General features: G+C 73.7%; 48 protein-coding genes (2 of these 48 cut by a window edge). 26 read left to right on the forward strand and 22 right to left on the reverse strand.

The genetic code is table 11. From position 1 onward, the window contains the following. Window positions 1-1,024, reverse strand: the start of a protein-coding gene (locus tag AB0D49_RS23280) for a hypothetical protein (RefSeq protein WP_362760484.1). 1,358 nt of this gene lie to the left of the window's left edge; 1,024 of the gene's 2,382 nt are visible here — the first part of the coding sequence; it begins with the start codon at window positions 1,022-1,024; the stop codon falls past the left edge of the window. 332 nt (window positions 1,025-1,356) lie between these two features. On the opposite strand from AB0D49_RS23280, the gene AB0D49_RS23285 reads away from it, so the two are divergent. Continuing rightward, window positions 1,357-2,187: a DeoR/GlpR family DNA-binding transcription regulator gene (locus AB0D49_RS23285; protein WP_362760486.1), complete on the forward strand. Its 831-nt coding sequence runs from the start codon at window positions 1,357-1,359 to the stop codon at window positions 2,185-2,187. A gap of 208 nt (window positions 2,188-2,395) precedes the next feature. Continuing rightward, window positions 2,396-2,869 carry an SRPBCC family protein gene (locus AB0D49_RS23290; RefSeq protein ID WP_362760489.1) on the forward strand — a complete coding sequence of 158 codons (474 nt, stop codon included), beginning with the start codon at window positions 2,396-2,398 and terminating at the stop codon, window positions 2,867-2,869. 31 nt (window positions 2,870-2,900) lie between these two features. Here AB0D49_RS23290 and AB0D49_RS23295 read toward each other — a convergent pair whose 3' ends face one another. Then, a complete protein-coding gene (locus AB0D49_RS23295) occupies window positions 2,901-4,025 on the reverse strand; it encodes a PLP-dependent cysteine synthase family protein (protein WP_362760492.1) in 1,125 nt (374 codons plus the stop codon). A 513-nt stretch (window positions 4,026-4,538) separates the two neighbouring features. Here AB0D49_RS23295 and AB0D49_RS23300 point away from each other — a divergent pair. From AB0D49_RS23300 to AB0D49_RS23310, 3 genes are all read left to right on the forward strand, one after another. After that, window positions 4,539-4,862, forward strand: coding sequence for a hypothetical protein (locus AB0D49_RS23300; protein WP_362760494.1), 324 nt, complete (start codon window positions 4,539-4,541; stop codon window positions 4,860-4,862). A gap of 185 nt (window positions 4,863-5,047) precedes the next feature. Further along, window positions 5,048-5,599: an ATP-binding protein gene (locus AB0D49_RS23305; RefSeq protein WP_362760497.1), complete on the forward strand. Its 552-nt coding sequence runs from the start codon at window positions 5,048-5,050 to the stop codon at window positions 5,597-5,599. Window positions 5,600-6,420: 821 nt separating this feature from the next. Beyond that, entirely contained in the window at window positions 6,421-6,975 is a 555-nt protein-coding gene (locus tag AB0D49_RS23310) for a DUF6328 family protein (RefSeq protein ID WP_362760500.1), read from the forward strand. Window positions 6,976-7,125: 150 nt separating this feature from the next. Here AB0D49_RS23310 and AB0D49_RS23315 read toward each other — a convergent pair whose 3' ends face one another. From AB0D49_RS23315 to AB0D49_RS23330, 4 genes are all read right to left on the reverse strand, one after another. Continuing rightward, window positions 7,126-9,687: an FtsX-like permease family protein gene (locus tag AB0D49_RS23315; RefSeq protein ID WP_362760503.1), complete on the reverse strand. Its 2,562-nt coding sequence runs from the start codon at window positions 9,685-9,687 to the stop codon at window positions 7,126-7,128. After that, on the reverse strand, window positions 9,684-10,445 hold the full coding sequence (locus AB0D49_RS23320; RefSeq protein ID WP_362760506.1) for an ABC transporter ATP-binding protein: 762 nt from the start codon (window positions 10,443-10,445) through the stop codon (window positions 9,684-9,686). Before AB0D49_RS23320 ends, AB0D49_RS23315 begins: the two co-directional genes overlap by 4 nt. After that, the gene (locus AB0D49_RS23325; protein WP_362760509.1) at window positions 10,445-10,744 is read right to left on the reverse strand and encodes an SHOCT domain-containing protein; all 300 of its coding nucleotides are present in this window, start codon (window positions 10,742-10,744) and stop codon (window positions 10,445-10,447) included. Before AB0D49_RS23325 ends, AB0D49_RS23320 begins: the two co-directional genes overlap by 1 nt. A 571-nt stretch (window positions 10,745-11,315) precedes the next feature. Beyond that, window positions 11,316-12,563 carry an ROK family protein gene (locus tag AB0D49_RS23330; RefSeq protein WP_362760511.1) on the reverse strand — a complete coding sequence of 416 codons (1,248 nt, stop codon included), beginning with the start codon at window positions 12,561-12,563 and terminating at the stop codon, window positions 11,316-11,318. A 177-nt stretch (window positions 12,564-12,740) separates the two neighbouring features. Here AB0D49_RS23330 and AB0D49_RS23335 point away from each other — a divergent pair, with 177 nt between their 5' ends. Beyond that, window positions 12,741-13,874 carry a methyltransferase gene (locus tag AB0D49_RS23335; protein ID WP_362760514.1) on the forward strand — a complete coding sequence of 378 codons (1,134 nt, stop codon included), beginning with the start codon at window positions 12,741-12,743 and terminating at the stop codon, window positions 13,872-13,874. Between the two features lie 181 nt (window positions 13,875-14,055). On the opposite strand, the gene AB0D49_RS23340 is transcribed toward AB0D49_RS23335, so the two are convergent. Beyond that, the gene (locus tag AB0D49_RS23340) at window positions 14,056-14,934 is read right to left on the reverse strand and encodes a ketose-bisphosphate aldolase (protein WP_362760517.1); all 879 of its coding nucleotides are present in this window, start codon (window positions 14,932-14,934) and stop codon (window positions 14,056-14,058) included. Window positions 14,935-15,082: 148 nt separating this feature from the next. Then, window positions 15,083-15,970 (reverse strand): SIS domain-containing protein, encoded by an 888-nt coding sequence (locus AB0D49_RS23345; RefSeq protein ID WP_362760520.1) that lies wholly within the window; start codon window positions 15,968-15,970, stop codon window positions 15,083-15,085. A gap of 179 nt (window positions 15,971-16,149) precedes the next feature. On the opposite strand from AB0D49_RS23345, the gene AB0D49_RS23350 reads away from it, so the two are divergent. The 5 genes from AB0D49_RS23350 (at window position 16,150) to AB0D49_RS23370 (ending at window position 22,487) form a co-directional block, all read left to right on the forward strand. Further along, window positions 16,150-16,929 carry a DeoR/GlpR family DNA-binding transcription regulator gene (locus AB0D49_RS23350; RefSeq protein ID WP_362760523.1) on the forward strand — a complete coding sequence of 260 codons (780 nt, stop codon included), beginning with the start codon at window positions 16,150-16,152 and terminating at the stop codon, window positions 16,927-16,929. 318 nt (window positions 16,930-17,247) lie between these two features. Further along, a complete protein-coding gene (locus tag AB0D49_RS23355; RefSeq protein WP_362760526.1) occupies window positions 17,248-19,140 on the forward strand; it encodes a glycoside hydrolase family 15 protein in 1,893 nt (630 codons plus the stop codon). Window positions 19,141-19,185: 45 nt separating this feature from the next. Further along, window positions 19,186-20,649, forward strand: a complete 1,464-nt coding sequence (locus AB0D49_RS23360) for an amidohydrolase (RefSeq protein WP_362760529.1) — start codon at window positions 19,186-19,188, stop codon at window positions 20,647-20,649. A gap of 118 nt (window positions 20,650-20,767) precedes the next feature. Further along, entirely contained in the window at window positions 20,768-21,721 is a 954-nt protein-coding gene (locus AB0D49_RS23365) for a methionyl-tRNA formyltransferase (RefSeq protein ID WP_362760531.1), read from the forward strand. A 190-nt stretch (window positions 21,722-21,911) separates the two neighbouring features. Next, window positions 21,912-22,487 carry a TetR family transcriptional regulator gene (locus AB0D49_RS23370; protein ID WP_362760534.1) on the forward strand — a complete coding sequence of 192 codons (576 nt, stop codon included), beginning with the start codon at window positions 21,912-21,914 and terminating at the stop codon, window positions 22,485-22,487. Window positions 22,488-22,539: 52 nt separating this feature from the next. On the opposite strand, the gene AB0D49_RS23375 is transcribed toward AB0D49_RS23370, so the two are convergent. Continuing rightward, window positions 22,540-23,733, reverse strand: a complete 1,194-nt coding sequence (locus AB0D49_RS23375; RefSeq protein WP_362760537.1) for an MFS transporter — start codon at window positions 23,731-23,733, stop codon at window positions 22,540-22,542. 164 nt (window positions 23,734-23,897) lie between these two features. Here AB0D49_RS23375 and AB0D49_RS23380 point away from each other — a divergent pair, with 164 nt between their 5' ends. Then, complete coding sequence (locus tag AB0D49_RS23380) at window positions 23,898-24,413, forward strand: CGNR zinc finger domain-containing protein (protein WP_362760865.1); 516 nt, start codon at window positions 23,898-23,900, stop codon at window positions 24,411-24,413. A gap of 62 nt (window positions 24,414-24,475) precedes the next feature. Here AB0D49_RS23380 and AB0D49_RS23385 read toward each other — a convergent pair whose 3' ends face one another. Both AB0D49_RS23385 and AB0D49_RS23390 read right to left on the reverse strand, forming a co-directional pair. Then, the gene (locus tag AB0D49_RS23385) at window positions 24,476-25,264 is read right to left on the reverse strand and encodes a pyridoxal-phosphate dependent enzyme (protein ID WP_362760540.1); all 789 of its coding nucleotides are present in this window, start codon (window positions 25,262-25,264) and stop codon (window positions 24,476-24,478) included. Window positions 25,265-25,395: 131 nt separating this feature from the next. Beyond that, entirely contained in the window at window positions 25,396-27,087 is a 1,692-nt protein-coding gene (locus AB0D49_RS23390; RefSeq protein WP_362760543.1) for an IclR family transcriptional regulator C-terminal domain-containing protein, read from the reverse strand. Window positions 27,088-27,291: 204 nt separating this feature from the next. Here AB0D49_RS23390 and AB0D49_RS23395 point away from each other — a divergent pair, with 204 nt between their 5' ends. Together AB0D49_RS23395 and AB0D49_RS23400 are read left to right on the forward strand one after the other, a co-directional pair. After that, window positions 27,292-28,491, forward strand: a complete 1,200-nt coding sequence (locus AB0D49_RS23395; protein WP_362760546.1) for a 4-hydroxybenzoate 3-monooxygenase — start codon at window positions 27,292-27,294, stop codon at window positions 28,489-28,491. 60 nt (window positions 28,492-28,551) lie between these two features. Then, a complete protein-coding gene (locus AB0D49_RS23400) occupies window positions 28,552-28,746 on the forward strand; it encodes a hypothetical protein (protein WP_362760549.1) in 195 nt (64 codons plus the stop codon). A gap of 54 nt (window positions 28,747-28,800) precedes the next feature. On the opposite strand, the gene AB0D49_RS23405 is transcribed toward AB0D49_RS23400, so the two are convergent. Further along, entirely contained in the window at window positions 28,801-31,995 is a 3,195-nt protein-coding gene (locus AB0D49_RS23405) for an amidohydrolase family protein (protein WP_362760867.1), read from the reverse strand. A gap of 339 nt (window positions 31,996-32,334) precedes the next feature. On the opposite strand from AB0D49_RS23405, the gene AB0D49_RS23410 reads away from it, so the two are divergent. The 3 genes from AB0D49_RS23410 (at window position 32,335) to AB0D49_RS23420 (ending at window position 35,305) form a co-directional block, all read left to right on the forward strand. Next, window positions 32,335-33,426, forward strand: a complete 1,092-nt coding sequence (locus tag AB0D49_RS23410; protein ID WP_362760869.1) for a glycerophosphodiester phosphodiesterase family protein — start codon at window positions 32,335-32,337, stop codon at window positions 33,424-33,426. Between the two features lie 54 nt (window positions 33,427-33,480). Then, window positions 33,481-33,963: an SRPBCC family protein gene (locus tag AB0D49_RS23415; RefSeq protein WP_362760871.1), complete on the forward strand. Its 483-nt coding sequence runs from the start codon at window positions 33,481-33,483 to the stop codon at window positions 33,961-33,963. 136 nt (window positions 33,964-34,099) lie between these two features. Further along, window positions 34,100-35,305, forward strand: a complete 1,206-nt coding sequence (locus tag AB0D49_RS23420) for an MFS transporter (protein WP_362760552.1) — start codon at window positions 34,100-34,102, stop codon at window positions 35,303-35,305. Here the strand turns inward: AB0D49_RS23420 and AB0D49_RS23425 are convergent. After that, window positions 35,302-35,973: a TetR family transcriptional regulator gene (locus tag AB0D49_RS23425; RefSeq protein WP_362760554.1), complete on the reverse strand. Its 672-nt coding sequence runs from the start codon at window positions 35,971-35,973 to the stop codon at window positions 35,302-35,304. The genes AB0D49_RS23420 and AB0D49_RS23425 overlap by 4 nt on opposite strands. 587 nt (window positions 35,974-36,560) lie before the next feature. On the opposite strand from AB0D49_RS23425, the gene AB0D49_RS23430 reads away from it, so the two are divergent. Next, window positions 36,561-37,301, forward strand: a complete 741-nt coding sequence (locus AB0D49_RS23430; RefSeq protein WP_362760557.1) for a maleylpyruvate isomerase family mycothiol-dependent enzyme — start codon at window positions 36,561-36,563, stop codon at window positions 37,299-37,301. Window positions 37,302-37,321: 20 nt separating this feature from the next. On the opposite strand, the gene AB0D49_RS23435 is transcribed toward AB0D49_RS23430, so the two are convergent. After that, window positions 37,322-37,795 (reverse strand): MarR family transcriptional regulator, encoded by a 474-nt coding sequence (locus AB0D49_RS23435; RefSeq protein WP_362760560.1) that lies wholly within the window; start codon window positions 37,793-37,795, stop codon window positions 37,322-37,324. An 88-nt stretch (window positions 37,796-37,883) separates the two neighbouring features. Between AB0D49_RS23435 and AB0D49_RS23440 the strand changes: the two genes are divergently transcribed. Further along, window positions 37,884-39,371, forward strand: a complete 1,488-nt coding sequence (locus tag AB0D49_RS23440) for an MFS transporter (RefSeq protein ID WP_362760563.1) — start codon at window positions 37,884-37,886, stop codon at window positions 39,369-39,371. Between the two features lie 92 nt (window positions 39,372-39,463). Next, the gene (locus AB0D49_RS23445; protein ID WP_362760566.1) at window positions 39,464-39,733 is read left to right on the forward strand and encodes a DUF6332 family protein; all 270 of its coding nucleotides are present in this window, start codon (window positions 39,464-39,466) and stop codon (window positions 39,731-39,733) included. A gap of 23 nt (window positions 39,734-39,756) precedes the next feature. Here the strand turns inward: AB0D49_RS23445 and AB0D49_RS23450 are convergent, their stop codons facing one another. Next, window positions 39,757-40,422 carry a response regulator transcription factor gene (locus AB0D49_RS23450; protein WP_362760569.1) on the reverse strand — a complete coding sequence of 222 codons (666 nt, stop codon included), beginning with the start codon at window positions 40,420-40,422 and terminating at the stop codon, window positions 39,757-39,759. A 176-nt stretch (window positions 40,423-40,598) separates the two neighbouring features. After that, a complete protein-coding gene (locus AB0D49_RS23455) occupies window positions 40,599-41,849 on the reverse strand; it encodes a sensor histidine kinase (protein ID WP_362760572.1) in 1,251 nt (416 codons plus the stop codon). Between the two features lie 307 nt (window positions 41,850-42,156). On the opposite strand from AB0D49_RS23455, the gene AB0D49_RS23460 reads away from it, so the two are divergent. Next, window positions 42,157-42,606: a nitroreductase family deazaflavin-dependent oxidoreductase gene (locus tag AB0D49_RS23460; protein WP_362760575.1), complete on the forward strand. Its 450-nt coding sequence runs from the start codon at window positions 42,157-42,159 to the stop codon at window positions 42,604-42,606. Between the two features lie 265 nt (window positions 42,607-42,871). On the opposite strand, the gene AB0D49_RS23465 is transcribed toward AB0D49_RS23460, so the two are convergent. Further along, window positions 42,872-44,215 (reverse strand): geranylgeranyl reductase family protein, encoded by a 1,344-nt coding sequence (locus tag AB0D49_RS23465; protein WP_362760578.1) that lies wholly within the window; start codon window positions 44,213-44,215, stop codon window positions 42,872-42,874. 263 nt (window positions 44,216-44,478) lie between these two features. Between AB0D49_RS23465 and AB0D49_RS23470 the strand changes: the two genes are divergently transcribed. Further along, complete coding sequence (locus tag AB0D49_RS23470) at window positions 44,479-45,834, forward strand: dipeptidase (protein WP_362760581.1); 1,356 nt, start codon at window positions 44,479-44,481, stop codon at window positions 45,832-45,834. A 419-nt stretch (window positions 45,835-46,253) separates the two neighbouring features. Here AB0D49_RS23470 and AB0D49_RS23475 read toward each other — a convergent pair whose 3' ends face one another. Beyond that, window positions 46,254-47,324 (reverse strand): NUDIX domain-containing protein, encoded by a 1,071-nt coding sequence (locus AB0D49_RS23475; RefSeq protein ID WP_362760584.1) that lies wholly within the window; start codon window positions 47,322-47,324, stop codon window positions 46,254-46,256. A 170-nt stretch (window positions 47,325-47,494) separates the two neighbouring features. Then, complete coding sequence (locus tag AB0D49_RS23480) at window positions 47,495-47,695, reverse strand: hypothetical protein (RefSeq protein ID WP_362760587.1); 201 nt, start codon at window positions 47,693-47,695, stop codon at window positions 47,495-47,497. 265 nt (window positions 47,696-47,960) lie between these two features. Between AB0D49_RS23480 and AB0D49_RS23485 the strand changes: the two genes are divergently transcribed. Continuing rightward, window positions 47,961-50,036, forward strand: a complete 2,076-nt coding sequence (locus tag AB0D49_RS23485; protein ID WP_362760590.1) for an NPCBM/NEW2 domain-containing protein — start codon at window positions 47,961-47,963, stop codon at window positions 50,034-50,036. A gap of 285 nt (window positions 50,037-50,321) precedes the next feature. Here the strand turns inward: AB0D49_RS23485 and AB0D49_RS23490 are convergent, their stop codons facing one another. Then, the gene (locus AB0D49_RS23490) at window positions 50,322-51,275 is read right to left on the reverse strand and encodes an ROK family protein (protein ID WP_362760593.1); all 954 of its coding nucleotides are present in this window, start codon (window positions 51,273-51,275) and stop codon (window positions 50,322-50,324) included. Between the two features lie 217 nt (window positions 51,276-51,492). Here AB0D49_RS23490 and AB0D49_RS23495 point away from each other — a divergent pair, with 217 nt between their 5' ends. Continuing rightward, window positions 51,493-52,542 (forward strand): LacI family DNA-binding transcriptional regulator, encoded by a 1,050-nt coding sequence (locus AB0D49_RS23495; protein WP_362760596.1) that lies wholly within the window; start codon window positions 51,493-51,495, stop codon window positions 52,540-52,542. Window positions 52,543-52,552: 10 nt separating this feature from the next. Further along, entirely contained in the window at window positions 52,553-53,527 is a 975-nt protein-coding gene (locus AB0D49_RS23500) for a hypothetical protein (RefSeq protein ID WP_362760599.1), read from the forward strand. A 160-nt stretch (window positions 53,528-53,687) separates the two neighbouring features. Here AB0D49_RS23500 and AB0D49_RS23505 read toward each other — a convergent pair whose 3' ends face one another. After that, window positions 53,688-54,989, reverse strand: a complete 1,302-nt coding sequence (locus tag AB0D49_RS23505) for an aldolase (RefSeq protein WP_362760602.1) — start codon at window positions 54,987-54,989, stop codon at window positions 53,688-53,690. A 213-nt stretch (window positions 54,990-55,202) separates the two neighbouring features. On the opposite strand from AB0D49_RS23505, the gene AB0D49_RS23510 reads away from it, so the two are divergent. Further along, complete coding sequence (locus AB0D49_RS23510; RefSeq protein WP_362760604.1) at window positions 55,203-56,120, forward strand: endonuclease/exonuclease/phosphatase family protein; 918 nt, start codon at window positions 55,203-55,205, stop codon at window positions 56,118-56,120. A gap of 145 nt (window positions 56,121-56,265) precedes the next feature. Here AB0D49_RS23510 and AB0D49_RS23515 read toward each other — a convergent pair whose 3' ends face one another. Beyond that, window positions 56,266-56,695 carry the 3' end of an electron transfer flavoprotein subunit alpha/FixB family protein gene (locus tag AB0D49_RS23515; RefSeq protein WP_362760607.1) on the reverse strand. It continues 533 nt past the right edge of the window, so 430 of the gene's 963 nt are visible here — the last part of the coding sequence; its start codon lies off the right edge, out of view; its stop codon occupies window positions 56,266-56,268.

The following is a 56,695-nucleotide window of genomic DNA, read 5'->3' on the forward strand; positions in this document are numbered from 1 at the left end:
GGGCGTCGAGGCCGCGGTCGAGGCGGCGCTCGCTGCGGCCACGGCGGCAGACCACCCACAGCACGGCCGCGAAGCCCGCCAGGAGGGCGCTGCCGAGGAGCGTGCCGAGCAGGGCGAGGACGGTGGGGCCGCCGGGGGCGCGATCGTGGCGGACTGCGGCCCAGACCAGGGCGGCGGCCACGGTGAGCAGTCCGGCGGCGGTGTGCGCGGCGCGCAGCCGGGCGACGAGCCGCCGGCCGAACCAGAAGCCGGGCCGCCCGAGGGCGGTGGCGGCGCTCTCACCGGGCGCCCGGCGATGGTGCCCGGTCGATGCGGAGGCGCCGGACGCGGAGGCAGTGGGCTCCGGCTCGGTCATGTCGCCCGCGGCGCCCATGGGGCGGGCCGACTCGTAGGCGCTCCAGGTGCGGTGCGAGAGGTACCACAGCAGCACGACCAGGGCCGTGGGGACGAGCGCGGCCAGGGCGAGGCGGCGGCCTGGCAGGCTCCACCAGCCGTCGTGGGACAGGGCCGGGGACAGGAAGCCGAGCCAGGAGTTGCGTTCGGCGCAGGTACGGCTGCCCGCGCACTGCCAGGCGGCGAGGTCGAGGGCGACCTCGCAGGCGGCGGCCACCAGCAGCACGGTCAGGGACAGTCCGGCGAGCCGCACCAGCAGCCCGTAGAGCCGGACCGCGCGGGGGTGGCCCCGGGTGGGCGGGCGCATCCAGTGGGCGAGGTTGGCGACCATGAACGGGAGCAGCAGCAGCCACAGGGCGCGGGCTCCGTTGCCGGAGGTGAGGTTGGACCAGACGTACGCCTCCTGGACCGGTTCCCCGCCGGGGCGTTCCGCGCGGTGCTCGGCGTCGACGTCGGCGGTGCGGCGGAAGATCGCCGCGATGTCGTCGCCGGTGACCCGTTCGGTGCGCGGGTCGTTCAGCATCTTCTCGGGCGTGGCCCCACCCACTCCATGGACCAGGAGTTCCAGCGCGGCGCTCGCCCCGCCGCCCGTCGCCGCGGTCGCCGCGGCCCGTTCCTGCGCGCGTTCCACTGCTGTGCTCTTCCCCCGGGTGTGCCGCGATCGTGCCGTCCGTCCGGCGTGTGCCGGGTGCGCGCCCAGGATCGTCCCGGAGCCGGCCGCGCGCACCTGTCGTCACCGAATCTCCCCGATGATTGTGACGGACCGGCCACGGACCGACCGCCGCCCGGACACGGAGTGGACACCCGGTGTCGGGACCGGTGCGGAGGCGTATGGCGGGCGGTGGCACCGGGCGGGGCGGCCCATGGGAGGATGGGACACCCCGCGCCCGTGCCCGGCGCCCGTGCGTCGCAGCAGGTGCGCAGGGGTGTCCGAGGAGCGGCGGCGAAAGGACCGGAGCGTACGTGAGTGAGAATCAGAACCTCCTCGCGGAGCAGCGGCGTGCCCTGATCCTGGACGAGGTGCGGCGGCGGGGCGGCGTCCGGGTGAACGAGTTGACCCGCAGGCTCGGCGTGTCGGACATGACGGTCCGCCGCGATCTCGACGCGCTGGCCCGGCAGGGCATGTTGGAGAAGGTGCATGGCGGCGCGGTCCCGGTGGTGGAAGCCAGCACACATGAGCCCGGTTTCGAGGCCAAGTCGGGCCTCGAACTGAGCGCGAAGGAAGACATCGCGCGCGCCGCGGCCGACCTGGTGGCCCCCGGCGCGGCGATCGCGCTGTCGGGCGGTACGACGACATACGCGCTGGCGCAGCGGCTGCTGGACGTGGCCGATCTGACCGTGGTGACCAACTCGGTGCGGGTCGCGGACGTGTTCCACGCGGCGCAGCGGTCGTCGGGGCCCCGGCCGGGCGCGGCGACGGTGGTGCTGACGGGCGGGGTGCGTACGCCGTCCGACTCGCTGGTGGGGCCGGTGGCCGACCAGGCGATCGCCTCGCTCCACTTCGATGTGCTGTTCCTCGGGGTGCACGGGATAGCGCCGGAGGCGGGGCTGTCGACCCCGAATCTGGCGGAGGCGGAGACGAACCGGCGGCTGGTGCAGTCCGCGCGGCGGGTCGTGGTGGTCGCCGACCACACCAAGTGGGGCACGGTGGGGCTGAGTTCGTTCGCCTCTCTGGAGCAGGTCGACACGCTGGTCACCGACGCCGGTCTTGGCGCGTCGGCGCGTGTCGAGATCGGGGAGCACATGCGGCTGGTGGTGGCCGGGGAGCCGGTGCCGGACCCCGCGGACGCGTGACGCCCGGTCGGCGCCGCAGACATACCGGTGCCGGACCCCGGGGAGGCGTGACACCCGACCGGCATCGCAGACACACCGATGCCGGACCCCACGGACGCGCGGCGCCCCGACCGGCGTTGCAGACATCCAGGAGACCGGCGGCTAGGGTGAGCGCGCTCCGAGTGACCGATGTCTGACCGCCGTGTGACCGCTGCCCCGGAGGTGCCGTATGGCTCACCGTCTGCGTCCGGTGGACGCCGGGTTCGTCGAGAGCGCCCCGGTACGGCTGGTGTACGCGCGGGAGATGACCGCGGCGCCGGTGACGGTGTTCCAGGCCCTGGCGCACGATGTGCCGGGCTGGCCGCAGTGGTTCTCGGCGGTGACGCTGGCCCGGCCCACGGACGACGGGGCGGGCCGGGAGATCCGGCTGCGGGGCGGTACCCGCTTCGAGGAGACGATCCTGCTCGCCGAGGAGCCCGAGGTGTACGCCTACCGGGTCGACGTCACCAATCTGCCGGGCGTGCGCGCCCTCGCCGAGGAGTGGCGGCTGGCGCCGGTGCCGGGCGGCGGGACCCGGGTGCGGTGGACGTTCGCGGCGGACGGGTCGCCGCTGTTCCGGGCGGTGCTGAAGGGCGCGCGGTCGGGTCTGGGGCGGGCGTTCCGGGACGCGGTACGGACCCTGGACCGGCGGCTCGCGGACTGAACATGACCGTCACGCCCCCACTCACGGCCGCTCACTCCTGCCACTGCCCCGTCCTGAGCAGTGTGTCGATCACCGTCATGTACGGCCCGACGTCCAGGCCCTGTTCGGCGAGCCAGGTGTCCGAGTAGTACTTGTCGAGGTAGCGGTCGCCCGGGTCGCACAGCAGGGTGACGACGCTGCCCCGCCGCCCGTCCGCGACCATCTCGGCGACGATCCGCAGGGCGCTCCACAGCCCGGTGCCGGTGGAGCCGCCCGCCTTGCGGCCGATGGCCCGCTCCAGGGCGCGCACGGCGGCCACGCTCGCCGCGTCCGGCACCTTCATCATCCGGTCGATGGCACCGGGCACGAAGCTCGGTTCCATCCGGGGGCGGCCGATGCCCTCGATACGGGAGCCGGAGTCGCAGGTCGCTTCGGCGGAGCCGGTGGTCCAGCCCTCGAAGAAGCAGGAGTTGTCGGGGTCGGCGACACAGATCCGGGTGTCGTACTGCATGTAGTGCACATAGCGGGCGATGGTCGCCGAGGTGCCGCCCGTACCGGCGGTGGCGATGATCCACGCGGGCTCCGGGTGGCGCTCCAGCTCCAGCTGGCGGAAGACGGACTCGGCGATGTTGTTGTTGCCGCGCCAGTCGGTGGCGCGTTCGGCGTAGGTGAACTGGTCCATGTAGTGGCCGCCGGTCTCCGCCGCGAGCCGGGCGGACTCCTCGTACATGGTGCGCGGGTCGTCGACGAAGTGACAGCGTCCGCCGTGGAACTCGATCAGCCGGCACTTCTCGGCGCTGGTGGTGCGGGGCATCACGGCGATGAAGGGCACGCCGATCAGCTTCGCGAAGTACGCCTCGGAGACGGCGGTGGAGCCGCTGGACGCCTCGATCACCGGGCGGCCCGGCCGGACCCAGCCGTTGCACAGGCCGTACAGGAACAGGGAGCGGGCCAGGCGGTGCTTGAGGCTGCCGGTGGGGTGGGTGGACTCGTCCTTGAGGTACAGGTCGATGCCCCAGGCGTCGGGGAGCGGGAAGCGCAGCAGATGGGTGTCGGCCGAACGGTTGGCGTCCGCCTGGACCTTGCGGACGGCCTCTTTGAGCCAGTCGCGGTAGGCGGGGTCGGTGCGGTCGACATCGTGGGTCACTGCGGGCCGGATCTGCTGAGGGGTGCTCACGGCGGGCTCCTTACACTGCGGGCCGACGCTCTCGCCGCGCGGACGGCACCTCGATCATAGGCACGCCCACGGGCGCTTCTCACCTGCATAAACACATCTTTGGGCGGCTCAAAGCGGGGCTGGTGGGAGCGGGGGCGGGGGCCGGGCGTCCCGGCGGGGCGGGCGCCCGGGTCGGGCGCGGGGCGGGTGCGCGCGGACGGCGGGCGCGTGCGGTGTGCGTGCGGTGGTGATGCGCCGGGGGCGCATTCACCCGAGTGCTCCGGACGCCCGGCGTGAAGCCACCGCACGCACTGGTGCGCGAGCGCGGTGCGGGGCAGACTGCACCGCGCGGGGTCGGCTCGTACAGCCGTACGGGTCGGGCGTCGTACCGTGGAAGCGGAAGCGGCGGGGCCGCCGCAGGGCCCGGGGCGAGTACCGGACCGGACTGGACAGGACCGGTTCGGTTCGCGGGCAGGACGGGACTTCCCGTGACACCCGCCGGGCGAGGGCGTGGTGAGCAAGGGGGCGAGAGGCATGGCGGAGCCGGAGTTCTCGGCGAGCGGGGTGCGCATAGGCAGAGGGCTGCGCTCGCTCACCCGGGCCGGACAGGTCCGGATCAGCGACGGCAGGCTGGAGTTGCTGACCAGCTACGGCAGCGAGATCGACAGCGCGCCGGTGCAGACGGTACGGGCGTCCCGGCCGTGGTTCGCGTCCGAGGACCGGGCGCTCGCGGACCTCAACGGCACGCGCTATCTGCTGACCCTCGGCGACCACGATCCAGCCCCGGGACAGCCGGGCCCCCCGGCGGCGGAACGGTTCATCGAGGCCGTACGACACGCAGCGGGGCGTGACCACTGAGTCACCATGAGTTGCGGTACCGCATCCGCTGGGTCACGCTTGACTCACTTCTCTCAAGGGTTTACCGGCGACAACGCTGCGAGCCAGCCCGCCGGGCACCACAGCAGGCGGGCCGCCGCGCGACGGCGCTCCGTCGGCTCCGAACTCCGTGTTCTTCCGGGCCTCAACGTCGGGGAGTCGCAGCCGTGATAAGTCACCCGAGCAGACACTGCGCAGTGGAGCTCCAAGCCCTGCCGGCGCGGATCGGCCAGGTCCGCAGAATCGTTTCGGCGCAATTGCGCTACTGGCATCTCGACCCGCTGATCGACCGTGCCTCGCTCGGTGTCACCGAGCTGCTGAGCAATGTCCACCGGCATGCCCAGCCCGACAAGACCTGCACCGTGGAGATCGAGCTGCTGCTCGACCGGCTGACGGTCTCGGTGCACGACCACGACCCCCGGCTGCCGGAACTCGCCGAGGCCGATCCGCTGGCCACCTGCGGGCGCGGACTCGCCATGGTGGCCGCGGTCAGTGAGACCTGGGGGGCGACTCCGGACGGCGACCGCGGCAAGGTCGTGTGGTTCACCCTTCCCACCCCCGCCCGCGCGGTCGCCAAGCCCGCGCGCCCCGCGCGCCGTACGGTCGCCGAACCAGCGACCGTCTTCGCCGAGGTGTTCGCGGAGGTCGAACACGCCGGTCTCGCCGCCGACGCCCGCAGGCCCGGACACGCTCCCGCCCGCTCGGCCGTTCCCGGCTGAACCGGCGGTGACCGGGCCCCGGGGTCCGTGCCGCGCACATCGACCACGAGCTGTCGTGTGCGGCGGCATGGGCCCCTTGGGTGTTCCCGGGTTCCTTGAGACGGGCCCAGGGGCGGGGTCCAGGAGACCGCCCCGGGATCGGCGCTCAGGGGCAGGGTCCGGGAGGCCGCTTCAGATCGGCGCCCAGGATCAGGGCCCGGGAGACCGCCTCAGGATCGGCGCCCAGGACCGGGGTCCAGGACACGGCTACAGGAGCGCGACTCAGGAGCAGGGGCCGGGAGACCGCCCCAGGATCGGCGCCCAGGACCAGGGCCCAGGACACAGCTACAGGAGCGGGACTCAGGAGCGCACCCCAAGGGGCCTGCCCCACCGCACCCCACCGCACCCCACCGCACCGCACCGCACCGCACCGCACCGCACCGCACCGCACCGCACCGATCAAGTCCAGCCACTCCCCCACCCCGCCCCCGTGAGGACACCGCACCCGCCGATCGGGGCCTTAACGCCGGTTCCCTCATGGGTCGTTTCTTCCGGCTGGGGCTTCACCTATGGGCAGACCTGCGGTGCGTCCGCTTTCGGGGGCGTTCCGGTCCCGTGTGCGCGGGGCCGCGCGCCCCCGTCGTATGCCCGGGGGTTTTCCTGATGGTGGGGGTGGGTTCGGGAGTGATTCGCGCTTTGTTCACCTGATGGATACCGGCCAACTGCCGTACGAGGCTGGCCACTTGTGGGCCGGGGTTCTGACCGAGGGCTTACCTGGTCCCTACTATCGGTGGCCCCCCACAAACTCCCGCACCTCACTCACGACCCCACAGGAGACACCCATGCTCGAAACGCAGTCCCGTGCTGCCCCACCGACCTTGGTGGCCGTCCGGGACCCCGCCCCGAAGGCGGGCAGGAAGGCCCAGGAGCGGGAGCGCGCCCGGCTGACGGCGGCGTACGCGGAACTGCTCCAGGAGATCCGGGTGGCCCAGACCGGCGTCCAGGTACTGCTGGCCTTTCTGCTCACCCTGGCCTTCACCCCCCGCTTCGGCACCATCACGCCCCTGCAACGCGGTCTGTACGTGGCCGACCTGCTGCTGACGTCCGTCGCCGCCTCCCTGCTCATCGCGCCCGCGCCCTTCCACCGGCTGGTGCACGGACGTGAGTTGCGGCGGCAGTTGCTGGACACCTCGGCCCGGCTGGCGTTCTGGGGACTCATCGCGCTGATGCTGGCCATGGTCAGCTCCCTGCTGCTGATCCTCGATGTGGTGCTGGGCCTGCATCTGGCGACCTGTCTGGCCGGGCTGACCCTCACCTGGTTCGCCGCGTTCTGGTGCGGACTGCCGTACTGGAGCCGCCGCCGTGCCCGGCTGCGCCGGACCTCGCCGGTGGCCTGACCGTACATACCTCCGGCCGAGCCGGACCGTGCCGCTCGACGGGATCGGTGCGGCGCGCTCCGCAGGCGCACCCCTCCGCTTGGGGGTGCCCCGGACCGGACCCCGCCGGACCCCACCGGATCACCCGCGTCGACCCGTACCACCCCGGCGCTACTCCGTGCCGATCGCCCGCAGGACGTCCAGGCGGGCCGCACGTGCCGCCGGTCTGATGCCCGCGAGCGCTCCCGCCGCCAGGCCCACCGCCGCGACCACCGCGAGGCCGATCGGCTCCACCGCGAACGCGAAGGCGCTGTCGCCCGCCCCGTCGAAGGCGCGGACCAGGACCCAGCCGAGGAAGGTGCCCAGGGCGAGGCCGCCGGTCGTGCCGAACGCGGCGATCAGGGTGGACTCCCAGCGGACCATGGCCCGTGACTGCGGCCGGGTCTGGCCGACCGCGCGGAGCAGGCCGAGTTCACGGGTGCGTTCATGGACCGCCAGGGTGAGGGTGTTGGCGATGCCCAGCAGGGCGATCAGCACGGCGAGCGCGAGCAGCGCGTAGACCAGGGTGAGCATCATGTCGATACCGCCCGCCGAGGAGCGGGCGTACGCGTCACGGGTCTGCACCTCGGGGTCGCCGAGGCGCCGCGCGACCCGTTCCACGGCGGCGGTGCCCGTGGCCGGGTCGACCCCGGCGGCGAAGGAGACCGCGACGAGGGTGTCGGCGTCCTGGGTGCGGTGCGGGGCCCAGGCGGCGCGGGTGACGAGGTAGTCCCCGGCGAGTGCGGACCGTTCGTAGACCGCGCGGACGGTGAAGGTCCGGCGGGTGCCGTCGGCGAAGGCGAGCCGGAGCGTGTCGCCGGTGGTGACCCGCTCGCGGTCCGCCTCGCTCGCGGTGAGCGCGATGCCGTCGGTGCCGAGCGCGCCCAGGTCGCCGTGGACCGTGCCGAGGTCGAGGACCCGGGCGAGGGCGGCCGGGTCGGTGACGGTGAGCGCGCGTCCGGCGCCGTTCACCTCGGCGACCCCGCGGCCCAGCCCGACGGCGGTGTCGACCTGCGGCAGCCGGGCGATCTCGGGCGCGAGCCGTGGGCTCAGCCCGCTGCCGCCCGCGCCGAACCCGGGCGTGCCGATGGCCACGTCCCCGGCGAAGGACCGGGAGACGGTCCGGTCCATGGTGGCCTTCAGCGAGGCGCCGAACACCGTGAACAGGGACACCACCGCGACACCGATCATCAGGGCGCTCGCGGTGGCGGCGGTCCGCCGGGGGTTGCGCAGGGCGTTGCGGCGGGCGAGTCCGCCGGTGACCCCGCGCAGCCGGACCAGCGGCGCGCCGAGCACCCGCAGCGCCGTACGGGCGGCGACCGGGCCGAGCACCACGGACGCGGCCAGGGCGAGCACGGCGCCCGTCCCGGCCAGCCACACGGAGGGCGTGACCAGGACACCGGCCAGGGCGGCGGCCAGGGCGAGGGCCAGCAGACCGGCCCCGGCGGCGGTGCGGGCGCGGGCGGTGCCCGAGGTGTCGACGGCGCTCTCGCGCAGCGCGGCCAGCGGCGCGGTACGGCCCGCGCGGAGGGCGGGCAGCAGGGCGGAGCCCACACAGACCACGACACCGACGGCCAGGGGCAGGGCGAGCGACAGCGCGCCGATCACCAGCGTGCCCTCGGGGAACGGGAAACCGACCGCCGGGAACAGCGCCTGGAGTCCGGCCGCGACCCCGACGCCGCCCGCGAGCCCGGCGAGGGACGCGGTGACGGCGACGGCGGTGGCCTCGGCCAGCGTCATCACGGTGATCTGGCGGCGGGCCGCGCCGAGCGCCCGCAGCAGGGCGTTCTCACGGGTGCGCTGGGCGACCACGATCGCCAGGGTGTTGTGGATGGAGAAGGTCGCGACCAGCAGCGCCACCCCGGAGAACACCAGCAGGAACGTGGTGAAGACGCCGAGGAACTGGCCGGAGACCTGCTCGGTGTTCTCCTCGGCCAGCCGCTGACCGGTGACGGCCTCGGTGCCGGACGGCAGCACCGCCGCCAGCCGTCGCACCAGCGTGTCCTGGCCGACCCCGGCCGCCGCCCGGACCCGGATGCCGGTCGCCTCGCCGGGCCGTGCGGTGAGATACCGCTGGGCGTCGGCGAGGGTCATCCCGGTGTAGGTGGTCCGGGCCATGCCGTCCGCTCCGGCGAAGGAGGCGAGTCCCACGACGGTGACCTCGACCGGCTCGGGGGTGCGCAGCACGGTCCGGTCGCCGATCCGCAGGCCGCCGCGTGCGGCGGTGCCCTCGTTGACGACGACCTCGCCGGACCGCTCCGGGGCGCGTCCCCCGGTCAGCCGGTAGGGGTTGAGAGCGGGGTCGGTGATCCAGTTCCCGGCCAGGGTCGGGGGTCCGTTCCCGCCGACGGGACGGCCGTCGGAGCCGAGGAGCTGGCCCGCGCCCTCGACGCTGGGCACGGCCGCCGCCACGCCCGGCACCCGGGCCACGGTCGCCGCCAGCGCGGCCGGCACGGGCCGCCGTACGCCCTGGGAGTCGTCCGGGGTGGTGAGGGCGTCGGCGCCGCGCACCACCGCGTCCGTGCCGCTGGTGGCGGTGGTGAAGAGGGTGTCGAAGCTCGCTCTGAGCGTGTCGCCCATGACGAGGGTCCCGGCGAGGAAGGACACCCCGAGGAAGACGGCGAGGAAGGTCCCCGCGAAGCGCCGCCGGTGGGCGCGCAGGGAGGCCAGACCGAGCCGCAGGGAGGCGTTCATGAGCGCACCTCGAACGCGGCCATCCGGTCGAGGACCTTGTCGGTGCTCGGGGCCGGCATCCGGTCGACGAGACGTCCGTCGGCGAGGAAGACCACCTCGTCGGCGTGGGCGGCGGCGACCGGGTCGTGGGTGACCATGACGACCGTACGGCCCATGGTGCGCACCGCGCGGCCGAGCAGGCCGAGGACCTCCTCGCCGGAGCGGGAGTCGAGGTTGCCGGTGGGCTCGTCGGCGAAGACGACGTCCGGGCGGGCGGCGAACGCCCGTGCCACCGCGACCCGTTGCTGCTGTCCGCCGGAGAGTTCCGCGGGCCGGTGGGCGAGCCGGTCGCGCAGTCCGACGACGTCGATCAGGGCGTCGGTCCACTCCGGGTCGCCGCGGCGGCCCGCGAGGTCCAGCGGCAGGGTGATGTTCTCGGCGACGGTGAGCGTGGGCACCAGGTTGAACGCCTGGAACACGAAGCCGACACGGTCCCGGCGCAGCAGGGTCAGACGGCGGTCGTCCAGGGTGCCCAGCTCGGTCCCGCCGATCCAGGCGGTGCCCGAGCCGAGCGTGTCGAGTCCGGCCGCGCAGTGCATCAGCGTGGACTTGCCCGAGCCCGAGGGCCCCATGATCGCGGTGAACCGTCCGGCCGGGAAGGCGACGGTCACCCCGTCGAGGGCCCGCACCTCGGTGTCACCGCGCCCGTACACCTTCACGGCGTCCACGACACGGGCGGCGGCGGTGACCGGAGCGGGCCGGTCGGCCGGGGTCGTCATCACAGGCCGCCCTTGCCGCTCGTCCGGCCGAACTGCTCGTCCAGCACGGACAGCCGCCGCCAGTACTCGTCCTCGTCGATCTCGCCGGAGGCGAAACGGCGGCCCAGGACGGCGATCGGGGAGTCACCGGCGGGCCGGGTGTCATGACGCCCGTACGGTCCGGGCCCGCCGCGCCGCCCCCACCGGCCGGTGCGCCGTGCCACCCCGACGACGCCGATCACCACGGCCGCCCAGATCAGCGGGAACAGGAGTATCCAGGGGCCGGGTCCGCCGCCGCCCCAGGCTGCGAGGGTCTGCATCGTCGTCATCTCCCAAGGTCGGTCGGGCCGGTGTCCATGGACCGGCCCCGATGCCTTGAGCCTCGCTCCGGAGGGGGCACCGGGGCGTCGTACGGTCAGCGGCCGTGCGGGTACGTCCCGGGGAGTACGGGCGGGAGGGAGGGCTGCTTCCCGGGGGGTCGGGCGGGGGTGTTCGCGCGGGTGGCGCGGGTCGTTCGCGCAGGTGGCGCCAGGCGTGCGGGCTCAGGCAGCGGGACGCGGGCGGCGACGCGGAGCCACTGCGAGGTGGCAGCGCCGTGGCACGCACCCGCGACGGCGGCACAGGACACGCGTCCTCGACGACGGCCCCTACGACATTCGCCCCGCGACCACGGCCCTACGACACGCAGCGTGCGACGGCGGCGCCAGGACACGCGCCCCGCGACGACGGTCCTAGGACACGCGCCCCGCAACGACGGTCCCAGGACACGCGCCCCGCAACGACGGCCCTACGACACGCGCCCCGCGACCGCGGTCCCAGGACACGCGCCCGCAACGGCGGCGTTGCGGCACGCCCGCGTGAGTGTGCGTCCCCGTCTGCTCGCGGACGCGATCAGGCGGCGGTCGCCAGTGCCGTCAGGGGATCGTCCAGCACCGGCTGCCAGGCCAGTTCGGCGGCGCCGACCAGGCTGTTGTGGTCCAGGGTGCAGGGCAGGATCGGGACGACCCCGCTGCGGCCCCACAGGCTGCGGTCGGCCACCACCGCGCGGAGCCGGTCCGGGGCGGCGCGCAGCAGGGTGCGGTGGAGTCCGCCGAGGATGATCCGGTCCGGGTTGAGGATGTTGACCAGTCCGGCGAGACCGAAGCCGAGCCGGTCGACGAGGGTCTCGACGGCGTGCCGGACACCGGGATCGGCGGGCTCGTCGCGGATCGCCTCGTTGGCCTGCTGGAGCAGGGACACCACGGGGCCCGGCGTACGGCCAGCGGCGGTGAGGAAGGCCAGCGGGTCGGCCTCCACGTCCAGGCAGCCCCGGCTGCCGCAGTGACAGGGGCGGCCCGCGGGGTTCACGGTGAGATGGCCGACTTCGAGGGCCAGGCCCGCGCTGCCGGTGTGCAGCCGCCCGTCCAGCACCAGGGCGCCGCCGACCCCCCGGTGTCCGGTGGCCACGCACAGCAGGTCGCGCGCGCCGCGCCCGGCGCCGTGCCGGTGCTCGGCGAGGGCGGCGAGATTGACGTCGTTGGCGGCGAACGCGGGCCCGGTGATCCCGGCGGCCCGTACCTGTTCGGCGAAGATCTCCCGCACCGGCGACCCGGCGGGCCAGGCCAGATGCAGCGGGTTGAGGGCGAGTCCCTCGGGTTCGGCGACGGCGGACGGCACGGCGAGCCCGGCGCCCACGCAGCGCCGCCCCGTCTCACGCAGCAGCGCGGCGCCCGCCTCGACGACCGAGCCGAGCACTTTCGCCGGGTCGGCGTCGACGGCCTCGCAGCCCGGAGCGGTGGCGATCATCCGGCCGCCGAGACCGACCAGCGCGGCCCGGAACCCGTCGGCGTGCACCTGGGCGGCGAGCGCCACCGGGCCGTCCTCGGCGAGTTCGAGGCGGTGCGAGGGGCGGCCCTGGGAACCGGCGGCGGCCGTCGGACGGGCGTCGACCCGGATCAGGCCGAGCGCCTCCAGCTCGGCGGCGACGGCACCGGCGGTGGCGCGGGTGACGCCGAGTTCGGCGGTGAGCACCGCGCGGGTGGGCGCCCGTCCGGTGTGCACCAGCTCCAGCGCGGGGCCGAGAGCGCCGCGCCCCCGGTCCAGCCGCGTTCTCGACGTGGGCCCTTCCCCCGGCCGCCGGGGGTGCGCTGTGCCGCTCATGAGAGCGAGTCTCCCATGATCCGCCGACCGGCCGATGGGTTGCGGCCGACCTCCGGCGCGCGGGGTGGTGTTCCGGCGACCGGTCAGGGTGGCGCCGTCGGGGGTGATCCGGCGGGCTCCCTCCCCCACCGGGCCTGAGCTGCGGTTCCGCTAGCCTTGGCGGCGATGGACGACCGTATGACAACGCCGTGGGGGACGTTCGCGCTGTCGCGCTTCCCCGAGGACCCGCGTGACCGGCTGCGTGCCTGGGACGCCGCCGACGCGTATCTGCTGCGCGAGCTGGCGGCGCGCGAGACCCCGTTGACGGGTCAGGTGGTGGTGGCCGGTGACCGCTGGGGCGCGCTGGTCGGCGCGCTCGCGGCGCACGGGCCGACCCAGATCACGGACTCGTTCCTGGCGCAGGAGGCGACCCGGGCCAATCTCGCCCGCGCCGGGGTCCGGCCGGGCACGGTCCGGCTGCTGACCACGCAGGACCCGCCGCCGGACCGGATCGACGTACTGCTGGTGCGGGTGCCGAAGAGCCTGGCGCTGCTGGAGGACCTGCTGCTGCGGCTGGCGCCCGCGCTGCACGGGGAGTCGGTGGTGATCGGCGCCGGGATGGTCAAGGAGATCCACACCTCGACGCTCAGGCTGTTCGAGCGGGTGCTCGGGCCGACCCGCACCTCGCTCGCCGAGCAGAAGGCCCGGCTGATCTTCTGCACACCGGAGCCGGACCGGGCCCGGCCCCGCAATCCATGGCCGCACCGGTACGCCCTTCCGGACGGGATCGGCCCGGCGTCGGGGCGCACGGTGGTCAACCACGCGGGGGTCTTCTGCGCCGAGCGGCTGGACATCGGCACCCGCTTCCTCCTCGCGCACCTCCCGGACACCCGGGGGGTCCGCCGGGTGGTGGACCTGGGCTGCGGCAACGGCGTGGTCGGTACGTCGGTGGCGCTGGCGAACCCGGACGCCGAGGTGCTGTTCGTGGACGAGTCGTACCAGGCGGTGGCGTCGGCGGAGGCCACGTACAAGGCGAACGGGGTGCCGGGGCACGCCGAGTTCCGGGTCGGGGACGGGGTCGCGGGGGTGGCCTCCGAGAGCGCGGACCTGGTGCTGAACAATCCGCCGTTCCACACCCACCAGGCGACCACCGACGCCACGGCGTGGCGGATGTTCACCGGGGCGCGGCGGGTGCTGCGGCCGGGCGGGGCGCTGTATGTGGTGGGCAACCGCCATCTCGGGTACCACACGAAGCTGAAGCGGGTGTTCGGCAACAGCGCGGTGGTGGCGAGCGACCCGAAGTTCGTGGTGCTGCGGGCGGTACGGCGATAGCGGTGGCGTACCGGCCGCGTGCGGCCCCACGCCGGTGGCCGTGACGTACCGGCCGCGTGCGGCCCCACGCCGGTGGCCGTGGCATACCGGCCGCCTCCGGCCCCACGCCGGTGGCCGTGGCGTACCGGCCGCTCGCGGGCGTCCCGTCGGGAGCCGTGGGACACCGGTCGCCACCAGGTCTTCAGGCGGTCCCGTCTCCTCCCGACGCCCCAGGGTCCAGGACTCCGAGGATCGCCGCCACCGTCCGCACCATCGCCTCCCGGCCCACCGCCAGGTAGGTGCGGGAGTCGACGGCCCGTGGATGGGCGGCGAGGTACTCACGGATCGCGGCCGTCATCGCGGCGTTGAGGGCCGTGCCCACGTTGACCTTGCTGATGCCGCCCGCGACGGCGGCGGTGAGTTCCGCGTCCGGGACGCCGGAGGAGCCGTGCAGCACCAGCGGTACGTCGAGAGCGGCGGCCAGCGACTTCAGCAGGGCGTGGTCGAGGGCGGCGGTGCGCTCGGTCATGGCGTGCGTGGTGCCTACGGCGACCGCGAGCGCGTCCACCCCGCTGTCCGCGACGAAGGCCCGCGCCTCGCGGGGGTCGGTCCGGGCGCCCGGCGCGTGGGCGTCCAGCGCCGGGGCGCCGTGCTTGCCGCCGACCTGGCCCAGTTCGGCCTCCACCCACAGCCCCTGGGCGTGCGCCCAGTCGGCGGCGGCCCGGGTGGCGGCGAGGTTCTCGCCGTAGGGCAGCCGTGAGGCGTCGTACATCACCGAGGAGAAGCCCGCGTCCGGCGCCTGGCGCAGCAGCCGGTCGCTGACCACATGATCGAGATGCAGGGCGACGGGGACGGCGGCCCGCTCGGCGGCGGCGACGGCGGCGCGGGCCAGCGGCAGCAGCCGGCCGTAGCGGAACGCGACGGCGTTCTCGCTGACCTGGAGCACGACGGGCCGGTCGGCCAGCTCGGCGCCGGAGATCACGGCCTCGACATGCTCCAGGGTGATGACGTTGAAGGCGCCGACGGCACCGCGGGCGGCGGCGGACCGGGCGACGAGGTCACCGGTGGTGGTCAGGGGCACGGCGGGGTCCCTTCCGGGCGGCGGGGTGAGGGGGGGAGGAGCGGGAGGTGGGCGATCGGCCTGTCGCCCACCTCCCGGGTGACCGGGCGCGGTCAGCAGGTACCGAGGATCACCGGACGGTCAGCAGATACCGAGGATCGCCGGACGGTCAGGACGTACCGAGGATCACCGAGCGGGTCAGGTGGCGTGGGCTGTCCGGGTCAAGACCGCGCGCGGCGGCCACGGCGACGGCCAGCCGCTGGGCGCGGACCAGTTCGGCGAGCGGGTCGAGGCGGTCGCCCGGCACCCAGTGTCCGCCGGTGGCCCGGACCTGGTCGGCGAGTCCGTCCGGCGCCGCGCCGAACATCCAGGTGGCGCGGTTCTCGGCGGTGATGCTGATGGGACCGTGGCGGTACTCCATCGCCGGGTACGCCTCCGTCCAGGACAGGGACGCCTCGCGCATCTTGAGGGCGGCCTCCTGGGCGAGGCCGACGGTCCAGCCACGGCCGAGGAAGGTGAACTGGTCGCAGTCCACGAGCCCTTCGGGCAGGGGGTCGGTGAGGGCGGTGCGGGCGTCGGCGACGGCCTGGGCGGGGTGGGCGCCGAGGTGGGCGCGGAGCAGGGTGAGGGCGGTGGTGGCGAACCGGGTCTGCACGACCGAGCGTTCGTCGGCGAAGTCCAGCACGACCAGGTCGTCGGCGGTGGCCATGACGGGCGTGGCGGGGTCGGCGGTGACGGCGGTGGTGCGGGTCCGGCCGCGCAGGGCGGCGAGCAGGTCGAGGACCTCGGTGGTGGTGCCGGAGCGGGTGAGGGCGACGACCCGGTCGTAGGCGCGTCCGGTGGGGAACTCGGAGGCGGCGAAGGCGTCGGTCTCGCCCGCGCCGGTGCTCTCGCGCAGGGCGGCGACCGCCTGGGCCATGAAGTAGGAGGTGCCGCAGCCGACCACCGCGACCCGTTCGCCGGGCGCCGGGAGGGCGGCGCGGTGGGCGGGGGCCAGTTCCACGGCGCGCTGCCAGCACTCCGGCTGGCTGCTCAGCTCGTCCTCGACATGCGTCATGCCCGAACTCCTCCTGATGCCGTACCGGCGTACCGGCGTATACCGACCAAGAACCGAAGATGCTTGTTCTTGCAAGATAGCGTGCGCTTTCAAGCATCATCAAGCATTCCGGGAGGTTGGTTCCCGGCGACTGCGCTAGGGTCGCCGAAAGATCGGTACATGCGTGGTGGGAGGTGCGGATGTCACGCGACGCCCGCTGGAAGGCGCTGCTGGAACTCCTGGTCGAACGCGGCCGACTGGACGTCGAGGAGGCCGCCGCCGCGCTGGAGGTGTCGGCCGCCACCATCCGCCGTGACTTCGATCAGCTCGCCGAGCAGCAGATGCTGGTGCGCACCCGGGGCGGCGCGGTGGTGCACGGGGTCTCCTACGAGTTGCCGCTGCGGTACAAGACCGCCCGGCGCGCCCCGGAGAAGCAGCGGATCGCCAAGGCGGTGGCGGAACTGGTCGCGCCCGGCGAGGCGGTGGGCCTGACCGGCGGCACCACCACCACGGAGGTGGCCCGCGCGCTGGCGGTGCGCGGCGATCTCACCTCCGCCACTCCGGCGCTCACGGTGGTCACCAACGCGCTGAACATCGCCAATGAGCTGGCCGTCCGCCCACAGTTCAAGATCGTGGTGACCGGCGGGGTGGCACGCGCCCAGTCGTACGAGCTGATCGGGCCGCTGACCGACGGGGTGCTGGCGCAGGTGACGCTGGATGTGGCGGTGCTCGGCGTGGTCGCCTTCGACGTGACGCACGGGGCGGCGGCGCACGACGAGGCGGAGGCGGCGGTGAACCGGCTGCTGTGCGAGCGGGCCGAGCGGGTGGTGGTGGCCGCCGACTCCAGCAAGCTGGGCCGCCGGGCGTTCGCCCGGATCTGCCCGGCGGAGTCGGTGGACACACTGGTCACGGACACGGCGGTGGACGACGGGACGGTACGGCGGTTCGAGGACGCCGGGGTGGCGGTGATCGCGGTCTGACCAGCCGGACCCCTTCCAGGGCCGAGCCTGACCGCCCCGTACCCCCTCTGGACCCGAGCCCCGACCAGCCCGTACCCCTGAGGGACCCAAGCCCCGACCGACCCGTACCCCTGACGGTCGACGCCTGACCGCCCCGTACCCCTCAGGGCCCGCCCCTGACCGCCCCGTCCCCCGTCATGACCCCGCCCCCCGATCGACCCGTACCCCCTCAGGACCCAAGTCCGACCGGTCCGTATCTCCCCTCAGGGCCTAAGCTGGAACAGCCGTTCCCCGCCCTGTGCCGGAGCGGTGCTCCGCTACCCGCCGAGGGAGGCTGCGATGGCCGGTACAGCGAGCGGGACGCCGTCCAGCGGTCCGGCCGGAGGCCAGGGGAACGGCGGCGCCGAGACCCCCACCTCCCCCGACGCCCCCGGCTCCCGCTATGTGCCCATCTCCGAGCACGGGCTGATCGGCGATCTGCGCAGTGTCGCCCTGGTCGGCACGGACGGCACCATCGACTGGTACTGCTGCCCCTCCTTCGACGCGCCGAGCGTCTTCGCGGCGATCCTGGACGAGGAGCGCGGCGGCTGCTTCGAGCTGACGGCGCTTGGCACGGCCCGTACCAAGCAGTTCTACTTCCCCGACACCAATGTGCTGATCACCCGGTTCTTCTCCGAGGACGGGGTCGGCGAGGTGCAGGACTTCATGCCGGTCGGCGGCCCCGCGGCGGACGCCGACCGGCACCGGCTGATCCGGCGGGTGCTCTGCGTCCGGGGCACGGTCGCCTTCCGCGCCCTGGTCGCCCCGCGCTTCGACTACGGCTCCCGCCCGCACACCCTGCGGATGGAGGACGGCACGGCGGTCTTCGCCTGTGAGCCGCTGTCGCTGGCGCTCACCTCCACGGTCCCGCTGGAGGCGGACGGCGCCGATGTGCGCGCCGAGTTCAAGCTCTCCGAGGGCGAGTCGGCGGTACTGGCGCTGGACCAGCTCGGCGCGGGGCTGCCGCCCCGGCACTGCGCGGGCAGCGAGGCCGCGGCGCAGTTCGAGACGACCGTCGCCTACTGGCGGCGCTGGCTGTCGCAGTCGAGGTACCGGGGCCGCTGGCGGGAGATGGTGCACCGCTCGGCGCTCACCCTGAAGCTGCTCACCTACGCCCCGACCGGCGCGATCGTCGCCGCCCCCACCACCAGCCTGCCCGAGCAGATCGGCGGCGAGCGCAACTGGGACTACCGCTATGTATGGGTGCGCGACGCCGCGTTCGCCGTGTACGCGCTGCTGCGGCTGGGCTTCGCGGACGAGGCCGGGGCGTTCATGGAGTTCGTCACCCGGCACATCACCCCCGGCGACGGCCGCACCTCGGGACCGCTCCAGATCCTGTACGGCATCGACGGCCGCACCGAGCTGCCCGAGCGGGAACTCGGCCATCTGTCGGGCCACCTCGGCTCGGCGCCGGTCCGGATCGGCAACGCCGCCGCCGACCAGCTCCAGCTTGACATCTACGGGGCGCTGATCGACTCGATCTACCTCTACGACAAGTGGGCCACGCCGATCTCCAGCGCCCAGTGGGACGACGTGTGCGCGCTGGTGGACTGGGTGTGCGCGCACTGGGACCAGCCCGACGAGGGCATCTGGGAGACCCGGGGCGGACGCAAGAACTTCCTGTACTCCCGGCTGATGTGCTGGGTGGCGATCGAGCGGGCCATCCGGATGGCCACCAAGCGGGGGCTGCCCGCCGATCACGCCCGCTGGCAGCAGGTCCGGGACACCATCTACCGGCGGATCATGACCCATGGCTGGTCGGAGCGGCGACAGGCGTTCGTGCAGTACGAGGGCGGGGAGGTGCTGGACGCGTCCGTGCTGATGATGCCGCTGGCCAAGTTCATCGCCCCCACCGACCCCAAGTGGCTCTCCACGCTGGACGCGCTCGGCCACGACCTGGTCTCCGACTCCCTGGTCTACCGCTACGACCCGGTGGCCAGCCCCGACGGACTCCGCGGCGACGAGGGCACGTTCTCCATCTGCTCGTTCTGGTACGTGGAGGCGCTGGTGCACGCCGGACGGGTGGACGAGGCCCGGCTCGCCTTCGAGAAGATGCTGACCTACGCCAACCACCTCGGCCTGTACGCGGAGGAGATCAGCCACACCGGCGAGCAGCAGGGCAACTTCCCGCAGGCGTTCACCCACTTCGCGCTGATCAGCGCCGCGTTCAATCTGGACCGCGCGCTCGGCTGACCTCCACGCCCCCGTCCCTCCCCACCACCCTTCCTGGAGCCCCCGTTGACGCCTTCCCTCACCCTCACGCAGGCCCGGCTGGGCCCCGGCGGTCCGCTGGGCGCGCTGCGGATCGCGGACGGCCGGATCACCGCGCTCGGCCCGGACATCACCGGCGACGGCGGCCCCGTTCGGGACCTCGACGGGCGGACCGTGCTGCCGGGGCTGTGGGACGCGCATGTGCATCTGGCGCAGTGGGCGAGTGTGCGGCACCGGCTGGACCTGGCGGGCGCCGGGTCCGCGCGGGAGGTGGCCGACGCGGTGCGGGAGCGGGCGGCGAGGTCAGGGGCCGACCCGGTGGTCGGGTACGGCTTCCGGGACGGACTGTGGCCGGACGTGCCGCACAAGTCGCTGCTGGACGCGGTGTGTCCGGACCGGGCGGTGGCGCTGGTCAGCGGGGATCTGCACGCCGCCTGGTTCAACTCGGCGGGCCTCGCGCTGGTCGGGCGGGCCGGGCATCCGACGGGGCTGCTGCGGGAGGGGGACGCCTTCGAGGCGGTGTCGGCGCTGCCCGAGGTGGCCGACGAGGTGCTGGACCGGTGGATCGCCGAGGCGTGCGAGGCCGCCGCCGCGCGCGGGGTGAGCGGGGTCGTCGACTTCCACATCGCCGACAACGTCACCGACTGGACCCGGCGCGCGGCCGTCCATCGCCCGGCGGTCCGGGTGGACACGGCGGTCTATCCGGCGTACCTGGACGAGGTCCTGGCGCGCGGGCTGCGCACCGGCGACCGGCTGCCCGGCACCGCCGGACCGGTCCGGCTCGGCCCGCTGAAGCTGTTCACCGACGGCTCCCTGAACACCCGTACCGCCCTGTGCTGCGACCCGTACCCGGGCCGGGAGGGGACGGCCGGGGCGTACGGGGTGGAGGAGACGCCGTACGACGAACTCGTGCGGCTGATGCGGCGGGCCGCCGAGCACGGGATCACGCCCGCCGTGCACGCGATCGGCGACCGGGCCAACACCCGGGCGCTGGACGCGTTCGCTGAGGTCGGCTGCCCCGGCCGGATCGAGCACGCGCAACTGCTGACGGCGGCGGACGTGGCGCGGTTCGCGGCGCTGGGGGTGACGGCGGGGGTGCAGCCCGCGCACGCGCCGGACGACCGGGACGTCGCCGACCGGCACTGGGCGGGGCGCACCGCACGTGCCTTCGCGTACGGCGATCTGCTCGCGGCGGGCGCCCAGCTGGAGTTCGGCTCGGACGCCCCGGTGTCGCCGCTGGACCCGTGGGCCGGGATCGCGGCGGCGGTGTACCGCACGGCCGACGGGCGTCCCGCCTGGCATCCGGAGCAGTGCGTGCCGGTCCGGGACGCGCTCACGGCGTCGGCCCGGGGGCGGGCGGCGCTCGCCGTGGGGGACATGGCGGACCTGGTGGTGGTGGACGTGGACCCGCTGAAGGCGGACGCGGCGACGCTGCGCGCGATGCCGGTGCACGCGACGATGACGGACGGGCGGTTCACGTACGGGCCGTAGTCGTGTGGCACGGGCGGGGACTTGGGGCGGCCTCCCCTCCGGCGCCCGGTTATGGCTAAGGTAAGCCTTACCTTGCAGTGCCGGGTCGGCACTGTCGCGCCGGAGGGGAGAACACGTCATGCGTGTCGCCATGTTCGGGTACCAGACCTGGGGCCATCGCACGCTCCAGGCCCTGCTGGACTCCGACCACGAGACCGTCCTCGTCGTCACCCACCCCAGGAGCGAACACGCCTACGAGAAGATCTGGGACGACTCGGTCGCCGAACTCGCCGAGAAGCACGGCATCCCGGTCCTGCTGCGCAACCGCCCCGACGACCCGGAACTCCTCGACGCGCTGCGGGAGGCCCGGCCGGACATCATCGTCGCCAACAACTGGCGCACCCATCTGCCCGAGGAGGTCTTCGCCCTCCCGCCGCACGGCACCCTGAACGTCCATGACTCGCTGCTGCCGTCCTACGCCGGGTTCTCCCCGCTGATCTGGGCGCTGATCAACGGCGAGGACCGGGTCGGGGTGACCGCACACAGGATGAACGGCGAACTCGACGCCGGGGACATCCTGAGCCAGCGGTCCGTGCCGGTCGGACCGGCGGACACCGCGACCGATCTGTTCCACCGGACGGTCGATCTGATCGCCCCGCTGGTCCGCGAGTCCCTCGACCTGATCGCCACCGGCCAGGACACCGGGCGCTGGCTGCCCCAGGACCGCTCCAAGGCGAGCTTCTTCCACAAGCGGTCCGCGGAGGACAGCCGGATCGACTGGACCTGGCCCGCCGAACGCCTGGAGCGCCTGGTGCGCGCCCAGTCCGACCCGTACCCGAACGCGTACGCCTTCCACAAGGGACAGCGGCTGCGGATCGTGTCGGCGGCGGTCTCCGAGGGCCGGTACGGCGGCACCCCGGGCCGGATCTTCATCCGCGAGGGCGACGGCGTGGTGATCGTGGCGGGCGCCGACGCGTACGCGGGCCGCTGCCGGGGGCTGCTGGTCCGGCGGGTCCGTACGGACGACGGCACGGAGTACGCGGCGGGCGACTACTTCCGCACGATGGGCGGGTACCTCACGTCACGCCCCTGAGACGGGAGGTCGGGGCGCGGGAGGTCGACGCGGGGTGCGCGGAGGGCGTGCGGGGCACGGAGGGCGTTCGGGGCGCGGAGGGCTACATCCGCAGTACTCTGCCTGTAGTGATCCGCATGGGTGGATCACGGTGGATCAGCCGTCGTCGGGGCCCCGCGCCGGGCGACCGCGCGAAGACCGGAGTACCCGCATGGTGCGCAGCAACCCGCAGCGACGAGCCGCCCTCGTCGACGCCGCGATCGAGGTACTGGCCCAGGAAGGCGCCCGGGGGCTGACCTTCCGCTCGGTGGACACCGAGGCGGGGGTGCCGCCGGGCACCGCGTCCAACTACTTCGCCAACCGGGACGAGTTGCTCACCCAGGCGGGGGCCCGGGTCTACGAGCGGCTCGTGCCGGACGACGAGACCATCGCCCGGCAGCGCGCCGCGGGCCGGGACCGAGTGGCGTACGCCGGGCTGATGCGGGAGCTGGTCGGGCGGGTCAGCGGGTTCCGCAGCGGCTATCTCGCCCTGCTGGAACTGCGTCTGGAGGCCACCCGGCGCCCAGAGCTGCGCAAGATCCTCACCGAGCGGGTGCGCGCCGATCTCGACGCCAATGTCACCTACCACCTGGGGTCGGGCCTGCCCGGCGACGCCACCGCCGTCCAGCTTCTCTATCTCGCCCTGAACTGGCTGATCGTGGAGCAGCTCACCCTGCCGGACGTGCTGTCACCGGCGGAGCGGGAGCGGCTGGTGACGGCGGCGGTGGAGCGGATCGTGACGGAGTGAGGGGTCCTGTGCTGCGCGCCGGGCCGGTGGTCTGACGGAGTGAGGCGTGCTCCTACCCGCCGGGCCGGACGTCCGCCCCACGTCCTGGGGTCGTCGCCCGGCCGTACGCGGGAGCGCCCAGCAGCGCCACGGCGGACGCCAGCAGCAGGGTCAGCTCCAGGGAGTGGCCGGCCGTCGTCCCGGCGACGGCGGCGCCCACGGCGAACCCGGTGAGTTTGAGGCTGGCGCCGGTGGTGAAGACCTGCGCGCGCAGCCGTTCCGGCGCCTCCCGGTGCCGTATCGCGAACAGCGCGGTCAGTTGGGGTCCTTCGCCGATACCGGCCAGCACGGCGGCGGCGATCAGCAGCGCCGGGTGACCGCCCGCGGCCAGGGCGAGAGCGAGCGCCTGGACCAGGGCACCGGCCCGGACCAGGGCGTCGGGCCCGGCGGCGATCCGTACGCGGGCGAGGACCGCGTTGGCGGCGAGCGCGGCCACCGCCGCGCAGACCAGCAGGAAGGCGCCCTGTCCGGCGCCGCCGAACGCCCGCTCCCCGAACAGCGGGACACAGGCGGTGAACATGCCCTGCGCGGCGCAGCAGACGACGGAGGCGAAGGTGGCGCGGGCGAGCGAGGGGCTGCGCCGCACCTGGCGGGCTCCGGCGAGGAGGTCGGCGGTCAGCGGGGAGACGGGGCCGTTCCGGGGGGCGGTCCGTGCCGGGAGCCGCCATGCCACCGGTGCCGCCGCCGCGATCAGGGCCGCCGCGAGCACCACCGCCGCCGGTGCGCCCAGTGCCCCGGCGGTCAGCCCGGCGAGGGCCGGGCCCGCCAGCGCGGCCGTGCCGAAGGTCATCGCGTCCAGGGCGTTGGCCCGGACGAGGGCCGTGCCCGGGGCGACCCGGGGCAGTTGGGCCGTCCAGCCACCGGACAGGGCGGGCCCGAACAGCCCGGCGGCGACGGCCAGCGGTACGACGGCCGCCAGGGGCAGCCGCCCGAGCGCGGCGAGGACGAGCAGCAGTCCGGTGCCGTACAGGGCGAGGGCGTGGCCGAGCAGTCGGCCCGGCCGGGTGGTCCGGTCGAGCAGGGCGCCCAGGACGGGGCCGCCGACGGCCGCCGCGACGGTGCTCCCGGCGAGCAGCAGCGACGCCAGGGCCGTGGACCCGGTCACGGCGTACCCGGCGAGCAGCAGCGCCGGGCCGGACATCTCGTCCCCCGTCCTGGCGGTCACCGCACCCACCAGATAGCCCCCGAGGGCGTGACGCGATCTCATGGCCGGGACGCTACGGAAGTAACGGAATCATGCGCAATATGCGTTACATTCGCGGAGTGCCCTCCCCCGCCGAGAACGCCGAGAACGCCGAGAACGCCGAGAACGCCGTGAGTACCGGGAACATCCGGGACGCCGACTGGTCCACCCGGCACTCCGTGCTGGCCATGGCCCGCCGCACCGCCGCCCTGCTCAACGTCCTCTCCGTCGACCCGCCGTCGCCGGACGCGGTGGCCGCCGTGCTGCGCGACCACGGCGAGGACGTGCCGTCGACGCCGACCCCGGCGGACGTCGAGGAGATGCGGTCGGCCGCCGCACTGCTGCGGGAGGTGTTCGCGGCACGGGACGTGGACGAGGGGGCCGCCGTGCTGAACCGGCTGCTGCGGGAGCACACCGGCCCGCTGCGGCTGACCGCGCACGGCGGGGCCACTCCCTGGCATCCGCATCTCGACCGGGACGACGACGGGCCGTTCGGCGCCTGGCTGCTGGCGTCGTCCTGTCTGGCGCTGACCGTGCTGCTCTGGGACCACCAGCGGCTGCCGGGCCGGGTCTGCGCCTCGCCGTCCTGCACCGATGTGTTCATCGCCCACGGCAGCGGGCCGGACCGCCGCTACTGCTCCCGGCGCTGCGCCACCCGCGAACGGGTCGCCGCGCATCGCCGGGCGTTGGCGGGGTCCGACTGACGACGGGGACGGGCGCGGTCAGACTCCGTCTCCGCCTCTCCGGCGTATACGGCATACGCGGCTCACCCCGCGAGGACGACGACGACCGGCCCGTCCGTGCCCGCGTGGTCCAGGACCCGGCGCGCGCCCTCCAGCCCGGCGGCGGCGGGCGGGAGCGTGAGATCGGCGACCTCCCCGGCGGTCCGCGCACCGGCGCCCGGCCGTTCCACCACGGCGAGCCGGGCGCCCGGCCCCGCGCCGCCGGGACGGCACGACTGCCGCAGATGACGTCCGACACCGGTCGTGGTGTCGCCGTCCGGCATCACGATCCACGCCACCGACGGCACCTCGGCGAGGATCTCCGCGCCGAGGCTGTGGGGGCCGGACCAGTCGAGCGCGTCGGGCAGCCGGTGCCGGTGGTCCAGGAAGTGCCCGCCCACCCGCTCCGCCAGCTCCCGCGCGGCGAGCGGGGACGCGGCGGTACGGCAGCGCCCGCCCCGCCGGGTGATCGCCCGCGCCTCGGCGGGGCCGGGTGGCGCCGGGAGGACGGCGGTGCAGTCGAGGCCGAGCAGCCGGGCGAAGTACGCCTGGGCGAGGGCCATACCGCCGCCCGCGGTGTCGAAGAGCGGGGTGTCCCGGTCGATCCGGCCCTCACGGAGGGCGTCCAGCAGCAGATCCCGGGCGGGCCCGTGCTCGGCGGTGCCGCTGGGGCGGCGCGACTCGTCCTTCAGCCAGACCCGCGCGCCCGGCCGTCCCGGCAGCGGGACGCGGTCCAGGGGCGTGGGCGGTTCGCAGGCGCGGTCCGCCAGCAGCAGGTCGATCGCCCGGCGCGCCCAGACGCTCGGGGACTTCTCACCGTGTTCATGTGCCATTCCCGATCCCTTCATCCGGCTTCGATGCTAGAGGGAGGAAATGCCGCAATCGGCGGGATTCACCGGGAAGTTGGGCGGGCGGGGATGAGCTGACGCACAGGTGTCCGAAGCGGGCGTCCCATGAGGTCGGCTCACATCAGGGGCACTCTCGCGAACCGGGACGCGATGTGCAGATCGGACTCGACGGCCGTGGCCGTGGCGCGCAGCTCCGGGAGGAGGTCGGCGACGCACTGGCCGGAGGTGCGGCGGCTGCTGTGCATGGTGACGCTGAGCGCGGCGAGCGGGATGCCGTGGCGGTCGTGGACCGGGACCGCGAGGGAGCGCAGCCCCTCCTCCAACTCCTCGTCGACCAGGGCGAAGCCCTCGGCACCGACCTGGTCGAGGACGGCCGCGAGATCGGCGGCGCCGGTGACCGTACGGGCGGTGAGCGGGTCGCGGGCCTCCGGCGGGCCGAGCCGGGCGGCGCGCTCACCGGACGGCAGGGCGGCGAGCAGGACCCGCCCGGCGGAGGTGGCGTACGCGGGCAGCCGGGAGCCGACCGCGATGTCGACGTCCATGATCCGGCCGGTGCCGACCCAGGCGGTGTACTGGACCTCGGCGCCGGTGAGCACGGCGAGCGCGGTGGAGTCCCGGACGCGTCCGGCGAGGGCGGCGAGATGGGGCCGGGCGACCCGGGTGAGGGTGGTCCGGGACAACGGCGGGAAGCCGAGGCCGAGGACCCGGGGAGTGAGCCGGAAGACCCCGTCGCGGCTGGTGACACAGCCGAGGTGGTCGAGGGTGAGCAGGGCGCGGCGGGCGGTGGCGCGGGCCAGTCCGGTGGCCTCGGCGACGGCGGTGAGACCGAGGGCGGCACGGCCCTCGCCGAAGGCGGTGAGCACGGTGAGGCCGCGGGCCAGCGACTCCACGAACTCCCGGCCCAGTTCCTGCTTGGAGGCGCCGGTCCAGGCGGCCAGCGCGGTCGGGCGGTCCGGGGGTTCGGGGGGCGCGGCGGTGGCGAGCGCGTGCTCCATGGCGGTGACGGCGGTGCGCAGCCGGGGCAGCAGGGTGGTGCGCAGGGAGTCCGCGCTGTGCCGGCTGGTGTGGCTGACGACGCTGGCCACACAGGCGATCTCGCCGTCCGGGGCGCGTACGGGCACCGCCAGGGCGACCAGGCCCGGCTCGATGAGCTGGTCGTCCAGCGCCCAACCGGCGCTCCGGACCCGCTCGACCGCCGCCTCGAACGCGCTGTCGGGCGTGGGGTGCGGGCGGGGCGGTACGGCGGAGAAGCCCCGGTCGTCGGGGTCGGCGGCGCGGCGGGCGCGCCAGCGGTGCCAGTCCTCGGCGCTCCACCCGGTGGCCAGCAGCGGGCCGGGCGCGGTGCGTTCGGCGGGCAGCAGATCGCCGATGCGGAAGCTGAGGGAGAGGGCGCGGCGGCGGGTGGCCTGATGGAGGAAGCGGATGCCGTCGCCGTCGGCCACGGCGAGGGACACCGACTCGTCGAGGGCGTCGGCGAGGGCGTCGGCGTGCGCGCCGAGCAGATCGGGCAGCCGCAGGGCGGCGAGATAGGCGTTGCCCAGCTCCATCAGCCGGGGGGCGAGCACGACGTCCCGGCCGTCGAGGCGGACGTAGCCCATGCGGGCGAGGGTGGCGGCGATCCGGTCGACGGTGGAGCGGGCGAGCCCCGTGGAACGCTCCAGGTCGCCGAGGCCCGCCCGACCGTCGGCGTCGGTGAGCCGCCGCAGCACGGTGATCCCCCGCAGGAGGGGGGCGACGGCCTCCGGCGGGGGCGGGACGACCGGGGAACCGTTGACAGGCCCGTCGGCCGGGCGCACACTCGCATCCATAGCGACCATTGTGAACTATTTTTCACCAGACGAACAGCCTGTGAGCGAACACTCTTTGAGCGAACAGCCTTTTGGCGAACAGCCCTCAGACGAACACGCTTCAGACGAACACGCTTCAGACCAACACCGCTCAGACGAACACCTCCCCCACGAACCCAGACAGAACAACTGCCGGACGACCAGCCTCGCGGCGAGGAGAAGCCCATGCACACCACGGTCGGGATCATCGGCGGCGGCCCCTCCGGGCTGCTGCTCGCCCGTCTGCTGCACAACGCCGGGATCGACAGCGTCGTCCTGGAGCGCCGCGACCGGGCCTATGTGGAGCAGCGGCAGCGCGCCGGCATCCTGGAGCAGGCCACGGCGGACGCGCTGATAGCGGCCGGTGCCGGGGCCCGGCTGGAGCGGGAGGGCATCCCGCACGAGGGCATCGAGCTGCGCTTCGACCGGCGCGCCCACCGGCTCGACTTCCCCGCCCTGACCGGCGGCCGGCGGGTCTGGGTGTACGCGCAGACCGAGGTCGTCAAGGATCTCGTCGCGCTCCATCTGGCCGAGGGCGGACCGCTGCTGTTCGAGGCCGAGGTGCACACCGTGGAGGGGGTGGACGGCACCGGGAGTCCGCTGGTCCGCTACACCCACGAGGGCCGTGAGCAGACCCTCACCTGCGACTACGTCGTCGGCTGCGACGGCTACCACGGAGTGGCCCGCACCGCCCTGCCCGAACGGATCCGCACCACCTACGAGCGCGTCTACCCGTACTCCTGGCTGGGCATCCTCGCGGACGCCGCTCCCGTGTACGACGAGTTGATCTACGCGCACACCGGGCGCGGCTTCGCGCTGGCCAGTATGCGGTCGCCCACGGTGAGCCGGCTCTACCTCCAGGTGCCCAACGGCACGGACCCCGCCGACTGGCCGGACACCCGGATCTGGGACGAGCTGGACGCCCGGTTCGCGATCGACGCGCAGCCGGGCTGGCGGCTGAAGCGGGGCCCGGTCACCGCCAAGTCCGTGCTGCCGATGCGCAGTTCGGTGACCGAGCCGATGTGTCACGGGCGGCTGTTCCTGGCCGGGGACGCGGCGCACATCGTGCCGCCGACCGGTGCGAAGGGGCTGAATCTGGCGGCGGCCGACGTGATCGTGCTGGCCCGCGCCTTCGCCCGGCTGACGGAGACCGGCTCGACCGCGCTGCTGGAGTCGTACTCCGACACCTGTCTGCGGCGGGTGTGGCGGGCCGAGCACTTCTCCTGGTTCATGACCACGACCCTGCACACCGACCCCGGCCAGAGCGGGTTCGAGACCCGGCTCCAGGTGTCCCAGCTCGACCGGGTGGCGTCGTCGCCGTACGCCGCCGCGGAACTGGCCGAGAACTACACGGGGCTCCCGCTGGGTGCGGAGCCGTCCGCTTGAGAGGATGACCGCCGACCACCGCGGGGCGCGACCGAGCCCCCGCCCGGAAGGGGGAAACCCATGCTCACCGGCCTCGTCCTGATCGGCCTGCTCCTGCTCGTCGTCGGCGGATGCGTCTGCGTCGTATGGGCCTCGCGCGGCGGCCCGCGCTGGGTGCGCGGGGTGGCGCGGACGACGCTGCTGGCGGGTGAGGTGGTCAGGAAGCAGGCCCGGTCGAAGGGCTCGTCCCGGTCGGGGTCCAGCGACGGCGAATGACCCACCGGAGGGGAGACGGTGACCGCCCTCCCCCCGGGTCCCTGCCGGATGGCCTCAGGTCAGGGTGTGGGGATCGCAGCAGCCCTCCCGGCGCATCTGGTGGCTGACCTCCAGCCAGTCCGTGGAGGTCCGCGCGCCCGCACCGGTGGCCGTCCCGAACTCGGCTACCAGATCGGCCTGTTCGAACAGCGTCCCGCCGCGCAGCACCGCGACCGTACGGACCAGTGCGGCGAAGTCGGTGAACGGGTCGCCGTCGACGATCGTCAGGTCCGCCAGCTTGCCCCGCTCCAGGCTGCCCAGATCAGCGTCGGCGCCGAACACCCGGGCGGGCAGCAGGGTCGCCGTACGCAGCGCCTGGGCCGGGGTGAGGCCCGCGCGGTGCAGGGCGCGCAGCCCCAGGTGCAGGCTGAGGCCGACCGCGACGAGCGGCTGGTCCGTGCCGAGGGCGACCAGTCCGCCCGCGTCCAGGACCCGCCGGTACACATCGGTCTCCCGGCTCAGCGTGGCGAGCTGGTCCGGCGTCGGCGGGGCCGCGGCCTGCTGCCGGACCAGGGCCACGTCCCAGGGCGGCATCAGCGCGGAGACCCGGGGATCGTCGGCGAGCGCCGGATCGGCGCCGAGCAGCGGCGACGCGGTGAACGGCGTGGCGACCAGGTGGAACGCGGTACCGGAGTAGATCTCGGTGACGTCCTGGTAGGCGTTGCCCCGCGCGGAGGTGGCGTGGCCGTACTCCAGTCGCTGGGTCGCCTGGAGATGGGTCGTCAGGTCCTGCCCGAGCTGGACGCCGGGGCTGCACAGATGGCTGCCGCTGCGCACCCCGAGCTGGTCGTGGCCGAAGGCGGCGGCCTCCCGCATCAGCCAGCCGGGCGCGCGGACGTAGGTCTTGACGAAGTCCCAGTCCAGGGCCCGTGCGCGGGTCAGGGTGCGCTGGAGGCCCTCGCGGGTGCGATGGGCGCGGCCCATGCTGTAGGCGACCCGGGCCCCGTCGAGGAGTTCGCCGGTGGTGAGCAGCCGGGGGCCGGTGAGCACGCCGGCGGCGACCGCCTCGCGCAGCCGGGCCTGTTCGTAGGCGAAGCCGCCGAGGGAGACGGCGGTGGTGATGCCGTACGCGATCTGGAGGGTGGTCTGCCGGCCGCCGTAGGTGGACTGCCAGGGGTGGGTGTGGGCGTCCCACAGGCCGGGGATGACGGTCCGTCCGCTCGCGTCGATCCGGCGGGTGGCGGCGCGTCCGGCGCGGTGCGGGGCGATCTCGGCGATGCGTCCGTCCCGGACGACGAGGTCGATGTCGTCGCGGACCTCGTCGCCGGTGCCGTCCCAGAAGCGGCCCGCGTGGACGACGGTGTCGGCGGGGCGCGGCCTGCGGTAGTCCAGCGGGACACGGACGGTACGGGCCTTGCCGGTGGTGAGGTCGAACAGGCGCAGCCGTCCCGCCGAGAGGTAGAGGAGGAGGCGGGCGTCGGCGGACCAGGACGGGTGGTCGGCGGCCTCGGTGGTGAGGCGGCGGGGCTCGCCGCCGGGGCTGCCGTCGGGGCGGACCGGCAGCAGCCAGAGCGCGGACTCGGCGATCACCGCCATCCAGCGGCCGTCCGGGGACCAGACGGGCCCGGAGTCATGGCGGTCGGAGAGGGAGGTGTGCGGGGCGAGGGCGTGGAGGGCGGCCGTGCCGGTGGTGGTGTCGACGACCCGGATCAGGTTGTAGCCCTCGCGGAAGCGGCGGTTGAGCCGGTTGCGGTCGCAGAACGCCACATACCGGCCGTCCGGGGACCAGCTGGGGCGGCCGGGGAGCCCGCCCGCGCCGAGCGGGGCGGCGAGGACACGTTCGGTGCCGTCGGGCAGGTCGCGGACGACGAGGTTGCCGGACATGTCGAGGCAGGCGAGCCGGGTGCCGTCGGGCGCGAGGGCCGGGAAGACCCGGCCGCCGTCGGCGAGCACGGTCTCGGTGCCGGTGGCGAGGTCGCGGCGGCGCACGGCGAACAGTCCGTCGCGGTCGTCGGCGTAGACCAGGGCCGTGCCGTCGGGCGTCCAGACCGGTGCCAGCACATAGCGGGTGGCGGGGACCTGGAGGACCTTGCGGGGCGGGTGGCCGCCGTGTGTCCCGGCCGTCCACAGCGCGTTGAGCGCGGCGAACGCCACGGTCCGGCCGTCGGGCGCGAGCGCGGGCAGATGCAGCGCCCGCACCGGGCGGGCGCCGGTGCCCTCGAAGTCGTACGTCTTGCCCCGGTAGCGGGGCCGGTCGACCGGCAGGGCGGCGGTGAACGCGATGTCCTCGGGGTCGTCCGGGGTGTCCGGGTCGAGCAGCCGGAACCGGCCGTCCACGCCGAGCAGCAGCCGCCCGCCGTCGCTCCAGCGGGGCGGGGCGGGCAGGACGTCACCGGCGACGGCGACCGGGGCGCCGTCCACCACCAGGGTGCAGGAGGCGGTGGGCGCGGCGGTGGTCCGGAGATAGGCGAGGCGTCCGGTGGGCGAGACGGCGGGGGTCATCAGCTGGGCGCCGGACCGGTCGGTGTGCTCGGCGGCGACCGGCCCGGAGCCGTCGGCGGCGACGGCGGCCACGGTGTCGGCACGCAGGGTGCCGGTACTGGTCACGGCGGCCCGGACGAAGAGCACCCGGGTGCCGTCGGGCGACCAGGTGGGGTCCGCGTCCTCCCACTCGCCCTGCTGCCCGGGACCGTCCTGGCCGGGCCGCCCGGTGAGCCGGGTGACGTCCCCGGTCCGGACGTCGACGGTCCAGATCCGGTACGGGGAGCCGGTGACGGAGTCGCCGCCGCGTTCGGAGGCGAACGCGATCCGGGTGCCGTCCGGCGACCAGGCGGGCGCGCGGTCGTCCCAGGGGCCGTCGGTGAGCTGCCGCAGCCCTGAGCCGTCGGGGCGCAGGGTCCACAGGTGGTATCCGCCGCCGTGGTAGGCGCAGACGACGAGGGAGGCGCCGTCGGGCGCGAACTGCGGCCGGGTCGGTTCGAGCAGGGCGGCGGTGAGCGGTACGGCGGTGCCGCCCTCGCGGGGCACCGACCACAGCACGCTCTGGATCTCGGCGATCAGCCGGTCCCCGGCGGGCGCCAGGGTGGCCGAGCCGCCGGTGGCGCGGGTGAAGGTGAGGGTGGTGGGGGCGGCGGCCGTCGCGCCGGGTTCGGCGGCGGTCGCGGAGCCGCCCGCTCCGGCCAGCGCGGTGGCGACGGAGGCGGTGGCGGTGGTCCGGAGGAATCCGCGCCGGGTGAGGGAGTGGGGCGGCGGCGGGGATGGTGCGGACAGGGGGGAAGTGGAGTCGGAGCTGGCGTCGGGGCGGGCTGCGAAGTCCAAGAGTGCTCCCGGTGCACGGAGTCGAGGTGCCGGAGGGACGAGACCACTGGGGCAACGTACGGCTCCGGGGGCGGTCACGGGTGAGGCGGCGGCGGTTCTCGGCCGATCTGCGCGGGGCGTGGCGGGGGCGCGCGGGGGCGATGGGCGCGGGGTCGGCGACGCGTCGCGGCGTCCGCCGAGGAGAGGCGTTCCACGGCCATTCACGGCGCCATCATCTGCGGACGGTTGCACCTGGCCGGGGCCGAATTACGGTCGGGGAGTCCCCTTTTCCCCCTCATGAGCGAGGTGCCGATGTCCGTACGACGAGTCATGGCCGGTCTGGTGCTGGCCCCGGTGTTCCTGGTGTCCGCCCTGCCCACCGCCGCGCAGGCGGCGCCCCAGGGGAAGGGCGGTGACGGACAGCCGTCGCGCACGGCCCGTTTCGACCTCCAGGCGCACCGCGGCGGCCTCGGGCTGACGACCGAGTCGACGCTGGCGGGCTTCGCCAAGGCGCTGCGGCTCGGGGTGTCCACGCTGGAACTCGACACCCAGGTCACCAAGGACCAGAAGGTCGTCGTCACCCACGACCGGCAGGTCAGCGCGGTGAAGTGCCGGGACACCGGCCCGGTCGCGGCGGGCGACCCGATGTACCCGTACGTCGGGAAGTACGTCAAGGATCTGACGCTCGCCCAGGTCAAGACCCTGGACTGCGGCTACCGGCAACTCCCCGGCCATCCGGACCAGGAGGTAGTCACCGGGGCGCGGATGGCCGAACTGAAGGACGTCCTCGCCCTGGTCAGGAGCTACCGGGCACACCAGGTGAAGCTGAACATCGAGACGAAGGTCGAGGCGGGCGCCCCGGAACAGACCGCGCCGCGTGAGCTGTTCGTCCGCCGGGTCTACGAGGAGATCCGCAGATCCGGCATCCAGGACCAGGTGACGATCCAGTCCTTCGACTGGGGCGCGCTCAAGGAGATGCACCGGCTCGCCCCGAAGTGGCCGCTGGTCGCGCTCACCAACTACGACTTCCTCCAGGTCGGCAAGCCGGGCGCCTCCCCGTGGCTGGGCGGCATAGACGCCGACGACTACGACGGCGACTTCGTGAAGGCCGCCGCCACCGTCAAGGGCGTCAAGACCCTCTCCCCCAACTACGGCTTCCCGCAGAACGGCAAGATCGGCGACCCCGGGTTCCGGTTCTACCCGGACCCGAAGATGATCGCCGACGCCCACGCCAGGGGTCTGAAGGTCGTCCCGTGGACCTGTGACGACCCGGCGACCATCGAGGCGCTGATGGACCTCGGCGTGGACGGCATCATCACCGACTATCCGGACCGGGTCCGGCAGATCATGACCGAGCGCGGCATGAGGCTGCCGAAGCCGTACGGGCCGCGCCGGGCCGGATGACCGTTTCGTTCAAGACCGGGGACGAGGGCCGCGGCTAGCGTCGCGGTCATGGACATGAACGCAGCACCGGGACAGCGGCCCGAGAACCCGCACAGCGTCCAGCTGGCCACGCGGATCGCCCGCAGCGCCGCGGACGTCTACGCCTTCGCGTCGGCCCCGTCCCACATCCCCCTGTGGGCCGCGGGACTGGGCCGCGCGGTGGAGGACGTGGACGGCCGTTGGATCGCCGACTCCCCGATGGGCCGCGTGGAGGTCGTCTTCGTCCCCTTGAACGACTTCGGCGTCCTCGACCATGACGTCACGCTGCCGTCGGGCGAGGTGGTCCACAACCCGGTCCGGGTGATCGCCGACGGCCCCGACGCCGCGGAGGTGGTCTTCACCCTGCGCCGCCGGGAGGGCATGACGGAGGAGGAGTTCCGCCGGGACGAGGCGGCGGTGCGGCGGGATCTGGGGGTGCTGAAGCGGGTGCTGGAGGAGGGGGAGGACCGCGGGGTGCGGGGGGAGCAGGGAGACGGTGGGGTCAGCGGGGTCAGCTGAGGGTCCGTGCAGGGCAGAGCCCCGCCCTCAGACGCCGTCAGGCGTGGTCAGCCGTCGTCAGCCCCTTGTCGCGCCCCGTCCGTCCGCCTAGCCTGCGTTTGTGCCGCTAATAAACAAAGCCCGGTTCCACAACGCCGTGACCGGGCCCCGGACCTCCGACCTCACCCGGCTCCGTGCCGCGCTGACCATCTTCTTCGCCCTGGACGGCTTCCTCTTCGCCGGATGGGTCGTCCGCATCCCCGACATCAAGCACCAGACCGGCGCCTCCGCCGGGTCCCTCGGGCTGGCGCTGCTCGGTGTCTCCGCGGGCGCGGTCGTCACCATGACCCTCACCGGCCGCCTCTGCCGCCGCTTCGGCAGCCATCAGGTCACGGTCGCCTGTGCCGTGCTGCTCTCCCTGAGCATCGTCCTGCCGCCGCTGACCCACTCCGCGCTCGCGCTCGGCCTGGTCCTGCTGGTCTTCGGCGCCGCGTACGGCTCCATCAACGTGGCCTTCAACAGCGCCGCCGTCGATCTCGTCGGCGTGCTGCGGCGGCCCATCATGCCGAGTTTCCACGCCGCGTACAGCCTCGGCGGCATGGCCGGGGCCGGGCTCGGCGCGCTGGTGGCCGGGGTCCTCTCCCCCACCCGGCATCTGCTGGCCCTCGCCGTGACCGGGCTGGTCGTGACCGTGTTCGCGGGCCGGGTCCTGCTGCGTGTCGAGCCCGCCCGGCCCCCGCGACCCGCCGGGGCACCGCGCGAGCGGCGGCCCCTGGACGGCCGTACGCGCCGCCTGGTGCTGGTCTTCGGGCTGATCGCGGCCTGTACGGCGTACGGCGAGGGCGCGATGGCCGACTGGGGCGCCCTCCATCTCGACCAGGACCTGGGCGCCTCGGCGGGACTGGCCGCCGTCGGCTACGCCTGCTTCGCGCTCGCCATGACGATCGGCCGCCTCACCGGCACCACGCTGCTGGAGCGGCTCGGACACACCCGTACGGTCGTCGCCGGGGGCGCCACCGCCGCGCTCGGCATGCTGATCGGCTCCCTGGCCCCGTCCGTGGGGCTCGCGCTGGCCGGTTACGCCGTCACGGGGCTGGGCCTCGCCAATCTCTTCCCGGTCGCCATCGAGCGGGCGGGCGCGCTGGCCGGGCCCGGCGGGGTGGCCGCGGCGTCCACCTTCGGTTACACCGGCATGTTGCTGGGGCCGCCCGCGATCGGTTTCATGGCGGAGTGGTTCTCCCTGACCGCGGCGCTCACCAGCGTCGCCGTCCTCGCCTCGATCGCCGCGCTCATCGGCCTTGTGACACGGGGGGCGATGGTGGTGGCTACGGCGGAGGGGGACCCTGGCGGAGGGAGGGGCTAGGCATGTCCCTTCAAGGCCCCCGTCCGCCGCGTTCCCCCGTCCGCCAGCACGCCGTGGGCGATCAGCTGGGTGAGGGACGCGACCACGGCGTCGTCGTCGGACCAGGCGTCGCCGCCCGGGACGGCATCCTCGTCCGCACCGGCCCGCGCGGGAACGGCGATCTGGCAGAAGCGTTCCATCATGGCGACGATCGCCAGCGCGGTCAGTTCCGTCCCCCGGTCCGGCGCCGGGAGCCTGCGCGCCTCGGCCACATGTGCCGTCCAGATCTCCACCTGGCGGGCGCGCAGCCCCTCCCAGTAGGCGGCGAACTCGGCGCTGACCAGTGACGCCTCGAAGATGCCGGTCATCTCGGCGTGGTGGTCGCGGCTGAGCTGCCAGTAGACGCGGACATGGCGCCGGATGTCGTCGACGCCGTCGAGGGTGTGGCCATGGCCGGAGGTCTCGGCGATCCGTTCGCTGAGGGTGGTGGTGAAGTCGTCGGCGACCGAGCGGAGCAGGTCTTCCTTGTCGGTGAAGTAGCGGTAGAAGACGCCGGCCGACTTGCCCGCCTCGGTGGTGATGTCGGAGACCTTCGCCGCGAGATAGCCCTGCCGTGCGATCACCCGCAGGGCCGCCGCCTTCAGCTCGGCGGCGGACCGCTGCCCCTTGGTCGTCACGGTGCCGGACATCAGCCCACTCCATCCCTCACGACGGTCAGCAGAAAAGTGAAGAGCGCTTCATTTTCTTGGCGCGGATACTCCGCGTCAACCGCGGCCCCTCCTGCCCCACGCCTGTCGCGTGCGGGCGGGCGGGGGGATGGGCTGGTGGGGCGGGCTGGTGGGACGGGCTGGTGAGGCGGGCTGGTGGGGCGGGCTCCTAGCCCGCCTTTCCGCGTGTCCGCGCGCGCGGCAGGACGACCGGCGGAGGGCTCCCAGCCCAACCACCGCGCACGCGGACGCGCCGACTGTCGGGGGCGGGCCCCCGGCCCACTTCACCGCGTGTCCGCGCGTACGGCAGGACGACCGGCGGGGGGGCTCCCAGCCCAACCACCGCGCACGCGGACGCGCCGACTGTCGGGGGCAGGCCCCCAGCCCACTTCACCGCGTGTCCGCGCGTACGGCAGGACGACCGGCGGAGGGCTCCCAGCCCAACCACCGCGCACGCGGACGCACAGGCTGTCGGGAGCAGGCTCCCGGCCCACTTCACCGCGTGTCCGCGCGTGGGCCCGCGCGCCACCGGAACAGTCCCGCAGCGCCCGGTCCGGCAGACTCGCCCCATGGACACCACCCGCTTCCTCACCACCCTCGACCACGAAGGCCGCGCCCTCGCCGTGGCGGCCGAGCGCGCCGGGGCCGACGCCCCGGTCCCGACCTGCCCCGACTGGCAGGTACGGGATCTGCTCCAGCACGTCGGGACCGTCCACCGCTGGGCGGCCGGACTCGTCGCGGACGGCATCCGCGAGCCGCATCGGCCCCCCGCGCCACCGGAGTTCGACGGCGCGGAACTGGTCGCCTGGTACCGGGACGGCCACCGCGTCCTGACCGAGACCCTGACGTCCGCCTCGCCGGACACGGACTGCTGGACCTTTCTGCCCGCCCCCTCGCCGCTGGCGTTCTGGCGGCGGCGCCAGGCGCACGAGACGACCGTCCACCGGTTCGACGCGGAATCCGCGCTGGGCGGGACGCCCTCCCCCATCGCCACCGACTTCGCGGTCGACGGCATCGACGAGCTGCTGCGCGGCTTCCACTCCGGCAAGCGCAGCCGGGTACGCACCCCTGAACCCCGGTTCCTACGGGTCCGCGCCACGGACGCCGACGCCGAGTGGGTCGTACGGCTGTCGCCGGAGCCGCCGGTCGTGACGCGGGTCGGGGACGGGGAGCCCGAGGAGGCCGGGGAGTGCGAGCTGTCGGGCCCCGCGGCCCAGCTGTATCTGGCGTTGTGGAACCGGGTTCCGGTGCCCGCGGTGGCCGGTGACACCGAGCTGGCGCGGCTGTGGCAGGAGACGTCCGGGATCTGAGCGCTCCGGTGGGGCGAGGCTCAGGCCTGACCCGCCGTCAGCATCCTGGCCAGTACCGCGCGCTGTACCGGCAGCACCGCCCCGTGCAGCGCGTGCCCGTCGTCCGTGAGGACGACCCGGACCCCGCGCCGGTCCTCGACGCACATCGCGCGCCGCACCAGCCCGTCCCGTTCGAGGCGGGCGATGAGCCGGGACAGGGCACTCTGGCTGAGGTGGACGCGGTCGGCGATCTCCTGGACGCGGAAGGAGCAGTCGCCGCCCGGAGTATGGGGAGCGGCGCTGTCCGCGAGGACGTCGAGCACCTCGAAGTCACTGGCGCCCAGGCCGTGGACGTGCAGCGCGCGGTCCAGTTCGCACTGGGTCCGGGCGTGCAGCGCGAGGATGTCCCGCCACCGGTCGACGAGCGCCCGCTCGTCCCCGACCTCGCCCCCGGCCCCGGACCCGGCCCCGTCCGCGTCAACGCCGTCCTTCGCCCCGTCTCTCATCACCGGCATGGGCGGCACCGTAGCAGAGAAACATATTTCATTGCATCCACATTAACTTCACTTGCATTCAATGCATGTGCATGTAGTGTCTCCGTCCATGACCTCTCCGCTCGTCAGCTCCTCCCCCTCCGCCGAGGGACGCTGGACTCCCCGACTGTGGGGCACCTTGCTGGTGCTCTGCGCCGCGATGTTCCTCGACGCCCTGGACGTGTCGATGGTCGGCGTCGCCCTGCCGTCCATCGGTGCCGACCTCGGCCTGTCCACCTCGACCCTGCAATGGATCGTCAGCGGCTACATCCTCGGCTACGGCGGTCTGCTGCTGCTCGGTGGCCGCGCCGCCGACCTGCTCGGGCGCCGCGAGGTCTTCCTCATCGCCCTCGGCGTCTTCGCCGTCGCCTCCCTGCTCGGCGGTCTGGTCGACTCCGGCCCGCTGCTGATCGCCAGCCGCTTCATCAAGGGCCTGAGCGCCGCGTTCACCGCGCCCGCCGGTCTGTCGATCATCACCACCACGTTCCCGGAGGGCCCGCTGCGCAACCGGGCCCTGGCCATCTACACCACCTGCGCCGCCACCGGCTTCTCCATGGGCCTGGTCCTGTCCGGATTCCTCACCGAGGCCAGCTGGCGGCTGACCATGCTGCTCCCCGCGCCCATCGCCCTGATCGCGCTGATCGCCGGTCTGAAGCTGCTCCCCCGCAGCCCCCGCTCCCGCGACCACCAGGGCTACGACGTCCCCGGCGCCGTACTCGGCACCGCCTCGATGCTGCTGCTGGTGTTCACCGTCGTCCAGGCGCACGAGGTCGGCTGGGCGTCGGCCCGCACGCTGCTGTCCTTCGCCGTGGTCGCCGTCCTGCTCGCCGCGTTCGTCACGGTCGAGCGGCGCTCGCCCAGCCCCCTGATCCGGCTCGGCGTGCTGCGCTCCGGCAGCCAACTGCGCGCCCAGTTCGGCGCGATGACCCTCTTCGGGTCGTACATCGGATTCCAGTTCCTGGTGACGCTGTACATGCAGACCCTGCTCGGCTGGTCGGCGCTGCACACCGCGCTGGCGTTCCTGCCGTCCGGTGCCGTGGTGGCCCTCTCGGCGACCAAGGTGGGCTCGATCGTCGACCGGTTCGGCACGCCCCGGCTGATCGTGGCGGGCTTCGCCCTGATGACCACCGGCTACGCGCTCTTCCTCGGCATCGACCTCGACCCGGTCTACGCCGCCGCGATCCTGCCCAGCATGCTGCTGATCGGCTCGGCCTTCGCCCTGGTCTTCCCGTCCCTGAACATCCAGGCCACCAACGGCGTCGACGACCACGAGCAGGGCATGGTCTCCGGTCTGCTCAACACCTCCGTCCAGGTCGGCGGCGCCATCTTCCTGGCCATGGTGACGGCGGTGGTGACCGCGGGCGCCCCCGACGACGCCACCCCGCAGGCCGTCCTCGACAGCTACCGGCCCGGTCTGTACCTGGTCACCGGCATCGCCGCCGTCGGACTCCTGCTGTCCCTGTCCGGCCTGAGGTCCCGCACCCGCGGCGGGTCCCTCGTGGTCGCCAAGTCCACCACCCGGGAGACGGAAGCGGAGCGCATCGCGGTCCGCGACTGAGTACGGGGGTACGGGGGTACGGGGGCCGTCTCCAGGTGTGCCCGGCGGGATCGCTTCTCCCGCCGGGCACACGCCTGTGCGAAACTGCCGCCATGAGCACGTACGGGGGCCGGCGCTCACCGGGGGACCGGGACGCCATCACGGTGGAGATCGGATACGCGCTGTTCAGCGCGGCCTTCGCGGCGGCGCTGCTGTTCGGCGCGGTGGCCGGACCGGCGCTGCTGTTCGACCTGCCCCAGTCGCTGGAGCGGCTGCTCCGGCTCGCCGGGACGGTCCTCGCGCCGACGCTGTTCCTGGCGCGGGTGGTGAGCGTGCTGCTCCGTTTCCGCCCCGCGGGGAAGTCGGCGGACCGTACGGACTGATCAGCCGAGCCAGTCCGGACTGATCAGCCGAGCCAACCCGGCCGTACGAGCCCCGACTCATAGGCCAGGACCACCAGTTGCGCCCGGTCGCGGACGCCGAGTTTCACCATGGTGCGGCTGACATGGGTCTTCGCGGTGAGCGGGCTGACGACCAGGCGACGGGCGATCTCGTCGTTGGACAGCCCGATGCCGACCAACGCCATCACCTCCCGCTCCCGCTCGGTCAGCTCCCCGAGCGCACCGACGGCGGCCGGTTCCTTGGACCGGGCGGCGAACTCGGCGATCAGCCGCCGGGTCACCCCGGGCGACAGCAGCGCGTCCCCCGCCACCACCGCCCGCACCGCACGCACCAGTTCCTCCGGTTCGGTGTCCTTGACCAGGAAGCCCGAGGCGCCCGAGCGGATCGCCTCGAAGACATACTCGTCCAGCTCGAAGGTCGTCAGCATGACCACCCTCACCTCCCCCAGCTCCCCGTCACCGGTGATCCGGCGGGTCGCGGCGAGCCCGTCGAGGACCGGCATCCGGATGTCCATCAGGACCACGTCCGGACGCAGTTCACCCACCGAGCGCACCGCCTCCGCCCCGTCGGACGCCTCGGCCACGACCTCGATGTCCGGCTGCGCGTCCAGCAGCGCGCGGAATCCGGCGCGGACGAGGGACTGGTCGTCGGCGAGCAGGACGCGGATCACGGCGCTTCTCCTAGCCGTTGCGGGGACCGGACTGAGGGAACTCACTGGGCTGACGTGACTCACAGGGCTGCCTTGGCTTACTGGACTTACGGGGCTTACCGGGCCGACTGGCCTGACTCGGCCGGCTGGACTCGTTGATCCGGTCACGGCCGAGGTGACCGGCGACGTCCTTCGACTCATCGCGCCCGCCCCTCCACTTCCGCCTCCCCCGGTTCCGCCGTCAACGGCAGGACCGCGAGCACCCGGAACCCCCCGTCCGCGCGGGGTCCCGCCTCGATCGTGCCACCGAGCGCGGCGGCCCGCTCCCGCATCCCGGCCAGCCCGTTCCCACTGCCCCCGGCGTCGGCCCCGGTCGCCGGTCCGTCGTCGTCGATCCGCAGCCGCACCGCGCCCCCGCCGTGCTCCAGCCGCACCCTCGCGTTCCGCGACCCCGAATGCCGTACGACATTGGTGAGCGCCTCCTGGACGATCCGGAACGCGGCGAGATCCGTGCCGGGCGGCAGCCGGGGCGGGCGCCCCTCGACCGTGACCGTGAGCCCGGCGGACGACGCCTGCTCCACCAGCTCGGACAGCCGGTCGAGGCCGGGCGCGGGGGCGCGGGGCGCGTCGCCGGGGGTGCGCAGGGTGTCGAGGACCTGGCGGACCTCGCCCAGCGCCTCCTTGCTCGCCGACTTGATGGTGGTCAGCGCGGTCCGGGCCTGCTCGGGGTCGGAGTCCAGCAGGGCGAGACCGACCCCGGCCTGGACATTGATCACGGAGATGCTGTGCGCGAGGACGTCGTGCAGTTCCTGGGCGATACGCAGCCGCTCCTGGTCGGCGCGTCGCCTGGCCGCCTGGGCGCGCTCGGCGCGTTCCCTGTCCCACTGCTCGCGTCGGACCCGGGTCAGTTCGGCGACCGCCACGATCGCCGCCACCCAGGCCGCGATCACCAGTTCCTGCCCCCAGGGCGCGGATGTGTCGCCGGACGGCGGCAGCCAGCGGTACAACCAGTGGGCGACCAGCAAATGACCGGCCCAGAGCAGCAGGACGGCACCCCAGGCGGCCGTGCGCCGACCGGCGGCCAGCGCGCTGAAGAACCCGAGGGCCACGATGAAGAACACCGGCCCGTACGGGTACCCGGCCCCCAGGTAGACCATCGCCGCCAGCGCGGTCCCGTAGGCGACCAGGACCGGGTGGCGCCTGCGGAGGAGCAGCAGCGCGCAGCCGACCAGCAGCAGAGCGCGGGCGAAGGGGTCCAAGGGGGCGCGTTCGCCCGCCTGGGCATGTGCGGCGAAGTTCGAGCCGACCAGTACGACGACGGTCACCGCGAGCGTGGAACGCCATGGCCAGCGACGGGTGTCCCCCGCCTCGTCCCAGCGGTTCCACCAGGGCGGCCCCTGCCGCCACCACGTCGGCGGGCCCGCCGGGCGCCCGTGCTGCCTGTCCATGCCCGCCACGCTAGACGCCGACGGGCGCCCGTGCCGTCAGCCGGGCGGGGTGATCACCTGTACTCCCACGGAAGTACGGGGGTATATGGGCGTACCGCCCGGCCGAACGCCGAACGCCGAACGCTGGACGCTGGACGCTGGACGCGTTCGGAACGTACGCGGGACACATGAGGGGCGTACGGGCCGGGGTGACTGGCGCCGACGTGGTCGGGACCGTGCCGTGCCGTGCCGGATGCGGGAGACGCGTGCGGACCGCAGACTGCTGTGGAGCGAGCACGCGCACGCTCCACGAGGCCCAGGAGCCGTCATGTCCCCGCATGTGCAGCAGCCCGGCTGGTTCACGGTCCATGTGCTCAACCGCGCGGTCGCCTGGCTGACCGCGCGCGGGGTGAGCGTCTGGGGTTCGCGGGTGCTCGCGGTGCGAGGCCGCAAGAGCGGCGAGTGGCGCACCACGCCGGTGAACCTGCTGACCGTCCGTGGGCGCTACTACCTGGTCGCGCCGCGCGGTCATGTGCAGTGGACCCGGAACATGCGGGCCGCGGGCGGGGGTGAGCTGCGGCTCGGCCGGAACACGGACCGGTTCACCGCGACCGAGGTCGCCGACGACGACAAGCCGCCGCTGCTGCGGGCGTACCTCAGGCGCTGGAAGTCGGAGGTGGGGGCGTTCTTCGAGGGCGTCGGGCCCGAGTCCTCGGACTGGGAGCTGCGGCGGATCGCTCCTGATCATCCGGTCTTCCGGCTGACGTTCGTGAAGTGACGTTCCGAAGCGACGTTCCGAGGTGACGTTCTGGGGTGACGTTCTGGGGTGACGATCCGATCTGAAACGAACTTCTGAACTGAAGTGAGCTTCTGAAGCGCCGGGCATGCCAGGCGAGCCCGTGCTGCTCCGCGCGCGTCCGCCCCTCCGCGCCCGGCGCCTCTCCGCAAGCACCGGGCGTCTGCCCACACCTCCCCGTGCCTCCGCGATGCCACGCCACGCCCCGCCCGTCGCCACGTCAGCCGGGTGAGCCACGTCAGCCGCGTCAGCCGCCGGGCCGCTGCACCTCCGGCTCCGTACCACCGTCCGGCCCGCCGTCCGACCCACCGTCCGACCCGCCGGCGGCCTTCGCGTCGGCGTCCGTCCGGGTCTCGGCGTCGGCCTTCGGCGTGTCCTCCGCCGCCCGCCGGTCCAGCATGGCCAGCGCCCGCTGGGCGAGCGGCCGGCCGCGGACCAGCTCCCCGAGCGAGGTCGCGCCCCGGGTGATGTCCATGAACGCCTTCCAGGCCGGGCGGACGCCCGTCAGCGCCGCGTGGAACAGCCCCGGGCGCCGCTCGAAGATCCGCAGCAGCCGCTTGCCGACGGCCATCTCCACGCCCAGCCCGGCCTTGATGGCGAAGGCGTAGTTGAGGGCCTGGCGGCGGGTGTCCACCGCGTCGTGCGCCTCCGCGATACGGACCGCCCACTCGCCCGCGAGCCGTCCGGAGCGGAGCGCGAAGGAGATGCCCTCGCGGGTCCAGGGCTCCAGCAGCCCCGCCGCGTCGCCGCAGACCAGCACCCGCCCGCGCGACAGCGGCGAGTCGTCGGCCCGGCAGCGGGTCAAGTGTCCTGAGGAGATGCTCGGTTCGAACCCGGCGAGGCCGAGCCGTCCCACGAAGTCCTCCAAGTAGCGCTTGGTGGCGGCGCCCTCGCCCCGCGCGGAGATCACCCCGACCGTGAGGGTGTCGCCCTTGGGGAAGACCCAGCCGTAACTGCCGGGAATCGGGCCCCAGTCGATCAGGACCCGGCCCTTCCAGTCCTCCGCCACGGTGTCCGGGACCGGGATCTCCGCCTCCAGCCCCAGATCCACCTGGTCCAGCTTGACCCCGACATGCGCCCCTATCCGGCTGGCGCTGCCGTCCGCGCCGACCACCGCGCGCGCGAACAGCGTCTCCCCGCCCTGGAGGACCACGGCGACCGTACGCCGGTCCGGGACGGCCGAGCCATGCTGCTCGACCCGCGACACGGTGACCCCCGTCCGCAGCTCGGCGCCCGCCTTCTGTGCGTGCTCGACCAGCTGCTGATCGAATTCCGGTCGATTGATCAGACCGAACAGCATCTGCTTGGACCGCCGGGTGCGGGTGTACCGCCCGTTGTGGGAGAAGGTGACCGCGTGGACCCGGTCGCGCAGCGGCAGTTCGAAGCCGGGGGGCAGCGCGTCGCGCGAGGGGCCGATGATGCCGCCGCCGCACGTCTTGTACCGGGGCAGATCGGCTTTCTCCAGCAACAGCACACGTCGCCCGGCGACCGCCGCCGCATACGCGGCGGAGGCGCCCGCCGGCCCCGCGCCCACCACGACGACGTCCCACACCTGACGCACGTCGTCCGCCGAAGAGTTCTCGCTGCTCACGATGGTCTACTGCTCCCGATCCGCCGCCTGCCGACTGTCCCCCGCATCCTACGACCGTGCCGCCGCAGGCCACTGTGCGAGGATCTGCTGTGTATGCGCCCCGTACAAGGGCGCGCCTGCCCGCGCGGTCCCCGGTCGCCCAGAAGCGCTGCCGGTCCGTGCGCGAAGGCGTGCGGCACCCGGTGGACAGCTGCTTCCCGGCGTCCGCCGACCGCACAGACCCGTTCACCCCGTACAACGTCGCACCCACGAGGAGCGTGCCCATGTCGTCGAATCCGGTCGCCGAGACCGTCGCCTCGCTGATGCCCAGGGCGAAGGCGGAGCTCACCGAGCTGGTGGCCTTCAAGTCGGTGGCGGACTTCGACCAGTTCCCGAAGACCGAGAGCGAGGGCGCCGCGCGGTGGGTCGCCGACGCGCTCGCCGCCGAGGGCTTCCAGGACGTCGCCCTCCTCGACACGCCCGACGGCACCCAGTCGGTCTACGGGTATCTGCCCGGCCCCGAGGGCGCCAGGACCGTGCTCCTGTACGCGCACTACGACGTGCAGCCCCCCTTGGACGAGTCCGCCTGGACCACGCCTCCGTTCGAACTGACCGAGCGTGACGGCCGCTGGTACGGGCGCGGTGCCGCCGACTGCAAGGGCGGTGTCGTCATGCACCTGCTGGCGCTGCGCGCGCTCAAGGCGAACGGTGGCGTCCCAGTGCACGTCAAGGTGATCGCCGAGGGCTCGGAGGAGATGGGCACCGGCGGTCTGGAGCGGTACGCCGAGGCGCACCCGGACCTGCTCACCGCCGACACCATCGTCATCGGCGACGCCGGGAACTTCCGGGTCGGCCTGCCGACGGTCACCACCACCCTGCGCGGCATGACCATGGTCCGGGTCTCGGTGGACACCCTCGAAGGCAATCTGCACTCCGGCCAGTTCGGCGGCGCCGCCCCGGACGCGCTGGCCGCCCTGATCCGCGTCCTCGACTCGCTCCGCGCGGAGGACGGCTCCACGACCGTCGACGGACTGCCCGCCGGTTCCGGCTGGGAGGGCCTCCAGTACGACGAGGGCCAGTTCCGTACGGACGCCAAGGTGCTGGACGGGGTGGAGCTGATCGGGTCGGGCACGGTCGCCGACCGCATCTGGGCGCGCCCGGCCGTCACGGTGCTCGGCATCGACTGCCCGCCGGTCGTCGGCGCCACGCCGTCGGTGCAGGCGAGCGCCCGCGCGCTGGTGAGCCTCAGGGTGCCGCCGGGCGTGGACGCCGCCGAGGCCACCAAGCTGCTCCAGGCCCACCTGGAGGCGCACACGCCGTGGGGCGCCCGGGTGTCCAGCGCGCAGGTCGGCCAGGGCCAGCCGTTCCGCGCCGACCCGACGAGCCCGGCGTACCAGGCCATGGCCGAGGCGATGGCCGTCGCCTACCCGGGCCAGGAGATGCAGTACGCGGGGCAGGGCGGCTCGATCCCGCTGTGCAACACCCTCGCCGCGCTCTACCCCGAGGCCGAGATCCTGCTGATCGGCCTCAGCGAGCCGGAGGCCCAGATCCACGCCGTCAACGAAAGCGTGTCCCCGGAGGAACTGGAACGCCTCGCGGTGACCGAGGCCCTGTTCCTGCGCAACTACGCGACGAACTGACGGCCACATCCGCGCGGTTCCGGGTACGGGAGCGGGTGCCGCGCGGGTGCGGAGTACGGGTACGGGCGCCGCGCGGGTGCCGGGAACGGAAGCGGGTGCCGCGCGGGTGCGGGGTGCAAGGGCGAGCGCCGCGCGGGTACGGATACCGGACCAGGCACCGCGCGGTCAGGGTTACGGATATGGGAAGGGCACCGCGCGGTACAGCCCTGCCACCGCGCGACCATCAACACGAACGCCCCGGCGAGGCACTCTGACGGAACGCGCTGACCGTCACGGAACCGGACACCGCGCGGTCACGGGTACGGGACCAGGCGCCGCGCGGACATAGTCACGGGTACGGGACCGGGCGCCCATGGCCCTCGGCGCCTCACCGATGAGCCCGGGGCTCAAGCCCCCGCCCCCTCCCAAACGGCGGCCCCTCACCCCTCCCCGGCGCCCTGCGCTCCCCCGCCCACCGGGACCCCTGCCTCCAGATACAGCGCCGAGCCCCGCTCCCGGGCTCTGAGGGCCCACCTGAGGCGTTCGTAGCGCACGGGCGGCAGCAGCCGGGCCGCCTCGGTCTCGGAGACGAAGCGGCAGCCGCGCAGTTCGGGGCCCGGCAGCAGCAGCCGCGCGGCGCGGGCGGTGTCGAGCCGGCCGCCGTCGAAGAGCATCCGCAGTCCGCCGTACCCGGGCGGCGCGGGCGGTTCCCAGTCGACGACCAGCAGCCGGGGGACGTCGTCGAGGCGGACGCCGGTCTCCTCTGCGACCTCGCGCATCCCCGCGCGGGCGGGCGCCTCGCCGGGTTCCACGACCCCGCCGGGGAACTCCCAGCCGGGCTTGTAGGTGGGGTCGACCAGCAGCACCCGGTCCCGCTCGTCGAAGAGGAGCACACCGGACGCGACGGTCTCGGCGGTGGGTTCGGGGGTCTGCACGATGTCGCACGGCGGCACGTCCCCCGCGCCCACGGCCTCGGTGATCCGGGCGGCGGCCTCCTGGGGAGTGAGCGAACCGTTGTCGATCGGATGTGCGTCACCACCCAGCCATGCGGCGAAAGCGGTCTTGAACGGATCGATCTGATCGAACGACCATTGCCGGATGCGTATCTCGCCGTCCGGGAGGTCGGGCGGGACCTCGCGCTGCGATATTCGCTCGCGCAGTATCGTTTCGGCCGGAGTGAGCACCAGATGCCGTACGGCGATCCGGCGGGCGGCGAGGCCACCGAAGATCTCGTCGCGGTAGTCCTGGCGGAGCAGGGTCATGGGCACCACGAGCGTGCCGCCCAGTTCGGCGAGCATCGCGGCGGCGCTGTCGATCACCATCCGGCGCCAGATCGGCAGGTCCTGGAAGTCGCCGACCTCGGCGAGGTGCTTGGCCGGCAGGAGATGCGTGAGTGCGGCGCCGATGACCTCGGGGTCGAAAAGCGTGCAGTTCGGGATCAGTTCGATCAGTTCCCGTGCGGTCGTGGTCTTCCCCGCACCGAACGCGCCGTTGATCCAGACGACGGTCACGTTTCCCCCTCTTCGGTTGGCCCCCTGTGGCTTGCCCGCTCCACCCTGCCACGGAAACCAGCTCCAGTTGAGGGCGGGTGACCGTGAGCGGAGCGGCGGGAGACACACCTTGGCGCCGGTCCCCGTCGCTCGGGGACCGGCGCCAAGGCGCTGGATCGGCGGGCCGCCGGTCACTCCTGGTGGCCGCCACCGCCCAGCGCGTTCTCGTCCACGGCCAGGCTGTCGCTGGCGATGGTGTGGTCGATGGCGCTCAGGGTGCCGTTCACATCGATGTCGGTCAGTGCGTCGCCGAGCCCGTGGGACGGGGTGACGGCGGCGACGACGAATCCGGTGGCGAGGGAGGCGATGGCCAGCATGCTGCGCTTCTTCATGCCCCGCCCAACTCCCCGAGCGGTACGGGGGTCACGGCCCTGGGCCGGACGAGTGCGCGGACCGGGCTCACATGACCCGGCTGGAGCGCCGGGCCCACATGACCCGGCTGGGCCGTCCCACACAGGGAGGCCCCTCTGAACCACCCCAACAAAATCAAACAGACTCAGCCACACACCTTCCAACAGACTTCGACACGCCCTACCGTGACGCACCAATGGCATGAGCATGCAGTCATCCCATCTTTCGTGCGCCGGGAGGAACGCCATGACGCGTCGTCCGCACCACCGAACGACCCGCCACAGAGTCGCCGGACTGCTCACGGCCGCGACGCTGTGCCTTGCGGGAATCACCGCTCCGCCAGCCCTGGCGGCCACCGGCACGGCCGCCGCCCCAGCCCTCGCCGACACCCAGGCCGCCCCCTTGCCCGCGCCCGCCCCGCAGGACGGTCTGGCCCTCACTCCTCCGATGGGTTTCAACAACTGGAACTCCACCCACTGCCGCGCCGAGTTCAACGAGGCGATGGTCAAGGGGATCGCCGACATCTTCGTGGAGAAGGGCCTCAAGGACGCCGGATACGAGTACGTCAACCTGGACGACTGCTGGGCGCTGCCCGAGCGCGGCGCCGACGGCAAGCTGGTGCCCGACCCGGTCCGCTTCCCGAACGGCATCAAGGCCGTGGCGGACTATGTGCACGCGCGCGGGCTGAAGCTCGGCATCTACACCAGCGCGGGCACCAAGACCTGCAACGAGGCCGGATTCCCGGGCTCGCTCGGCCATGAGTACAGCGACGCCCGGCAGTTCGCCGAGTGGGGCGTGGACTACCTCAAGTACGACAACTGCAACAACCAGGGCATCGACGCGATCCAGCGCTACACCACCATGCGGGACGCGCTGCGGGACGCCACCGCGACGACCGGCCGCCCCATCGTCTACAGCATCTGCGAGTGGGGCGAGAACAAGCCCTGGGAGTGGGCGGCCGAGCTGGGTCAGCTGTGGCGCACCACCGGCGACATCAGCGACGACTGGGGCTCGATGCTCGCCATCATGAAGCGGAACCTGCCGCTCGCCGAGCACGCCGGGCCCGGTCGCTGGAACGACCCGGACATGCTGGAGGTCGGCAACGGCGGCATGACCGACACCGAGTACCGCACCCACTTCTCGATGTGGTCGGTCATGGCCGCGCCGCTGCTCATCGGCAGCGATCTGCGCACGGCGTCCGACGACACCTTCGAGATCCTCGGCAACCGTGAGGTCATCGCGGTCGACCAGGACCCCCTGGGCCGACAGGGCACGGTCGTCTCCTCCGAGGGCGGACGCTGGGTGGTCGCCAAGGAGATGCGGGACGGCAGCCGCGCGGTGGCCCTGTTCAACGAGACCTCCAGCCCGCAGCGCATCGCCACCAGCGCGAAGGCGGTCGGCCTGCCCGCCGCCTCCGGGTACAGCAGCCGCGATCTGTGGGAACACCGCACCTACAACACGGCGGGCACGCTCGCGGCGACCGTCCCCGCCCACGGCACCGTCCTGCTCCGGGTCCGGGCGGACTCCCGCTGGGCCCAGTACCCGCCGGCCGTCGAGTACGGCCCGGACGGCCGCTCCCTGGTCGAGGCCGGCTGGCCCGCCGCCCTGGACACCCATCTCACGACCGTCGGCCGCACCCCGGCCCAGCACGTCTCCCTGACCCTGACCGGCCCCGAGGGCTGGACCGTCCGCGCCGCCTCCCCCAGCACCGCCCGCTCCCTGCCGACCGGCCGCACCCTCGCCACCCGCTGGAAGGTCACCCCGCCCGCACACGCCGAACCGGGCTCATACGGGCTCACTCTGCGCGCCGAGTACCGCGCGCCCGGCGGTCAACGCGTCCGCACCGAGCAGCCGGTGACCGCCACCGTGGCCGTCGCCCCGCCCCAAGGCACCTCGTACCTGAGCGACCTGCCCTGGCTGAGGTCCACGAACGGCTGGGGACCGGTCGAACGCGACACGAGCAACGGCGAGCAGGCGGCGGGCGACGGCACCCCGCTCACCATCGAGGGCACGGTGTACGCGAAGGGGCTCGGCGTGCACGCCGAGAGCGAGATCGAGTACTACACGGGCGGCCACTGCACGTCCGTGACCGCCCAGGTCGGCGTCGACGACGAGGAAGTCGACTCGGGCACCGTCGCCTTCCAGATCTGGGCGGACGGCCGTCTCGCCGCCTCCAGCGGCGTCCTCACCACGTCGATGCCCGCCCAGCCGCTGAGCGCGGACGTGAGCGGTGCGAGCACGGTCCGTCTGGTCGTCACCGACGGCGGCGACGGCATCACCTCGGACCACGGGGACTGGGCGGACGCCCGATGGAACTGCTGAGCACGCCCCTGACCGGACGATCAGACGAACGAACCATCATCACGATCTGATCGTTCGATCAGAAACAATCCCCGACAGCACGATCACCCACACCGACCGGGTATGAGCGTTCGCACCGAACCGCTCATACCCGGCAAGCAACCCCGGATGCACCCCACGGCCGCGCACCACGAAGGGCGCGCCGCGGACACACACCTCAGACACACATCACGGACGTACACCTCAGACGCACACCTCAGACGTGCATCGCGGCCGTACATCACGGCCGTACACACGGACCCCGCCTCACACCCCCGCCACCGTCGGGTCCGAGCGCCGCGCCAGCACGGCCGCCGCCGCCCCCACCAGCCCCGCGTCCGTCCCCATCTGCGCCGGTACCACCGTCAGCCGCTGGACGAAGGACAGCGTGGCGTACGCGCCGAGCGCCTCGCGGAGCGGATCGAGCAGCACCGGTCCCGCCTTGCCGACCCCGCCGCCCACCACGGCGATGTCGATCTCGACCAGCGTCGCGGTGGCCGCGATCCCGGCGGCCAGGGCCTGCGCGGCCCGCTCGAAGGACGCGAGGGCCACCGGGTCGCCCGCGCGGGCGGCGGCGGCCACCGCGGCGGCGGAGGCATCACCGTCCGGACCCGGCCGCCAGCCGCGCTCCAGCGCCCGCCGGGCGATGTTCGGACCGCTGGCGATCCGCTCGACGCATCCGCGCGAACCGCACGGGCACGGGTCGCCGTCGAGGTCCACGCTGATGTGGCCGATGTGCCCGGCGTTCCCGGTCGGCCCCGGATGCAGCCGCCCGTTCAGGACCAGGCCGCCGCCGACGCCGGTGGAGACGACCATGCACAGGGCGTTGTCATGGCCGCGTGCCGCGCCCTGCCAGTGCTCGGCGGCGGTGATCGCCACGCCGTCGCCGATCAGCTCGACCGGCAGTCCGCCGATCGCTTCCCGGACCCGGTGGACGAGCGGATAGTCGCGCCAGCCAGGAACGTTCACCGGGCTGACGGTCCCGGCGGAGGCGTCCACCGGGCCCGCGCTGCCGATGCCGAGGGCGCTCGCCCGGACCCAGAGGGGGGAAGCGGTGAGTTCCCGGAGCACCTCCTCCACGGCTCCCATCACCGTGTCGCCGTGCTCCTGCGCGGGTGTCGCGCGCTGCGCCCGCGTCACGATCGTGCCGTGGCCGTCCACCAGCGCTCCGGCGATCTTGGTACCGCCGATGTCGAGAGCTGCCACGAGGTCGGTGTGCATCAGAGTCGGATCTCCCCGTCAACCAAGGTCGGTCTCCCCGCGGGGCTGCGGGGAATGGGCAGGCCGGTCCAGCGGTGGGGCGCGCGGGCCGAAGATTGCGATGGACAGTCTCCCCTGCCTCTGACAACGTTGTCCAGGGCCTATGCTCGACGCCACATCCTCAAATGCCCCGATGCGCCACGCATCACCGTGGACCACAGGAACAGGACACCACATCGTGCCCGACACGCACCGCCGAGCCGACGCCCTCCCGACCGCCCGCTACGGCAATCGGCCGACCATGAAGGACGTCGCCGCGCGGGCCGGTGTCGGGCTGAAGACGGTCTCGCGTGTCGTCAACGGCGAGCCCGGCGTCACGCCGGAGACCGAGCGGCGGGTGCAGGAGGCGATCGACGCGCTGGGGTTCCGGCGCAACGACAGCGCGCGGGTGCTGCGCAAGGGCCGTACCGCCAGCATCGGCCTGGTGCTGGAGGACCTCGCCGACCCGTTCTACGGTCCGCTCAGCCGCGCGGTCGAGGAGGTGGCGCGGGCACACGGGGCGCTGCTGATCAACGGGTCCAGCGCGGAGGACCCCGAGCGCGAGCAGGAACTGGCGCTGGCGCTGTGCGCCCGGCGGGTGGACGGTCTCGTGGTCATCCCGGCCGGGGACGACCACCGGTATCTGGAACCGGAGATCCGCGCGGGCGTGGCCACGGTGTTCGTGGACCGCCCGGCCGGCCGGATCGACGCCGACGCGGTGCTGTCCGACAGCTTCGGCGGGTCCCGGGACGGCGTGGCGCATCTCATCGCGGGCGGCCACCGGCGGATCGGCTTCATCGGCGACCGGCCGCGCATCCACACCGCGGCCGAGCGGCTGCGCGGCTACCGGACCGCGATGGAGGAGGCCGGGATAACCGTCGCCGACGGCTGGATGTCCCTCGGGGTGACCGATCCGGTGCGGGTGCGGCGCGCGGCCGAGGAGATGCTGACGGGACCGGATCCGGTCACCGCGATCTTCGCGGGCAACAACCGGGTGACGGTCACGGTGATCCGGGTGCTGGCCGAACAGTCCCGCCCGGTCGCCCTGGTCGGCTTCGACGACATCGAGCTGGGCGATCTGCTCCAGCCGGGTGTCACGGTCGTCGCCCAGGACGCGGCGGCGCTCGGCCGCACGGCCGCCGAACGGCTGTTCCGGCAGCTGGACGGCACGCTGATCACCCCGGAGCGGATCGAACTGCCCACCCGGCTGATCAAGCGCGGCTCGGGCGAACTGCCACCGGCGGACTGAGGGGCGGAGGATGGACGGCACCGAGGACGGCCGCGGCGGGGACCGGTCCCGGGAGCGGTACCCGGAGGGACGGGTGAGGGGCGCCGGGCGTGTCGGCGGGGCGGACGGGGACGCCGGGAGCGCCGACGAGGGCGGCTACAGCCGGGACAGGGACGACGGCGGGGCAGGGAATCACCAGGGCGCCCCGACCGACGACACCCCGGCCACCGCCGGTCGCACCCTGGAGGAACTGGGCCTGGCGGTCGTCCCCCGCGACGATCCCCTCGCGTATCCCGGCGTCTGGCCCGCCGAATCCGCGCTGCTGGTGGGCGACCGGCTGCTGCCGCTCACCCGGCTGGTGCACGAGGACCGGGTGCCGGTGCTCGCGGTGGGGTCCAACGCCAGTCCCGGCCAGCTCCGGGCGAAACTCGCCGAGTCCGCGCTCACGACCCCGCTGCCCCTGGTCAAGGTGCGGGTCACGGGGCTCGACATCGGCGTGTCGGCGCACATCAGCCGGATGGGATATGTGAGCGCCTCCCCCTTCGTGGCGCCGGGGGCCGTACGGGAGTTGTTCGTCACCTGGCTGGACGCCGGGCAACTGGCCGCGGTGGACGCCAGCGAGGGCGCGACCCTGGCCCAGGGCAACTACCGGCGGGTATGGCTGCCCGCGCGGGACGTCCGGATCGACCTGGCGGACGGACGGACCCTGCCGGGCGCGTATGTGTACGTCAACCGGCGCGGTGTGCTGCACGACGGTGGCGGCACCTTGCTGCGCCACTGCGACCAGCGGGCGCTGCTCGGCGCGCTGCTGGCCGGTCTGCCCCGGCTGCGGAAGCTGTGCGGGGCGACCCCGGAGGAGTTCTGCGCCCGGGTGCGCGCCGATCCGGCGGTCGGCAGGCGCGGCACCAGGTTGTTCGCGGAGGAGGGGCTGGTCGCGGCGTCGGGTCTGGAGGGGTTCGGAAGCGGGCCTGCTCAGGGCGAGGCTCGTTGGCACGAGGCCCCTTGAGGCGAGGCTCCTGGGCGCGAGAGACCCCTTGAGGCCCCTTGAGGCGAGGCGCCTGAGCACCGGGCTCCTGGGGCCGCCTTCATGGAAGCCGGACTCATGAGGACGGCCCCCACCACCGCCCCTGAGAGGCGCCGCGCGCGACCCGGCCCGCATGGCGGGGTCAGGCGGACGCCGTCAGGTCCCCCCGCCGGGGCGCCGCGAAGCCCTCCAGGTCGGTGCGGGAGAGCCCGGTCGCGGTGGTGACCTCGGCGGTGTCGAGCGCGCCGCAGTCCAGGCCGCGCAGCAGATAGCCGGCGAGGGCCTTGGCGGTGGCGGGTTCGTCCAGCACGTCCCCGGCGGTGCGGGCGGCGTAGCGGGCGAGGCGGGCCGCGGCGGACGCGAAGCCCTCGCGGTAGAAGGCGAAGACGGCGGCGTAACGGGTCGGGAGGTGGCCCGGGTGCATGTCCCAGCCCTGGTAGTAGGCGCGGGCCAGGGCGCGCCGGGTGAGGCCGTAGTGCAGCCGCCAGGCGTCGTGGACGCGGTCGGTCGGACCGACGGGCAGCACGTTGGTGGAGCCGTCCGAGAGGCGTACGCCGGTGCCCGCGGCGGCGACCTGCATGACGGCCTTGGCGTGGTCGGCGGCCGGGTGGTCGCTCGCCTGGTAGGCGGCCGACACGCCGAGGCAGGCGCTGTAGTCGAAGGTGCCGTAGTGGAGTCCGGTGGCGCGGCCCTCGGCGGCCTGGATCATCCGGGCGACGGTGGCGGTGCCGTCGGCGGCCAGGATGGACTGGCTGGTCTCGATCTGGATCTCGAATCCGAGGCGGCCGGGTGCGAGGGCGTGTGCCTTCTCGAAGGCGTCCAGGAGCCGGACCATGGCGGTGACCTGCTCGGGATAGGTCACCTTGGGCAGGGTGAGGACCAGTCCGTCGGGCAGTCCGCCGGCCGCCATGAGTCCGGTGAGGAAGATGTCGAGGGTGCGGATGCCGCGCTCGCGGACCGGGGCTTCCATGCATTTCATCCGGATGCCCATCCATGGGGCGGCGGTGCCGTTCGTGTACGCCTCGGCGATCAGCCGGGCCGCGCGGGCGGCGTCCTCGTCCTCCTCGGCGTCGGCGCGGGGCCCGTAGCCGTCCTCGAAGTCGACCCGCAGGTCTTCCACCGGCTCGCGTCCGAGTTTGGCCTGTAGGCGGGCGTGGACGGGCTCGGCGAGGTCGTCGGCGAGTCCGAGGACGGCGGCGAAGGAGGCGGCGTCGGGGGCGTGTTCGTCCAGGGCGGCGAGGGCCTGGTCGCCCCAGGAGCGGACAGTTCCGGCGGTGAAGGTGTCGCCGGGGACGTAGACGGTGTGGACGGGCTGGCGGGTGCCGGGGTCTCCGGGGTAGCGGCGCTCCAGTTCGGCGTCGACGGGGGCGAGGGAGGCGCTGATCTCCTCGCTGACGGCGCCCGCGAGGCTCGTACGCACCGGCTCCTGCTGGCCCTGCCCCATGCGACACCCTCCACTTTTCCGCTTCATGGAATCAACAATCCGTTGAAGAAGCTATCCGTCGGCCCAGCACGGGTCAACACCCCTTCCCGACCGCGTCACTCCCGGACTTCGGCATGTTCACGGCCATCGCATAGGGCGGTAGAACACTTCGGTACGCACGACTCGCCCGGCAGCCCCTCTCCCGCCCCCGCGACACCCCGCAAAGGAGCCCCCGTGCCGAACCGCAGCCGTGTCACACGCCGTACGGGCCTGAAGACCGCGCTCGCCGCCACGGTCGCCGTCCCCCTGTCGAGCACCGCGCCCGCCGCCACCGCCGCCGTGTCCGACGACGGGCCCCGGGAGCGGGGAACGCGGCGGCTGGAGGTCATGTCGTTCAATCTGCGGTTCGCGAGCACCGCCGAACCGCACAGCTGGAGCGTCCGCAGACCGGTCATGCGGGAGCTGCTGCGCCGGGAGCGGCCCCATCTGATCGGCACCCAGGAGGGCCTGTACCAGCAGATCCGGGACATCGAGAGCGACCTGGGGCCGCACTACGACTGGATCGGCACCGGACGCGCGGGCGGCAGCCGCGACGAGTTCATGGCGGTCCTGTACGACACGCGCCGCCTCGCCCCGCTGGAGTTCGACCACTTCTGGCTGTCCGACACGCCGGACGTGATCGGGTCCAACACCTGGGGCGGCGGCTCCATCCGGATGGTCACCTGGGTGCGGTTCCGCGACCGGGCGCCCGGTGGCCGGGAGTTCGTCCTGCTCGACACGCATCTGGACAACCGCAGCCCCGACGCCCGTACGCGTGCCGCCGCGCTGATCGTCCAGCGGATCGCCGCCCTGGACCCGGCCCTGCCCCTGGTGGTCACCGGCGACTTCAACGTGGCCGCCCACAAGAGCCCGGTCTACGACACGCTGCTGGGCGCCGGACTCGCCGACACCTGGGACACCGCCACCGAACGGGGTCCCCTGTACGCCACCTTCCACGGCTACCGCCCGCTCACCCCGGGCGGCGACCGCATCGACTGGATTCTCACCACGCCCGGGGTGAGAACCCACCGCGCGGACATCAACACGTTCGCGCTGAACGGCCAGTTCCCGAGCGACCATCTGCCGGTACAGGCGGCGCTGACCCTGGGCTGAACGCCGGTCCCGCGCGGGCCCGGGTACACAAGGCGGTGGCCGGGCCGGATGTGTCCGGCCCGGCCACCGCGGGTCCTTCTCGGGTGATGACGGCCCCCGGCAGACCGGGGTCCCAGGAGCCTCGTACGGCCTCCCGGTGGGGCGGTCAGCCCTTGCGGGTCTTGATCTCCTCGGTCAGCTGCGGCACCACGTCGAAGAGGTCGCCGACGATGCCGTAGTCGACCAGGTCGAAGATCGGGGCCTCGGCGTCCTTGTTGACGGCCACGATGGTCTTCGAGGTCTGCATGCCCGCGCGGTGCTGGATCGCGCCGGAGATGCCCGCCGCGATGTAGAGCTGCGGCGAGACGGACTTGCCGGTCTGGCCGACCTGGTTGGTGTGCGGGTACCAGCCGGCGTCCACGGCGGCGCGCGAGGCGCCCACGGCCGCGCCCAGCTCGTCGGCCAGCGCCTCGATGACCGCGAAGTTCTCGGCGCCGTTGACCCCGCGACCGCCGGAGACCACGATCGCGGCCTCGGTCAGCTCCGGGCGGCCGGTCGACTCGCGCGGCGTGCGGGAGACGACCCGGGTGGCGGTG

The sequence above is a fragment of the Streptomyces sp. NPDC048290 genome (genome assembly GCF_040652095.1).
Taxonomy (GTDB): Bacteria; Actinomycetota; Actinomycetes; order Streptomycetales; family Streptomycetaceae; genus Streptomyces.

What these genes read in the sequence shown, in the direction of transcription:
- AB0D49_RS23335 (WP_362760514.1), top strand. Translation starts at nt 12,741, where the DNA reads ATGACAACGCCGTGGGGGACGTTCGCGCTGTCGCGCTTCCCCGAGGAC.
- AB0D49_RS23345 (WP_362760520.1), bottom strand. Translation starts at nt 15,970, where the DNA reads ATGACGCATGTCGAGGACGAGCTGAGCAGCCAGCCGGAGTGCTGGCAG.
- AB0D49_RS23425 (WP_362760554.1), bottom strand. Translation starts at nt 35,973, where the DNA reads ATGTCCGGCACCGTGACGACCAAGGGGCAGCGGTCCGCCGCCGAGCTG.
- AB0D49_RS23445 (WP_362760566.1), top strand. Translation starts at nt 39,464, where the DNA reads ATGAGCACGTACGGGGGCCGGCGCTCACCGGGGGACCGGGACGCCATC.
- AB0D49_RS23455 (WP_362760572.1), bottom strand. Translation starts at nt 41,849, where the DNA reads ATGGACAGGCAGCACGGGCGCCCGGCGGGCCCGCCGACGTGGTGGCGG.
- AB0D49_RS23400 (WP_362760549.1), top strand. Translation starts at nt 28,552, where the DNA reads ATGCTCACCGGCCTCGTCCTGATCGGCCTGCTCCTGCTCGTCGTCGGC.
- AB0D49_RS23490 (WP_362760593.1), bottom strand. Translation starts at nt 51,275, where the DNA reads ATGCACACCGACCTCGTGGCAGCTCTCGACATCGGCGGTACCAAGATC.
- AB0D49_RS23410 (WP_362760869.1), top strand. Translation starts at nt 32,335, where the DNA reads ATGTCCGTACGACGAGTCATGGCCGGTCTGGTGCTGGCCCCGGTGTTC.
- AB0D49_RS23395 (WP_362760546.1), top strand. Translation starts at nt 27,292, where the DNA reads ATGCACACCACGGTCGGGATCATCGGCGGCGGCCCCTCCGGGCTGCTG.
- AB0D49_RS23435 (WP_362760560.1), bottom strand. Translation starts at nt 37,795, where the DNA reads ATGCCGGTGATGAGAGACGGGGCGAAGGACGGCGTTGACGCGGACGGG.
- AB0D49_RS23415 (WP_362760871.1), top strand. Translation starts at nt 33,481, where the DNA reads ATGAACGCAGCACCGGGACAGCGGCCCGAGAACCCGCACAGCGTCCAG.
- AB0D49_RS23315 (WP_362760503.1), bottom strand. Translation starts at nt 9,687, where the DNA reads ATGAACGCCTCCCTGCGGCTCGGTCTGGCCTCCCTGCGCGCCCACCGG.
- AB0D49_RS23505 (WP_362760602.1), bottom strand. Translation starts at nt 54,989, where the DNA reads ATGGGGCAGGGCCAGCAGGAGCCGGTGCGTACGAGCCTCGCGGGCGCC.
- AB0D49_RS23385 (WP_362760540.1), bottom strand. Translation starts at nt 25,264, where the DNA reads ATGGCACATGAACACGGTGAGAAGTCCCCGAGCGTCTGGGCGCGCCGG.
- AB0D49_RS23390 (WP_362760543.1), bottom strand. Translation starts at nt 27,087, where the DNA reads ATGGATGCGAGTGTGCGCCCGGCCGACGGGCCTGTCAACGGTTCCCCG.
- AB0D49_RS23485 (WP_362760590.1), top strand. Translation starts at nt 47,961, where the DNA reads ATGACGCGTCGTCCGCACCACCGAACGACCCGCCACAGAGTCGCCGGA.
- AB0D49_RS23380 (WP_362760865.1), top strand. Translation starts at nt 23,898, where the DNA reads ATGGCCCGCCGCACCGCCGCCCTGCTCAACGTCCTCTCCGTCGACCCG.
- AB0D49_RS23365 (WP_362760531.1), top strand. Translation starts at nt 20,768, where the DNA reads ATGCGTGTCGCCATGTTCGGGTACCAGACCTGGGGCCATCGCACGCTC.
- AB0D49_RS23375 (WP_362760537.1), bottom strand. Translation starts at nt 23,733, where the DNA reads ATGAGATCGCGTCACGCCCTCGGGGGCTATCTGGTGGGTGCGGTGACC.
- AB0D49_RS23350 (WP_362760523.1), top strand. Translation starts at nt 16,150, where the DNA reads ATGTCACGCGACGCCCGCTGGAAGGCGCTGCTGGAACTCCTGGTCGAA.
- AB0D49_RS23500 (WP_362760599.1), top strand. Translation starts at nt 52,553, where the DNA reads ATGGACGGCACCGAGGACGGCCGCGGCGGGGACCGGTCCCGGGAGCGG.
- AB0D49_RS23430 (WP_362760557.1), top strand. Translation starts at nt 36,561, where the DNA reads ATGGACACCACCCGCTTCCTCACCACCCTCGACCACGAAGGCCGCGCC.
- AB0D49_RS23355 (WP_362760526.1), top strand. Translation starts at nt 17,248, where the DNA reads ATGGCCGGTACAGCGAGCGGGACGCCGTCCAGCGGTCCGGCCGGAGGC.
- AB0D49_RS23290 (WP_362760489.1), top strand. Translation starts at nt 2,396, where the DNA reads ATGGCTCACCGTCTGCGTCCGGTGGACGCCGGGTTCGTCGAGAGCGCC.
- AB0D49_RS23320 (WP_362760506.1), bottom strand. Translation starts at nt 10,445, where the DNA reads ATGACGACCCCGGCCGACCGGCCCGCTCCGGTCACCGCCGCCGCCCGT.
- AB0D49_RS23300 (WP_362760494.1), top strand. Translation starts at nt 4,539, where the DNA reads ATGGCGGAGCCGGAGTTCTCGGCGAGCGGGGTGCGCATAGGCAGAGGG.
- AB0D49_RS23370 (WP_362760534.1), top strand. Translation starts at nt 21,912, where the DNA reads ATGGTGCGCAGCAACCCGCAGCGACGAGCCGCCCTCGTCGACGCCGCG.
- AB0D49_RS23460 (WP_362760575.1), top strand. Translation starts at nt 42,157, where the DNA reads ATGTCCCCGCATGTGCAGCAGCCCGGCTGGTTCACGGTCCATGTGCTC.
- AB0D49_RS23330 (WP_362760511.1), bottom strand. Translation starts at nt 12,563, where the DNA reads ATGAGCGGCACAGCGCACCCCCGGCGGCCGGGGGAAGGGCCCACGTCG.
- AB0D49_RS23480 (WP_362760587.1), bottom strand. Translation starts at nt 47,695, where the DNA reads ATGAAGAAGCGCAGCATGCTGGCCATCGCCTCCCTCGCCACCGGATTC.
- AB0D49_RS23310 (WP_362760500.1), top strand. Translation starts at nt 6,421, where the DNA reads ATGCTCGAAACGCAGTCCCGTGCTGCCCCACCGACCTTGGTGGCCGTC.
- AB0D49_RS23440 (WP_362760563.1), top strand. Translation starts at nt 37,884, where the DNA reads ATGACCTCTCCGCTCGTCAGCTCCTCCCCCTCCGCCGAGGGACGCTGG.
- AB0D49_RS23470 (WP_362760581.1), top strand. Translation starts at nt 44,479, where the DNA reads ATGTCGTCGAATCCGGTCGCCGAGACCGTCGCCTCGCTGATGCCCAGG.
- AB0D49_RS23325 (WP_362760509.1), bottom strand. Translation starts at nt 10,744, where the DNA reads ATGCAGACCCTCGCAGCCTGGGGCGGCGGCGGACCCGGCCCCTGGATA.